This window comes from Streptomyces sp. NPDC027672, from assembly GCF_055566335.1.
On sequence record NZ_JBVHSO010000002.1, the window covers coordinates 455,090 to 511,709 of the forward strand.

The 56,620-nt window shown below is 73.3% G+C and carries 49 protein-coding genes and 1 pseudogene (2 of these 50 cut by a window edge); 23 read left to right on the forward strand and 27 right to left on the reverse strand.

The genetic code is table 11. The annotated features are described in order from the left end of the window. Positions 1–311 carry the 5' portion of an SCO0930 family lipoprotein gene (locus ACZ4SV_RS06410; RefSeq protein ID WP_468002491.1) on the reverse strand. 655 nt of this gene lie to the left of the window's left edge, so the window shows 311 of its 966 coding nt (coding positions 1–311); its start codon is at positions 309–311; the stop codon falls past the left edge of the window. A 794-nt stretch (positions 312–1,105) separates the two neighbouring features. Between ACZ4SV_RS06410 and ACZ4SV_RS06415 the strand changes: the two genes are divergently transcribed. Together ACZ4SV_RS06415 and ACZ4SV_RS06420 are read left to right on the forward strand one after the other, a co-directional pair. After that, a complete protein-coding gene (locus tag ACZ4SV_RS06415; RefSeq protein ID WP_365941764.1) occupies positions 1,106–1,234 on the forward strand; it encodes a hypothetical protein in 129 nt (42 codons plus the stop codon). Positions 1,235–1,265: 31 nt separating this feature from the next. Next, complete coding sequence (locus ACZ4SV_RS06420) at positions 1,266–2,030, forward strand: bestrophin-like domain (protein WP_468001882.1); 765 nt, start codon at positions 1,266–1,268, stop codon at positions 2,028–2,030. Between the two features lie 159 nt (positions 2,031–2,189). Here ACZ4SV_RS06420 and ACZ4SV_RS06425 read toward each other — a convergent pair whose 3' ends face one another. Further along, positions 2,190–3,167, reverse strand: a complete 978-nt coding sequence (locus tag ACZ4SV_RS06425; protein ID WP_468001884.1) for a hypothetical protein — start codon at positions 3,165–3,167, stop codon at positions 2,190–2,192. Between the two features lie 330 nt (positions 3,168–3,497). Here ACZ4SV_RS06425 and ACZ4SV_RS06430 point away from each other — a divergent pair, with 330 nt between their 5' ends. Beyond that, entirely contained in the window at positions 3,498–4,166 is a 669-nt protein-coding gene (locus tag ACZ4SV_RS06430) for a class F sortase (RefSeq protein ID WP_397935144.1), read from the forward strand. Positions 4,167–4,233: 67 nt separating this feature from the next. On the opposite strand, the gene ACZ4SV_RS06435 is transcribed toward ACZ4SV_RS06430, so the two are convergent. After that, a complete protein-coding gene (locus tag ACZ4SV_RS06435) occupies positions 4,234–5,079 on the reverse strand; it encodes a polysaccharide deacetylase family protein (RefSeq protein WP_468001886.1) in 846 nt (281 codons plus the stop codon). 157 nt (positions 5,080–5,236) lie between these two features. Here ACZ4SV_RS06435 and ACZ4SV_RS06440 point away from each other — a divergent pair, with 157 nt between their 5' ends. Further along, on the forward strand, positions 5,237–5,707 hold the full coding sequence (locus tag ACZ4SV_RS06440; RefSeq protein ID WP_365882878.1) for a universal stress protein: 471 nt from the start codon (positions 5,237–5,239) through the stop codon (positions 5,705–5,707). 117 nt (positions 5,708–5,824) lie between these two features. Then, on the forward strand, positions 5,825–7,249 hold the full coding sequence (locus ACZ4SV_RS06445) for an amino acid permease (RefSeq protein ID WP_468001888.1): 1,425 nt from the start codon (positions 5,825–5,827) through the stop codon (positions 7,247–7,249). On the opposite strand, the gene ACZ4SV_RS06450 is transcribed toward ACZ4SV_RS06445, so the two are convergent. Next, the gene (locus tag ACZ4SV_RS06450; RefSeq protein WP_468001890.1) at positions 7,250–8,419 is read right to left on the reverse strand and encodes a CapA family protein; all 1,170 of its coding nucleotides are present in this window, start codon (positions 8,417–8,419) and stop codon (positions 7,250–7,252) included. Between the two features lie 215 nt (positions 8,420–8,634). Here ACZ4SV_RS06450 and ACZ4SV_RS06455 point away from each other — a divergent pair, with 215 nt between their 5' ends. The 3 genes from ACZ4SV_RS06455 to ACZ4SV_RS06465 all read left to right on the forward strand — a co-directional run bounded on the left by ACZ4SV_RS06455 (position 8,635) and on the right by ACZ4SV_RS06465 (position 10,737). Continuing rightward, positions 8,635–9,183 carry a sigma-70 family RNA polymerase sigma factor gene (locus ACZ4SV_RS06455; RefSeq protein ID WP_365882872.1) on the forward strand — a complete coding sequence of 183 codons (549 nt, stop codon included), beginning with the start codon at positions 8,635–8,637 and terminating at the stop codon, positions 9,181–9,183. A gap of 155 nt (positions 9,184–9,338) precedes the next feature. Next, entirely contained in the window at positions 9,339–9,854 is a 516-nt protein-coding gene (locus ACZ4SV_RS06460) for a hypothetical protein (RefSeq protein WP_468001893.1), read from the forward strand. Between the two features lie 226 nt (positions 9,855–10,080). Continuing rightward, positions 10,081–10,737 (forward strand): zf-HC2 domain-containing protein, encoded by a 657-nt coding sequence (locus ACZ4SV_RS06465; protein WP_468001895.1) that lies wholly within the window; start codon positions 10,081–10,083, stop codon positions 10,735–10,737. A gap of 33 nt (positions 10,738–10,770) precedes the next feature. Here ACZ4SV_RS06465 and ACZ4SV_RS06470 read toward each other — a convergent pair whose 3' ends face one another. The 3 genes from ACZ4SV_RS06470 to ACZ4SV_RS06480 all read right to left on the reverse strand — a co-directional run bounded on the left by ACZ4SV_RS06470 (position 10,771) and on the right by ACZ4SV_RS06480 (position 15,111). Continuing rightward, positions 10,771–11,634 (reverse strand): Fpg/Nei family DNA glycosylase, encoded by an 864-nt coding sequence (locus ACZ4SV_RS06470; protein WP_468001897.1) that lies wholly within the window; start codon positions 11,632–11,634, stop codon positions 10,771–10,773. 67 nt (positions 11,635–11,701) lie between these two features. After that, the gene (locus ACZ4SV_RS06475) at positions 11,702–13,807 is read right to left on the reverse strand and encodes a SpoIIE family protein phosphatase (protein WP_468001899.1); all 2,106 of its coding nucleotides are present in this window, start codon (positions 13,805–13,807) and stop codon (positions 11,702–11,704) included. Positions 13,808–13,902: 95 nt separating this feature from the next. After that, the gene (locus ACZ4SV_RS06480) at positions 13,903–15,111 is read right to left on the reverse strand and encodes a DUF6777 domain-containing protein (protein WP_468001901.1); all 1,209 of its coding nucleotides are present in this window, start codon (positions 15,109–15,111) and stop codon (positions 13,903–13,905) included. Between the two features lie 127 nt (positions 15,112–15,238). Here ACZ4SV_RS06480 and ACZ4SV_RS06485 point away from each other — a divergent pair, with 127 nt between their 5' ends. Continuing rightward, positions 15,239–16,660 (forward strand): lipase maturation factor family protein, encoded by a 1,422-nt coding sequence (locus tag ACZ4SV_RS06485; protein WP_468001903.1) that lies wholly within the window; start codon positions 15,239–15,241, stop codon positions 16,658–16,660. On the opposite strand, the gene ACZ4SV_RS06490 is transcribed toward ACZ4SV_RS06485, so the two are convergent. The 4 genes from ACZ4SV_RS06490 to ACZ4SV_RS06505 are packed head-to-tail and all read right to left on the reverse strand — an operon-like array spanning position 16,648 to position 20,547. Continuing rightward, complete coding sequence (locus ACZ4SV_RS06490) at positions 16,648–17,487, reverse strand: amidohydrolase family protein (protein WP_468001905.1); 840 nt, start codon at positions 17,485–17,487, stop codon at positions 16,648–16,650. The two genes, ACZ4SV_RS06485 and ACZ4SV_RS06490, sit on opposite strands and share 13 nt — an antisense overlap. Next, positions 17,484–18,458 (reverse strand): aldo/keto reductase, encoded by a 975-nt coding sequence (locus tag ACZ4SV_RS06495; protein WP_468001906.1) that lies wholly within the window; start codon positions 18,456–18,458, stop codon positions 17,484–17,486. The genes ACZ4SV_RS06490 and ACZ4SV_RS06495 overlap by 4 nt, the downstream gene beginning before the upstream one ends. Continuing rightward, a complete protein-coding gene (locus ACZ4SV_RS06500; protein ID WP_468001907.1) occupies positions 18,455–19,213 on the reverse strand; it encodes an SDR family NAD(P)-dependent oxidoreductase in 759 nt (252 codons plus the stop codon). The genes ACZ4SV_RS06495 and ACZ4SV_RS06500 overlap by 4 nt, the downstream gene beginning before the upstream one ends. Beyond that, positions 19,210–20,547, reverse strand: a complete 1,338-nt coding sequence (locus tag ACZ4SV_RS06505; RefSeq protein WP_468001909.1) for an L-fuconate dehydratase — start codon at positions 20,545–20,547, stop codon at positions 19,210–19,212. Before ACZ4SV_RS06505 ends, ACZ4SV_RS06500 begins: the two co-directional genes overlap by 4 nt. Positions 20,548–20,736: 189 nt before the next feature. Between ACZ4SV_RS06505 and ACZ4SV_RS06510 the strand changes: the two genes are divergently transcribed. The 3 genes from ACZ4SV_RS06510 (at position 20,737) to ACZ4SV_RS06520 (ending at position 23,438) form a co-directional block, all read left to right on the forward strand. Further along, the gene (locus ACZ4SV_RS06510; protein ID WP_468001911.1) at positions 20,737–21,435 is read left to right on the forward strand and encodes a FadR/GntR family transcriptional regulator; all 699 of its coding nucleotides are present in this window, start codon (positions 20,737–20,739) and stop codon (positions 21,433–21,435) included. 103 nt (positions 21,436–21,538) lie between these two features. After that, complete coding sequence (locus tag ACZ4SV_RS06515; protein WP_397935160.1) at positions 21,539–21,844, forward strand: hypothetical protein; 306 nt, start codon at positions 21,539–21,541, stop codon at positions 21,842–21,844. Positions 21,845–22,088: 244 nt separating this feature from the next. After that, positions 22,089–23,438, forward strand: a complete 1,350-nt coding sequence (locus ACZ4SV_RS06520) for an amidase (RefSeq protein ID WP_468001913.1) — start codon at positions 22,089–22,091, stop codon at positions 23,436–23,438. Positions 23,439–23,483: 45 nt separating this feature from the next. Here ACZ4SV_RS06520 and ACZ4SV_RS06525 read toward each other — a convergent pair whose 3' ends face one another. The 7 genes from ACZ4SV_RS06525 to ACZ4SV_RS06555 all read right to left on the reverse strand — a co-directional run bounded on the left by ACZ4SV_RS06525 (position 23,484) and on the right by ACZ4SV_RS06555 (position 32,796). Beyond that, on the reverse strand, positions 23,484–23,654 hold the full coding sequence (locus ACZ4SV_RS06525) for a hypothetical protein (protein ID WP_365875836.1): 171 nt from the start codon (positions 23,652–23,654) through the stop codon (positions 23,484–23,486). Positions 23,655–24,071: 417 nt separating this feature from the next. Continuing rightward, the gene (locus ACZ4SV_RS06530; protein ID WP_468001915.1) at positions 24,072–25,574 is read right to left on the reverse strand and encodes an SDR family NAD(P)-dependent oxidoreductase; all 1,503 of its coding nucleotides are present in this window, start codon (positions 25,572–25,574) and stop codon (positions 24,072–24,074) included. A 160-nt stretch (positions 25,575–25,734) separates the two neighbouring features. Then, positions 25,735–27,066 carry a wax ester/triacylglycerol synthase family O-acyltransferase gene (locus ACZ4SV_RS06535; protein ID WP_468001917.1) on the reverse strand — a complete coding sequence of 444 codons (1,332 nt, stop codon included), beginning with the start codon at positions 27,064–27,066 and terminating at the stop codon, positions 25,735–25,737. A gap of 54 nt (positions 27,067–27,120) precedes the next feature. Next, positions 27,121–29,442: a GH92 family glycosyl hydrolase gene (locus tag ACZ4SV_RS06540; protein ID WP_468001919.1), complete on the reverse strand. Its 2,322-nt coding sequence runs from the start codon at positions 29,440–29,442 to the stop codon at positions 27,121–27,123. Between the two features lie 130 nt (positions 29,443–29,572). Beyond that, the gene (gene glgC / locus ACZ4SV_RS06545; RefSeq protein ID WP_365875844.1) at positions 29,573–30,793 is read right to left on the reverse strand and encodes a glucose-1-phosphate adenylyltransferase; all 1,221 of its coding nucleotides are present in this window, start codon (positions 30,791–30,793) and stop codon (positions 29,573–29,575) included. A 51-nt stretch (positions 30,794–30,844) separates the two neighbouring features. Then, positions 30,845–31,996, reverse strand: a complete 1,152-nt coding sequence (glgA, locus tag ACZ4SV_RS06550; protein ID WP_468001921.1) for a glycogen synthase — start codon at positions 31,994–31,996, stop codon at positions 30,845–30,847. A 41-nt stretch (positions 31,997–32,037) separates the two neighbouring features. Beyond that, positions 32,038–32,796 (reverse strand): (2Fe-2S)-binding protein, encoded by a 759-nt coding sequence (locus ACZ4SV_RS06555; RefSeq protein ID WP_468001923.1) that lies wholly within the window; start codon positions 32,794–32,796, stop codon positions 32,038–32,040. Between the two features lie 240 nt (positions 32,797–33,036). Here ACZ4SV_RS06555 and ACZ4SV_RS06560 point away from each other — a divergent pair, with 240 nt between their 5' ends. Continuing rightward, positions 33,037–34,467 (forward strand): DMT family transporter, encoded by a 1,431-nt coding sequence (locus tag ACZ4SV_RS06560; protein WP_468001925.1) that lies wholly within the window; start codon positions 33,037–33,039, stop codon positions 34,465–34,467. Here ACZ4SV_RS06560 and ACZ4SV_RS06565 read toward each other — a convergent pair. Further along, a complete protein-coding gene (locus tag ACZ4SV_RS06565; protein ID WP_365875852.1) occupies positions 34,437–35,591 on the reverse strand; it encodes a transglycosylase family protein in 1,155 nt (384 codons plus the stop codon). The genes ACZ4SV_RS06560 and ACZ4SV_RS06565 overlap by 31 nt on opposite strands. Positions 35,592–35,861: 270 nt before the next feature. Between ACZ4SV_RS06565 and gndA the strand changes: the two genes are divergently transcribed. Next, positions 35,862–37,301 carry an NADP-dependent phosphogluconate dehydrogenase gene (gene gndA, locus ACZ4SV_RS06570; RefSeq protein WP_468001927.1) on the forward strand — a complete coding sequence of 480 codons (1,440 nt, stop codon included), beginning with the start codon at positions 35,862–35,864 and terminating at the stop codon, positions 37,299–37,301. A gap of 736 nt (positions 37,302–38,037) precedes the next feature. Here gndA and ACZ4SV_RS06575 read toward each other — a convergent pair. Continuing rightward, a complete protein-coding gene (locus ACZ4SV_RS06575; protein ID WP_468001929.1) occupies positions 38,038–38,385 on the reverse strand; it encodes a GNAT family N-acetyltransferase in 348 nt (115 codons plus the stop codon). Between the two features lie 30 nt (positions 38,386–38,415). Next, positions 38,416–38,835: an aspartate 1-decarboxylase gene (gene panD / locus ACZ4SV_RS06580; protein ID WP_468001931.1), complete on the reverse strand. Its 420-nt coding sequence runs from the start codon at positions 38,833–38,835 to the stop codon at positions 38,416–38,418. A 466-nt stretch (positions 38,836–39,301) separates the two neighbouring features. On the opposite strand from panD, the pseudogene ACZ4SV_RS06585 reads away from it, so the two are divergent. After that, a pseudogene (locus ACZ4SV_RS06585) lies at positions 39,302–39,421 on the forward strand (IS5/IS1182 family transposase); the annotation flags it as partial. 253 nt (positions 39,422–39,674) lie between these two features. On the opposite strand, the gene ACZ4SV_RS06590 reads toward ACZ4SV_RS06585, so the two are convergent. From ACZ4SV_RS06590 to ACZ4SV_RS06605, 4 genes are all read right to left on the reverse strand, one after another. Beyond that, positions 39,675–40,343, reverse strand: coding sequence for a response regulator (locus ACZ4SV_RS06590; protein WP_468001933.1), 669 nt, complete (start codon positions 40,341–40,343; stop codon positions 39,675–39,677). Beyond that, positions 40,340–41,602, reverse strand: a complete 1,263-nt coding sequence (locus ACZ4SV_RS06595) for a sensor histidine kinase (RefSeq protein WP_468002493.1) — start codon at positions 41,600–41,602, stop codon at positions 40,340–40,342. The genes ACZ4SV_RS06590 and ACZ4SV_RS06595 overlap by 4 nt, the downstream gene beginning before the upstream one ends. 79 nt (positions 41,603–41,681) lie before the next feature. Beyond that, a complete protein-coding gene (locus ACZ4SV_RS06600) occupies positions 41,682–42,521 on the reverse strand; it encodes an ABC transporter permease (RefSeq protein WP_468001935.1) in 840 nt (279 codons plus the stop codon). Continuing rightward, complete coding sequence (locus ACZ4SV_RS06605; RefSeq protein ID WP_468001937.1) at positions 42,518–43,465, reverse strand: ABC transporter ATP-binding protein; 948 nt, start codon at positions 43,463–43,465, stop codon at positions 42,518–42,520. The genes ACZ4SV_RS06600 and ACZ4SV_RS06605 overlap by 4 nt, the downstream gene beginning before the upstream one ends. A 335-nt stretch (positions 43,466–43,800) precedes the next feature. Between ACZ4SV_RS06605 and ACZ4SV_RS06610 the strand changes: the two genes are divergently transcribed. Then, the gene (locus ACZ4SV_RS06610; protein ID WP_397935177.1) at positions 43,801–44,592 is read left to right on the forward strand and encodes a COG4705 family protein; all 792 of its coding nucleotides are present in this window, start codon (positions 43,801–43,803) and stop codon (positions 44,590–44,592) included. Between the two features lie 401 nt (positions 44,593–44,993). After that, a complete protein-coding gene (locus tag ACZ4SV_RS06615; protein WP_468001940.1) occupies positions 44,994–45,701 on the forward strand; it encodes a ZIP family metal transporter in 708 nt (235 codons plus the stop codon). 145 nt (positions 45,702–45,846) lie between these two features. On the opposite strand, the gene ACZ4SV_RS06620 is transcribed toward ACZ4SV_RS06615, so the two are convergent. Both ACZ4SV_RS06620 and ACZ4SV_RS06625 read right to left on the reverse strand, forming a co-directional pair. After that, complete coding sequence (locus tag ACZ4SV_RS06620) at positions 45,847–47,376, reverse strand: sensor histidine kinase (protein ID WP_468001942.1); 1,530 nt, start codon at positions 47,374–47,376, stop codon at positions 45,847–45,849. Then, positions 47,373–48,140 carry a response regulator transcription factor gene (locus ACZ4SV_RS06625; protein ID WP_468001944.1) on the reverse strand — a complete coding sequence of 256 codons (768 nt, stop codon included), beginning with the start codon at positions 48,138–48,140 and terminating at the stop codon, positions 47,373–47,375. The genes ACZ4SV_RS06620 and ACZ4SV_RS06625 overlap by 4 nt, the downstream gene beginning before the upstream one ends. A 602-nt stretch (positions 48,141–48,742) precedes the next feature. Between ACZ4SV_RS06625 and ACZ4SV_RS06630 the strand changes: the two genes are divergently transcribed. The 6 genes from ACZ4SV_RS06630 to ACZ4SV_RS06655 all read left to right on the forward strand — a co-directional run. Further along, complete coding sequence (locus ACZ4SV_RS06630; protein WP_468001946.1) at positions 48,743–50,422, forward strand: IucA/IucC family protein; 1,680 nt, start codon at positions 48,743–48,745, stop codon at positions 50,420–50,422. A 24-nt stretch (positions 50,423–50,446) separates the two neighbouring features. Beyond that, positions 50,447–52,162 carry an IucA/IucC family protein gene (locus ACZ4SV_RS06635; protein ID WP_468001947.1) on the forward strand — a complete coding sequence of 572 codons (1,716 nt, stop codon included), beginning with the start codon at positions 50,447–50,449 and terminating at the stop codon, positions 52,160–52,162. Further along, the gene (locus ACZ4SV_RS06640; RefSeq protein ID WP_468001949.1) at positions 52,159–53,370 is read left to right on the forward strand and encodes a type III PLP-dependent enzyme; all 1,212 of its coding nucleotides are present in this window, start codon (positions 52,159–52,161) and stop codon (positions 53,368–53,370) included. The genes ACZ4SV_RS06635 and ACZ4SV_RS06640 overlap by 4 nt, the downstream gene beginning before the upstream one ends. Next, a complete protein-coding gene (locus tag ACZ4SV_RS06645) occupies positions 53,367–54,725 on the forward strand; it encodes an MFS transporter (RefSeq protein ID WP_468001951.1) in 1,359 nt (452 codons plus the stop codon). Before ACZ4SV_RS06640 ends, ACZ4SV_RS06645 begins: the two co-directional genes overlap by 4 nt. Positions 54,726–54,914: 189 nt before the next feature. After that, positions 54,915–55,568 (forward strand): response regulator transcription factor, encoded by a 654-nt coding sequence (locus ACZ4SV_RS06650; protein WP_468001953.1) that lies wholly within the window; start codon positions 54,915–54,917, stop codon positions 55,566–55,568. After that, on the forward strand, positions 55,559–56,620 hold the 5' portion of the coding sequence (locus tag ACZ4SV_RS06655) for a sensor histidine kinase (RefSeq protein WP_468001955.1). Its footprint extends 207 nt past the window's final position; 1,062 of the gene's 1,269 nt are visible here — the first part of the coding sequence; the start codon lies at positions 55,559–55,561; its stop codon lies beyond the right edge, outside the window. Before ACZ4SV_RS06650 ends, ACZ4SV_RS06655 begins: the two co-directional genes overlap by 10 nt.

Sequence of the window (56,620 nt, forward strand, 5' to 3'; positions counted from 1 at the left end):
TAGAGGGTGAGGCCGGAGCCGTCGGTCAGCACCGGGCCGAGGTCGGGATTGTCCGCCACGGTCAGCTCGCCCGCGGGCGCGGCCTGGGCCGCCGGGGCGGTGGTCTGGCTGCCGTCGGCGCCGTAGCCGTTGCCGGTGCCGGTCGCGGTCTGGCCGCCCGGGCCGCCGTAGTCGCCGGCCGGCGCCGTGGCCCCGATGTCCCGGGCCGCCGACGCGGGAGTGGTGGTGTCGTCCTGACCGCACGCCGCCGTCAGCGCCAGCACCGCGGCGGCCGTGGCCACCAGCGAGGCGGTCCGCCAGGAGGTATTCATCGTCAACTCCCCATCGTCACCTGGATGTACGGCGCCTGCCACGCCACCGCACGGCCATGGGTACGCGGCCGGGGGGCCGCGGTGTTCAACGGCGGGCGGAGTTTCTTCCCGGGCGCGGTGCGCCGGCGCCGGGACGCCGTACGCGCGTCTCGGTGGGCATAAGGGGACAGAGCGCGCTGATGGGTGTTTTCCGTCCGCGAAACCTCCGATCACGTTATCTCGCTCTTTCGGGCCAATCTGCGGCCGGCCCGGCGCACGGCGGCCGTCCGCGCCTCATGATCTGCGTCGTGCATGGACCCGAAGTGACCCGACGCGCGCCCGCCGCACGGGTGCTGGCCCTGCTGGCGCTGGCCTGGGCCCTGGCGGGCTGGCCGGCCTCCAGCGCCTCGGCCGACGCCTGCGCGTACGCCTCGACGGGCCCCGGCGGCACGGTGGTCGAGGCCCACGCCGGCGGACACCGCTGGCCCGACCCGCCCTGCCCGCCGCCCCCGCCTCCGTGCCCGCCCACGCCCACGCCGACACCCACGCCCAGCCCGACCCCGACCCCCACGCCCACACCCACGCCCACCCCGTCGCCGAGACCGACGCCCTCGCCGAAGCCGACACCGCCGCCCCCGCCGCCACCACCGGCGCCCACGCCCCCGCCGGTACCCGCGCCGAGGCCGCCCGCCCGGCCCGCCCCGGCTCCCCCGCCGCCCCGGCCGGCCGCCCCGCCGGCACCGGCTCCGGCGCCCCGGCCCACACCCGTGCCCAAGCCGTCGCCCAGGCCCGCCCCGCGGCCCTCCGCGACGCCGGTGAGCTACCCCGCGTACCACGCCCACGTCGTGCGCCGTCGAGCGCCCCGCCACACCACCCCCGTCATCTACGTCCTGCTCATCACCGTCCCCGCGATCGTCGCCGTCGCGGCGCTCCGTCCGCGCTGACGCGCGGGCCCGTCATCTCCGGAGGCACCACTTGTCGGATTGGCTTGTTCTCGTCCTTGCGATGCTGGGGGCCTGTGCCGTGGTGGTCGTCATCACGCTGGTACGGCACCGCACGGCCGCCGAGGACGAGGACCCCAGCGAGACCCCCGACGTCATCGAGTACATGACGATGTGGATCGGCGTCATCTACGCCATCGTCCTGGGCCTGGCCATCGCGGGCGTCTGGGAGGCCCGCAGCGCCGCCGAGGATCATGTCCAGGCGGAGGCGCAGGCGCTGCACGAGATCTCGGAGCGGGTGCGGGTCTACCCGCCGCAGGTGCGTGACCGCATCCGCGAGGACGTGGACACCTACGTCGGCTACGTCGTCCACATCGAGTGGCGGCGGATGGCGGAGGACGAGCAGGTCACCGGGCGCGGCACCGAGCTGCTGCGGCGGCTGCGCGCGGACGTCACCGACTACCGGCCGGCGAACGACTTCGAGGCCCAGGCGTACCAGCCGCTGCTGGACCAGCTGGCCGCCGCCGACCAGGAGCGCAACGCGCGCGCCGACGCCACCGGGCCCACCATGCCGCCGGTCGTGTGGTGGGGGCTGATCACCGGCGGACTGATCACCATCGGCATGGTGTTCGCCCTGCAGATCCGGCGCACCCCGAGGGAGCTGGTCCTGGCCGGGCTGTTCTCGGCGACCATCGCCTTCATGCTGTTCCTCATCTGGGACCTCGACGCGCCGTACGGCCGGGGCATCGCGGTGACCGCGGAGCCGTTCCTCAGCCTGTTCCCGGGTGCCGGCCGGTAGCTCCCGGGCGGCCGGCGCCGCCCGGCCGGGCAGGACGGGCACGGCCGGCGCGACAGGCCCTCGCTCCCGGTTCCGCAGGGGAACGGGAGCGAGGGCCTGTCGCGGTACGGCTGCCCGGCGCCGGAACGGTCGCGGTGGCCTCGGCGGCACACCGGGGGTTCAGATCCGGTTCTCGTGCCGCCGGCGCAGCCAGAAGGCCCCGCCGCCGATCAGGGCGGTGGCCACCAGGCCGCTGCCGATGGCCATGTCGGTGGGGGTCGCGCCGCTGGTCCTGCTGCCGCCGAGGCCGCCGTTGACACCGCCGAGCACGGTGAACGCCCCGCGGCGGGTGAGGGTGCGGCCGTCGCAGCGGACCGTGACGTCGTACCGGCCGCGGCGGGCGTCGCGGTCGACGACGGCGACGCCGCGCGCGCTGTCGTCGCGGAACGACTCCAGCCGGACGGTGCCGAAGGCGTCGGAGCCGGCGGTGCCGCCGCGGCAGCCGTTCACGATGATGGTGAGGCGGCCGCCGGCGGGCAGGACGTCGGGCGTGACGAAGATGTCGCGCGCGTTGCCGGCCTCCTCGCCGTGGCCGCCCTCGCCCTCCTCGCCGAATCCGCCTCCGTGGCGGAAGTCGTCCCCACGGCCGCCCTCGCCGCCACGGCCGTTGCCCTCACCGCCACGGCCCTCGCCCCCGCGGCCGTTCCCGAAGCCCTCGCCTCCGTGACCGTTGCCGAAGCCTTCGCCTCCGTGGCCGTTCCCGTTGCCCTCGCCTCCGTGGCCGTTCCCGTTGCCATTTCCGTTGAAGTGGCCGTTTCCGTTGCCGTTCCCGTTGCCGTTGAAGTGACCGTTTCCGTTCCCGTTCCCGTTCCCGTTCCCGTTCCCGTTGCCGCCGCCGCCGTTGAAGTGACCGTTTCCGTTCCCATTGCCATTGCCATTGCCATTGCCATTGCCGTTGCCGTTGCCGTTGCCGGGGAAGACGCCGTTCCCGCTGAACGTGCCGATGTTGCCGGTGCCGGTGCCGGGGACGACGACGGTCGTGTCGGTGCCGCTCGGGCCGCCCCCGTTGCCCATGCCGTCCGCGACGGCCACGGGGACGGCGAGCCCGAGGACGGCGACCGTGGTGCACGCCGCCGCCAGGGCACGTTGGTTGCGCATGTGATCCTCCGCGGAAGGTGACCGGGTCCCGTCCCCGGTGGATCGGCGAGAAACACCTCCCGGACAGACCCTCGGACGCGCGGAACACGCCCGCATGTCGAGAATGGTCCGTCCTGGTGATCAGACACGCCGACGGATAACCACACAATCGGATATTGCCGCAGGTCACGGACCGTCAGAAAATACCTGGGGACGGCAACTCGGATGGCGCACCGGGCGGGTGCCCGGCCACCCGTTCGCCCACTGACCCGTCGCCCGCCGCCCGCACGGGACTTAGCGTTTTCCCAGGTGCGAGGGACGTGGCGGGACCGCGTCGAGAGGGGATGGCGAATGTCTGCGTCCGTGCTGTCCGAGCTTGCCGAGGAGGAGCGGCGCAAGAGGCGCGCCCCGTGGGGCGTGATAGCGCTCGTCCTGCTGACCGGCCTGGCTCTCCTCCGCAACGGTTCGGGGGAATTCGACACGGGGCCGCCGCAGCCCGCCTCGGCGGCGGCCCCGGACGGCCGCGCCACCCTCGGCACGCTCGCGCCCGCGCCCACCGCGCTGCCGTTCTCGCCGGTGCAGCGGGTCCGGATCCCGGCGATCCGGGTGGACGCGCCCGTCGTGCAGGTCGGGCTGGACCCGGACGGCTGGGTCGCCGCGCCGCCGCCGGAGAACCCGGGCCTGGCCGGCTGGTTCACCGGCGCCGTGTCCCCCGGCGAGAAGGGCACCGCGGTCATCGTCGGCCATGTCGACAACAAGCAGGGCCCCGCGGTCTTCTACGGCCTCGGGGCGCTGAAGAAGGGCAACCAGGTCGAGGTCGCGCGCCAGGACGGGAAGACCGCGGTGTTCGAGATCTACGGCGTCGAGGTCTTCGCGAAGGACGCCTTCCCCGGCGACCGGGTCTACGGCTCGAAAGGGGCGCCGGAACTGCGGGTCATCACCTGTGGAGGCGGTTTCTCCCAGCGCAACGGCTACGAGGGCAACGTCGTCGTCTTCGCCCGCCTGGCCGCGGTCGTCTGAACCGCCGCGGCCCGGCGGGCGGCGCGCGCCCCGCGCGAACGGGCGGAGGGCGCGGACGGGACCGCCGTCACACGCGGCGGGGCGGCACGGTGAGGCGGTATCCGGAGTCGATCAGGTAGGGCAGCCATTCGCGGATCGCGCGGACGGTCTGCGAGCGGTCGCCCCCGGCGTCGTGGGAGAGCACCACGACGCCGGGGCCCGCGCCGCTCTCCACCTGGTCGATGATCGTGTCCGTGCCGGGCTCCATCCAGTCGGTGGTGTCGACGGTCCAGGCCAGCGGTTCCATGCCCATCTCGGCGCCGAGCTCGAAGGTCGCCCGGTTCCAGGCGCCGTAGGGCGCGCGGAACCACTGGGGGCGCTCGCCGTAGCTGTCCTCGATGATGTCGCTGGTGCGCTCCATCTCGGAGCGGATCTCCGCGCGGCCGAGGGTCGTCAGCAGCGGATGTGTCCAGGTGTGGTTGCCGACGACATGGCCCTCGTCGGCCATCCGGGCCAGCAGTTCCCGGTGGTCGGCGACGCACTCCCCGCAGACGAAGAACATCGCCCGCACCTGGTGTTCGGCGAGGGTGTCCAGGATGTGCGGGGTGTAGTCCGGGTGGGGACCGTCGTCGAAGGTCAGCACCATGTGCCGGCCGGGGCCGGAGAGCCGCAGGAGGGGCTCCTCGCGCACGGCGAGCCTGCGGGGCGCGGCGCGCGGCGGGCCCTCGCCGGTGAGCGGCTGGAGCCGGAAGGAGGAGGGTTTCAGGGCCTGGCGGGCCTGGCGGGCCGGCGGACCGGCGGCCGGGGCCGCGGCGGGCCGGACGGTCTCCTCGCCGTCGCCCGCGAGGACGAGGCCCGCAGTGGCCGCCGAGCCGAGCGCGGCGGCACCGGCGAGGAGCATCCGGCGCCGCGTGAACAACTGATCCTTCTGCATGACTCATCACTCGCCCCGCCGGACACCGGCGCACCGCAACGCCACGGGGACGGCGGCGGGAATGCACCCGGACAGCGCAGCGCGGCCGGAACGGACGGCCCGGGCCCGCGGGACCCGGGACATGGGCGGGAACGAAGGGTTCCGATAACCTCGGGCCGTGACGGAACAGCAGCAACAGCCCTCGCACACGTTCGAACGGGGCACGGACGGGCCGAAGGTGATCGTCGTCGGCGTGGACGGCTCCGACTCCTCGCTGCGCGCCGCCGCGTACGCGGGCGGACTGGCCCGGCGGCAGCACGCGCTGCTGGCCGTGGTGTACGTGCAGCCGGTGCTCGCGGCGGGCGCGGCGTTCGGGGCGCCGGTGGCCGAGACGACCGACGAGATCGCCGAGGACCTGATCACGCAGATCCGGGAGGCGGCCGAGCGGGTCAAGGGGATATTCGAGGTGCGCTGGGAGTTCCACACCTTCCGCGGCGACCCGTACACCGGGCTGGTGAAGGCGGCGGACGAGCTGAAGGCGGACGCGGTGGTGGTGGGCGCCTCCGAGCAGGCCGGCCACCGGATCATCGGCTCGGTGGCGGTCCGGCTGGTGAAGGCGGGGCGCTGGCCGGTGACGGTCGTGCCGTAGGGCGCCCGGCGGGGCCGCGGACGCCGGTGCGGCCGTGCGTGGCGTCTTCCCTGGGCGGCACGGCTGGGACATCATGATCCGCCGTCAGCCGTTGCCGTCGGCGAAGAGGTGAGACGCATGGGCAGGCTCCGTCCGGGTGAGGGGATCCTCCGTCGCAAACCCATCGAGCACATCGAGGAGACCGAGGCCGGCGAGGGCACCCGGCTCGACAAGTCGCTCGGGCTGTGGCAGCTCACCGCGATCGGTGTGGGCGGCATCATCGGCGCGGGCATCTTCACACTGGCCGGCACGGTGGCCAACGGCACGGCCGGGCCCGCCGTCCTGGTGTCCTTCCTCATCGCCGGTGTGGCGAGCGCCTGCGCGGCGCTGTCGTACGCCGAGTTCGCCGGGCTGATCCCGAAGGCCGGCTCCGCCTACACGTACGGGTACGCGGTGCTCGGCGAGTTCGCGGGCTGGTTCATCGGCTGGGACCTGCTGCTGGAGTACACGGCGATCGTGGCCGTGGTGGCGATCGGCATCTCCGGCTACTTCGGTTTCCTGGTCCAGGCGATGGGCGCCGGTCTGCCCCGGTGGATGCTGGGCGCGCCCGGCACCGGGCCGGGACACCGGGTCGACCTGTTCGCGGCCGTGCTCTGTCTGCTGATCGCCTGGCTGCTGAACCTGGGCATCCGCGCCGCGGCCCGGTTCGAGACGTTCGTGGTCGTCCTGAAGGTGCTGGTGGTGCTGCTGGTGATCGGGGTGGGGCTGTTCCACATCGACACCGGGAACTACCACCCGTTCTTCCCGTTCGGGCTCGGCGGGGCGTTCACGGGTGCCGCGACGGTGTTCTTCGCGGTGTTCGGCTACGACGCGATGTCGACGGCGGCCGAGGAGTCGAAGGACGCCCAGCGGCACATGCCGAAGGCGATCATCTACTCGCTGGTCGTCTCGATGGTGCTGTACGTGGCGGCCTGCCTGGTCCTGACGGGCATGCAGAACTACAAGGACATCGACAAGGAGTCCGGTTTCTCCACGGCGTTCGAGTCGGTGGGGCTGGGCGCGCTGGCGGACGTGATCGCGGTCGGGGCGATCATCGGCATCCTGACGGTGATGTTCACCTTCATGCTGGGCGTGACCCGGGTGTGGTTCTCGATGTCGCGGGACGGGCTGCTGCCCCGGTGGTTCGCCAAGACCCACCCGACGCGGCACGTGCCGACCCGGGTGACCTGGATCGTCGGCGCGGCCTCCGCGGTCATCGCCGGGTTCGTCCCGATCGCCGAGGCGGCCGAGCTGACCAACATCGGCATCCTGCTGGCGTTCGTGGTGGTGTGCGCGGCGGTGATCGTGCTGCGCTACCGGCAGCCGGAGCTGCCGCGCACCTTCCGCACGCCGATGATGCCGGTGGTGCCGGCGCTGGGGATCGTCTTCTCCGTCTGGCTGATCACCTTCCTCCAGTGGCAGACCTGGGTGCGGTTCGCGATCTGGTTCGCGATCGGCTGCGCGATCTACTTCGGCTACTCCTACCGGCGTTCGGCGCTCGCCGCCGGGCGGTCCGCCGGCTGATCACTCCGCCATGACCAGGCCGTCCTGGGCGGCTCCGCGGCTGAGGACCACGTCCCTGATCCGGTCGCGCACGCCGTCCAGTTCGGCGCCCTGGGCGATGGCCCGGCCGAGGTCGACGACCCGGCCGGCGTCGGGGTCGTAGAGCTGCGGGACGAACTCGGCCCCGGTGACCCGCCAGGGGCCGCCCGGGCCGGCCGGCGGGGCGAAGGTGAAGCGGCCGAGGGTGGACTCGCGGCCCCGCTCGTCCTGGACGCCCTGTCCGCCGTCCGGCGCGCCGCCGATCTGGTCGCCGAGTCCGTAGACCACCCAGGTGCCGTTCACCTTCTCGTACGCCTGCGGGAGCCCGGCGGCGGTGCCGAGGATCAGGTCGATGTCCGGGCGGCCGTCCGTGGCGGAGGCGGTGAGCCGTCCGGCCAGGGTGAGCTGGAGCGGGTCGGGCTCCTGCTGCCCCTGGCTGCCCCAGTCCAGCGAGACCACGACCACGTCGGCGCCGCCCCGGCGCGCGGCGCGGGCGTCGGCGACGATCCGGTCGGCGTCGATCAGGTTGACCGCCCAGGGCTGTCCGGGCGGTACCGGGCGGTCGGTGGCGGCGGTGTACGCCAGGTGCGCCACCTGGGCGCCGCCCGCCCGCAGGAACCGCACCGAGCGGGCCTCGGCCTCGCCGCGGGCGGTCCCGGTGTGCCGCAGGCCCGCCTGGTCCAGGGCGTCCAGAGTGCGCTGGACGCCGGCCGGGCCGTCGTCCAAGGCGTGGCCGGAGGCGGTGGCGCAGCCGTCGTAGCCGGTCGCCGCGAGGTCCGCGGCGATCCGCGGCGGGAAGGCGGCGGCGGGCCGCGCGGAGCCGTCGCCGGGTCCGGAGACGGCGGTCAGGTGACACAGTGCCAGGTCGGCGCCGGCGACGACCGGGCGGATGCCGGCGAGCAGGGGACGGAAGTCGGCTCCGGTGCCGCCCGCGTCGTAGGCGGCCCGGTCGAGGACGGCGGCGGACGGCAGGATGCCGCCGGCGGCGACGAGGGTGAAACCGCCGGTCCCGCGGGTCCCGGCGGGCGCCGGGCGCGGCGGGGGCACGGCGTGGTCCGGTGCGCCGGGTTCCCGGTGCTGGTTCTGGCAGGCCGCCCCGGCCGCGAGGACGGCGGTCAGGACCAGCGCCACCAGCTGTCTGCGTCCGATCATCAACACACCCCAGGTTGTCGTATATACAGACGAAGCCGTGACGGGCATATGGGTATGAAGCTGGTGTGCCGGATAAACGGTCCGGGCGGCGTCATTAACCCGTCCGGTGTCCTGGCGTCCCGCTCGTCCGACCGTTCGCCGACGCGATCGACCGTCCGCCGCACGACCGGTGCCGCCCCCTGTCCGCCGGCCGCCGGCTGCGCTGCCATACGGCCATGACGGCCGCAACCTCACTCACCCGCGGGACGACGACCGCCGAGCACGAGCTGGCCGCGCTCCAGCGCGAGCACGGCGGCCCCCTGTTCGCCCTGCTGCTCAGGCTGTGCGACGGAGACCGCCAGCGCGCCGAGGACCTGGTCCAGGAGACGCTGGTGCGCGCCTGGCGGCACCCGGAGGCGCTGCACGCCGACGGCTTCGACTCGGTACGGCCCTGGCTGCTCACGGTGGCCCGGCGGCTCGCCATCGACGCCCGGCGGGCCCGGCAGGCCCGGCCGCCGGAGACCGGCGCGGAGCTGCCCGAGAACGCCCGGGTGACCGCCGACCACGCCGAGCGGGCCGCGGCGGTGCTCGATGTCCGGGAGGCTGTGAAGACACTCACTCCCGACCACCGTGACGTGCTGGTACTCGTGTACTTCCAGGGGGCCAGTGTGGCCGAGGCGGCCCGGGCCCTGGGGATTCCACCGGGTACGGTGAAGTCCCGCGCGTACTACGCGCTGCGCGCGCTGCGCCGGGTCCTCCCGGGTTACACGGCCGACCTGCGGTGAAACCGTGAGCCTGGTCAAGCCTCGGTAAAGCGCCTTGCTGTGACCCCCGTCCGGGCCATGGGCTGTCCTCATCCGCGTTTCCGGGCGGGGACCCGGGGCCGCGACCCCGGCGGGGTCCGGGTGACGCGTACGCACCGGAGGAAGGGCAGGAAGGGATGGAGCACAGAGGTCACGAGAGCACGGACGGCACGGACGGTGAGGGCCTGGCCGTTCCCCTGGCCTGGTTCTACGCCGAGTACATCGCCGACGAGCTGCTGCGCACCGGCGATCTGATGCCGCCGACGTCCTTCGAGTTCCGGGCCGGCCGGGACGCGCTGGCGCTGACCGTGTTCCTGTCCGACACCGACGGGGAGCTGTCCGGCATCCGGGTGATCTCCCAACTGGAGAACTGGCTGTCGCTGACCGCCCGCGAGCAGTCGTGGCAGGACTGGGTGCGGACGCGCATGGCCGAACTGACCGGGCGGGCGGACGGCCGCGGCGCTCCGGGGCCGGACCTGGCGCTGGCGGCGGACGCCTGGCGGTGGCTGGAGGAGACCGAGCTGCTCGCGCCGGACCTGGACGCGGTGCCGGGCGGCGGCGCGGTGGCCGGGGAGGACGACGGGCCGAAGGTGTGGACGCCGGCCTGGCGGCTGGGACTGCCCCTCGGGCACCTCGCGATCCAGCTCTTCTGACGGCCGCGGACCGGCGGGGATCCGCACCGGTACGAGGAGATCCGCGCCGGTACGAGGGGATTCGCACCGGTCCGCGGGCCGGACCGGGGAGCCTTTCGCGGGTCCGGGCCGCGCCGTGCCGCCCGGGTCACGATTCGGTGCGCGCCTTGAGTGATTCGCCGGCCGGCTGCGTACGGGTGGGGGCACGGAGCAACCCCGCCCGCACCCATCGGCACGAGGATTCGGCATGAGGTCCCTGGAACGGCATCGCGACGCCGGCGCGTACGCGCTCGGCGTGCTGGACGAGGCGGACGCCTTCCGCTTCGAGGACCACCTCGTGGAGTGTCCCCGGTGCACGGCGCACCTGACCGGGTTCGGTCCCGCGGCCCGGCAGCTCATGCTGTACCGGAGGGCCACGCCCCGCTTCGTGCACCCCGTGGCGCAGCCCGGCCCCCGGCTGCTGGACCGGCTGCTCGGCGAGCTGGCGCACCGGCACCGGGCGCGGCGGCGCCGGCTGCTGTACGGCCTGGCCGCGACCGTGGTGCTGGCCGTGGCCGGTCCGGGTCTGGTGGCCTTCGCCGGTCACCCGGACCCGCCGGCGGCCCGGGCCGGCGCGGCGACCGATCCGCGCACCGGGGTGTGGGCGCGGGTCACCTCCGCGGACCGGGCGTGGGGCAGCGAACTGCGGATCGAGGTCGCGGACGGCACCGGGGCGCACACCTGCCGGCTGGTGGCCGTCGGCCGGGACGGCACCCGGCGGACCGTCGCCGCCTGGACCAGCCGGGGCGACGGCGCCCGGCCCACCACCGCGCTGGGGGCGACGGCGCTGCACCCGGACCAGATCGCGCGCTACGAGGTCCGGACGGCGGACGGGAGACGGCTGGTCACGGTCCCGGTGCCGTAGCGCGCCGCCCTCGCCGGCGGGCTGCGGCCGCCCTCACTTCAGCAGCCGGGACAGCCGGCGGTCGGCCAGCGGCCGGCCGCCCGTCTGGCAGGTCGGGCAGTACTGGAGCGAGGAGTCGCTGAAGGAGACCTCGCGGATGGTGTCGCCGCACACGGGGCACGGCAGGCCGGTGCGGCCGTGGACGCGCAGCCCGCTCTTCTTCTCCGCCTTCAGCCGGCCCGCCGCCACGCCCCGGGCCCGCTCCACGGCCTCGGTGAGCGTGGCGCGCAGCGCCTCGTACAGCCGGTGGGTCTCCTCCGGCGTGAGGGACGCCGCCAGCTTGAACGGGGACATCTTCGCGGCGTGCAGGATCTCGTCGCTGTAGGCGTTGCCGACGCCCGCGATCAGCGACTGGTCGCGCAGCGCGCCCTTGAGCCGGCGCCGTTCGTCCCGGAGCAGGGCCGCGAAGCGGTCCTCGGTGAAGCCGGCGGCGAGCGGGTCCGGGCCGAGGCGGGCGATGCCGGGCACGTCCCGGGCGTCGCGGACGACGTACACGGCGAGGCGTTTCTGGGTGCCGGCCTCGGTCAGGTCGAAGCCCGCGCCGGTGTCCAGCGCCACGCGCAGCGCCAGCGGGCCCTTGCCGGGCTTGGGCGGGCCGTCCGGCAGCGGGTCCCGCCAGTGCAGCCAGCCCGCGCGCGCCAGGTGGGTGATCAGGTGCGGCCCGCCGTCCGTCACGACGTCCAGGAACTTGCCGTGCCGGCGCACGGCCGTCACCTCGGCGCCCTCGATCGCGGTGAGCGGAGGGTGGTAGGTCTTCAGGACGCTGACGGCGACCGGCAGCACCCGCATCAGCCGCCGTCCGACCAGGTGCTCGGTGAGGAAGTCCGTCAGCGCTTCTACCTCGGGCAGTTCCGGCATACGTCCAGAGTGCCATCCGGCACCGACAGCGCCACGCCGTTCGCCGGAACCTCCTGCCGGGCCGGTGTCAGCCGCCCGGTTCCGGGCCGGTCCGGGGCGGGCGGCCCGGCGGCAGCCGGAACTCGCACCACACCGCCTTGCCGCCGCCGCGCGCCTCCACGCCCCAGCCGTCGGCGAGCCGGTCCACGAGGAGCAGACCGCGGCCCGAGGCACCGCTCTCCCCCGCGTCGCGCCGCCGCGGCAGCGCGCTGGAGCAGTCCTCGACCTCGACGCGCAGCCTGCGCTCGGCGCCCTCCAGGGCCCGCAGCGTGACGATCGCGGAACCCTCGGTGTACAGCAGGGAGTTGGTGGTCAGCTCGTCCGCCACCAGCTCGATCTCGTCGGCCCGCTCCCCGGCGCCCCAGGCGCGGACCGCGGCCCGGATCATGTGCCGGGCCCGGGCCAGGGACTCCGGGTCGCCGGGCCGTACCCGCCGGCGCAGCCGGCCGCCGGGCCGGCCGGCCTCCCGGGCGCGGCGGCGCAGCAGGAGCAGCGCCACGTCGTCGTCGCCGCCGCGTTCCTCGGCCGCCCGGATCAGCCGGTCGGCGAGGCCGCGCACGTCGTCGGGGCCCTCGCCGACGAGCGCCGTGAGCGCGCGCAGCCCGTCGTCCAGATCGGTGCCGGGCTGCTCGACCAGCCCGTCGGTGCACAGCAGCAGGGTCTGCCCGGGATCGAGTTCGAGGGTGGTGACGGGATACTCCAGCCGGCCGAACTCGGCGGACAGGCCGAGCGGCAGCCCGCCCTCGACGGGGACCCGGGCGCAGCCGCCGTCGCCGCAGCGGAGCAGCGGGTCGATGTGCCCGGCGCGGACCACCTGGACGACGCCGGTGGACAGGTCGGCCTCGGCGTACAGGCAGGTCGCGAACCGGTCGGTGTCCAGTTCGTGCAGGAAGACGGAGGCGCGGGCCATCACGGTGGCCGGGGGGTGGCCCTCGGCGGCGTAGGCGCGCAGCACGATCCGGAGCTGGCCCATGACGGCCGCCGCGTGCGTGTCGTGGCCCTGGACGTCCCCGATGACCGCGCCGGTCCGGCCTCCGGGCAGCGGGATCAGGTCGTACCAGTCGCCGCCGATGTCCCGGCCCAGTGCGGCCGAGCGGTAGCGCACCGCGACGTCGGCGCCCCGGACGCCGGGGATGGTGCGCGGCAGCATGGCCTGCTGGAGGTTCTGGGCGAGGTCCTTCTCCTGCTCGTAGAGCATGGCCCGCATCAGGCTCTGCGCGATGCTGCCGCCGAGCGCGACCAGGACGGCGCGTTCCTCGGCGGAGAAGCCGCGCCGGTCGTCGTAGAGCAGGCCCATCGCGCCGATCGGGCGGGCCTCGGCGATCAGCGGCAGGTAGGCCGCCGAGGTGATGCGCAGGCCGGCGAGGTGGGGCCAGAGGATCGGATAGCCGGCGGCGAACTCCTCCGGGGACTCGATGAACCGGGGCGCGAGGGTGCGGACGACCTCGCTCATCGGGTACGGCTCGTCGGTCCGGGTGACGCGGGTGCCGGGCACGAAGCTGCCCGCGGGGCCCTCGGCGACCAGCCGGATGCGGCCCGCCTCCACCAGACCCATCACCAGGCTGGCCGCGCCCAGGTGACGGATGCCGTGGGTGTCCTTGAGCACGTCGATGACGTCCTGGACGGTGCGGGCGTGCGCGAGGGCGGCGGAGATGGCCTGGACGACGCCGGTCTGCTGCCGGAACGCCTCGTCCTTGGCCGCGCGCAGGCTGCGTGCCGCGCTGTCGGCGAGTTCCTCGGTGGCGTCGCGGACGATGCCGACGACCCGGCGCGGCCGGCCGGCGTCGTCGCGCCGTATGCAGCCCTGGGTGTGCGTCCAGCGCGGGGTGCCGTCGCGGCAGCGGATGCGGAAGTACGCGCCGTAGTTCTCGCTGCCGTCCTCGACCGCGCGGGCGACCGCCGTGTCGAGCCGGGCGGCCTCCGGCGGCGGCACCCGGACGGCCAGGGACTCGGCGCGGCCGTCGAACTCCCCGGGCAGCAGGTCGAACACCTGGAGGGCCTGGGCGTCCAGGTGGAGCAGACCGGAGTCCAGGTCCCAGTCGAAGCTGCCCATGCGGTTGAGCGCGAGGACCGGGTCCGGGTGCGCGGGCCAGTCCTCCGGGAGGGACAGGGCGCTCGCTCCCCGATCGGCCATGGGCCCACCTTGCCAGCATCCGGACGATTCCTCGACTCGCCGGCCGGCCCCGGCGCGCATCCGTCCGACGGCCCACACCCCGCGGGGCCCACCGCTCAACTGCCCGGGACTGCGGTGCCCGCGCCTGGGCGGCCGGTGCCGCCGTTCAGGGGCCCGGTGTCAGCAAGGGGTCCGACGCCCCCGCCCGGAGCTGCGGTGTCCCCGCCCGGGGCTCTGGTGCCGCCCAGAAGTCCAGCGCCCCCGCCTGGGCGGCCGGTGCCGCCATCCCGGAGTCCGGTGCCGCCACGGGGTCCGGCGCCTCCGCCCGGGGCTGCGGTGCCCCCGTCCAGTGGCCCGGTGTCGTCCCCGGGTCCGGTGCCTTCGTTCCGGAGGCCGAGGTCGCGGCCGGGTGCCTGGGCGGTGCCGGGCGGGGACGGTGCCGTGGGGGCGGGCGGGGGCGGGTCGGCGGTGGCGTGGCTTCCGGTGGTGGTGGGGTGTCCGGTGGCCGTGGTGTCCGCGCTCGCCCGGGCGGTCTCGGACGGGCTGGCGCTGGCCGGCGGCGCTGGTACGACGCGGTCCCGGCGGACGTCGGGGCCGACCCGGCGCTCGGTCCAGGTGCGGGTCACGGCGTCGACGAGCGTGAGGCTGGCGACGGCCCGGGGCGCCGGGCTCACCACGACCACCTTGTTGGGCCGGTACCCGGCCCACGCGGTGCCGTGGGCGGCGGCGCCGCCGTGGGTCGGCTCGGGCGGGCCGAGCGGGTTGCCGCAGGCGCAGCGCACCCGGGGCACGCCCCGGTCGTCGACGAGGACGGCGGTGCCGGCCTGGAGGACGGCCTGGTAGTCGTCGGCCCGGTGGTCCCGGTAGGAGTGGTTGGTGACGCGGGTGTCGGCGGCGAGGACGACGGGCGTCAGGCCGCGCAGATAGGCGGGGAGCGCCTCCCTGCCGACGCCGGCCACCCGGGCGAAGGCGCCGGCCCGGGACGCGTCCGCCGTCAGGTGGCGCACCTGCCGCTCGGTGTCGCAGCCGGCGACGTGCGGGGCGCCGGCGTACAGGCCGGGGGTCGCCCCGGACAGGGTGCGGGCCGCGCGCAGGGGCGCCGCCAGCTCGCCGGCGGTGGCTCCGGCGCGGACCCGGGGCACGACCGTGCCGGCGGCGGTGGCCGCGGAGGCGGTGAAGGGGGCGGGCCCCCGGTCCGTGGCGGCCTGGAGGAAGACCACCTCGCCCACCCGGGCCTGCTTGACGCCGGTCCCCGCGCAGCCCGCGGCGCACAGCGCGGCCGAGACCGCGCAGACCGTGACCATCGTTCGGGTGGGTATCCGCACCGCACACTCCCCATCACTATGGGTGATTACGCCCTATTGTTGGCATCGCACAGGTTTGGCTGGCAACTCGGGGAACGCCGTGCCGGGAGCGGTGACGGCGAAGCCGCAGGGAAGGGCGCGCACAGCCATGGACTGGTTCACCGCACCCGGCTACGAGCTGAGCCGGCTGGTCTTCCAGCGGGCGCTGGCCGCCGTGTACCTGGTCGCGTTCCTGACGGCGGCCCTCCAGTTCCGGGCCCTGCTCGGCGAGCGCGGGATGCTGCCGGTCCCCCGCTTCACGGCCCGGGTGCGGTTCCGGCGCGCTCCGAGCCTGTTCCAGCTTCACTACTCCGACCGCTTCTTCGCGGGCTGTGCCTGGACGGGCTGCGCGCTGTCGGCGGCGCTGCTGGCCGGGGTCGACTCGGCGCTGCCGCTGTGGGCCGGGATCGTGCTGTGGCTGGTGCCGTGGGCGCTGTACCTGTCGATCGTGAACGTGGGCCAGACGTGGTACTCGTTCGGCTGGGAGTCGCTGCTGCTGGAGACGGGGTTCCTGGCCGCGTTCCTCGGCAACGACGAGGTGGCGCCGCCGGTGGTGGTGCTGTTCCTGCTGCGCTGGATCCTGTTCCGGGTGGAGTTCGGCGCCGGGCTGATCAAGCTGCGCGGCGACGCCTGCTGGCGGACGCTGACCTGTCTGGACTACCACCACGAGACCCAGCCGATGCCGGGCCCGCTGAGCTGGTTCTTCCACCATCTGCCGAAGCCGCTGCACCGGGCGGAGGTGGCCGCCAACCACCTCACCCAGCTCGTGGTGCCCTTCCTGCTGTTCGCCCCGCAGCCGGTCGCCTCGGCCGCCGCCGCCCTGATGATCGTCACCCAGCTCTGGCTGGTGCTCTCCGGCAACTTCGCCTGGCTGAACTGGATCACCATCGTGCTGGCGGTGTCCGCGCTGCGGCTGCCGGCGACGGTGCCACCCGGGCCGCGGGCGCCGCTGTGGTACGAGGTGCTGGTGCTCGCGGTCGCCGCGCTGCTGGTCTTCCTGAGCTACCGCCCGGTGCTGAACATGGTCTCCCGCCGCCAGGTGATGAACCGCTCCTTCGACCCGCTGCACCTGGTGAACACCTACGGCGCGTTCGGCAGCGTCAGCCGGGTGCGCTACGAGGTGGTCGTCGAGGGCACCTTGGACGGCACCCCGCGCGAGGACTCCGACTGGCGGGAGTACGCGTTCAAGGGCAAGCCCGGCGATCCCCGGCGCTGGCCGCGCCAGTTCGCCCCCTACCACCTGCGGCTGGACTGGCTGATGTGGTTCGCGGCGCTGTCGCCCGCCTACGCCGGCGAGTGGTTCGGCGCCCTGGTGGAACGCCTGCTGGAGAACGACCGGGACACGCTGCGGCTGCTGCGCCGCTCGCCGTTCCCGCCGGACACCCCGCCGCGCTACGTCCGGGCCCGGCTGTTCCGCTACCGGTACACGAGCCGGCGGGAGCTGCGGGAGACGGGGGCGTGCTGGGACCGGACGTTCGTGCGGGAGTATCTGCCGCCGACGCGGCTGGCGGGTGCGGCTCAGAGGCCGTAGACGCGGGTCGCGGTGGACTCGAACAGCGCGGTGCGTTCCGCGTGGCCGAGTCCGGCGCACAGCTCCTGGGCGAGGTGCCGTACCTCCGCGTAGGAGGCGGCCGGTGTGCACACCGGCCAGTCGGAGCCGAACATCAGCCGGCCGGGGCCGAAGGCGTCCAGGGCGGTGTCGGCGTACGGGCGCAGGTCGTCGGTCGTCCAGGTGGCGCGGGCGGCCTCGGTGACCAGGCCGGACAGCTTGGCGACCGTGTTGGGCAGGGCGGCCAGCGAGCGCAGGCGGGCCGCCCAGGGCTCGCGCGCGCCCGAGGCGACCGGCGGTTTGCCCAGGTGGTCCAGGACGAAGGTGAGCCGGGGCAGCAGGGCGGCGGCCCGCGCGCACGCCGGGAGCTGGTGGGGCAGGACGACGAGGTCGTAGACCAGGCCGGCGTCGGCCACGGCGGCGAGTCCGCGCAGCACGTCGGGGCGCAGCAGCCACTCGGGGTCGGGTTCGGCCTGGACCTGGTGCCGGACGCCCTTGAGGAGATGTCCGCCGGGAAGGGCGCGCAGCCGGGCCAGGGCGTCGGCGACGCCGGGGTGGGTGAGGTCCGTCCAGCCGACGACCGCGGCGACCAGGCCGTGTCCGGCGGCCAGGGCGAGCAGTTCGGGTGTCTCCTCAGGGACGGCGACCGTCTGGACGAGGACGGTGCGCTCCACTCCGGCTGCGCGGGCCTGGGGTTCCAGCTCGGCGAGGGTGAAGTCCCTCCGCAGGGGCGCGAGGTGCGGGCCGCGGATCCAGTCCTGGTCGCGGACGGCCAGGTCCCAGACGTGGTGGTGGGCGTCCACGGTCACGGCAACTCCCGTCCGGGCGGCGGCAGCAGGCCGGTGGCGCGCAGTTCCTGCCAGTAGGCGGCCGGGACGGGGGACGCGAACTGCTCGGCGCAGTCGTGGACTTCGGCCGCCGAGCGGACGCCGGCCAGGACGCTCGCCACGGCCGGGTGCGCGGCGCAGAAGGCGAGGGCGGCGGCGCGCAGCGTGGTGCCGTGCCGCTCGGCCGCCGCCGCCAGCAGCAGCGCGCGCTCCAGCAGCTCCGCCGGCGCGGGCCGGTAGTCGTACGTCGCCTCGGGCCGCGGAGCGGCGAGCAGCCCGGAGTTGAAGGGGCCGCCGACCACCACCGACACGCCCCGCCGCAGCGCCTCGGGCAGCAGCTCCCCGGCCGCGTCCTGGTCGAGCAGGGTGTACCGGCCGGCGCAGAGCACCACGTCGACATCGGTGTCGCGGAGGAACCGGGCCAGCATCCCGGTCTGGTTCATGCCGGCGCCGATCGCGCCGACCACGCCCTCCGCGCGCAGCCGCTCCAGGGCCGGATAGCCCTCGCGGAAGGCCTGTTCGGCGTGGTCGTCGGGGTCGTGGAGGAAGACGGCGTCGACCCGGTCCAGGCCGAGGCGGCCGAGGCTGGCCTCCAGGGTGCGGCGGACGCCGTCGGCGCTGAAGTCCCAGACGCGGTGGTGGGTGGCGGGGACGGCGAAGCCGTGGGCGAGGTCGTCGCCGGTGCCGTCGGCCGGGTCCAGGCGGCGGCCCACCTTGGTGGAGACCGTGTACGCGGCGCGGGGGTACTCCCGCAGGGCCGCGCCGAGGCGGCGTTCGGACAGGCCGAGGCCGTAGTGGGGCGCGGTGTCGAAGTAGCGGATGCCGCGCTCCCAGGCGGCCCGGACCGCCGCGTGCGCCTGTTCCTCGCTCACCGGCGTGTACAGGTTGCCGAGGGCGGCGGCGCCGAAGCCCAGCGGGCTGACCCGGACGCCGGTGCGGCCCAGCGACTTCACCGCCCGGCTCCGGGCCGGAGCCTGAGGCCCTGCATGCCGCCGTCGACGGCGAGCGCGGTGCCGGTGGTGGCGCCGGCGTGCGGGCCGGCCAGGTAGACGATGGCGTGGGCGACTTCGGCGGCGGTGACGAGCCGTCCGGTGGGCTGGCGGGCTTCCAGGGCGGCGCGTTCGGCGGCGGGGTCGGCGGTCGCGTCCAGCAGCCGGCCGATCCACGGGGTGTCCGCCGTACCGGGGTTGACGCAGTTGACGCGGATGCCCTCGCGGACGTGGTCGGCGGCCATGGCGAGGGTCAGGGCGTGCACGGCGCCCTTCGTCGCGCTGTACAGGGCGCGCCGGGGCAGGCCCGCGGTGGCCGCGACGGAGCAGGTGTTGACGATGGCCGCGTGGGCGGAGCGGCGCAGCGGGGGCAGGCAGGCGCGGGCGGTGCGGACCATGCCGAGGACGTTGACGTCCAGGACGTGCCGCCACTCGGCGTCGTCGTTGTCCTCGACGGTGCCCTGGGCGCCGATGCCCGCGTTGTTCACCAGGATGTCCAGCCCGCCCAGGGCGTCGGCGGCCCGCTGTACGGCCGACCGCACGGAGGCGTCGTCGGTGACGTCGGCGCGCAGGGCGAGCAGCGGCTCCGGCACCGGGGACGGGTCCAGGTCGAGGACGGCGACCCGGGCGCCGCGCTCGGCGAGGAGGGCGGCGGTGGCCCGGCCGATGCCGGACGCACCGCCGGTGACCAGGGCCCTGAGGCCCGTGAACTCGCTCATGTGGCCTGTCCTTTCCGGGAGCCGGCGGCGCTCCAGCAGGCGCCGCCGGGGAAGGTGTGGTGCGCGACGGACTCCGGGCGCAGGGCGGCGGAGAAGCCGGGCGCGGTGGGTGCCGCGTAGTGGCCCGCGCGGATCACGACCGGGTCGAGGAAGTGCTCGTGGAGGTGGTCGACGTACTCGATGACCCGGTCCTCGGTGCTGCCGGAGACGGCCACGTAGTCGAACATCGCCAGGTGCTGGACGAGTTCGCACAGGCCGACGCCGCCGGCGTGCGGGCAGACGGGGACGCCGAACTTGGCGGCGAGCAGCAGGACGGCCAGGTTCTCGTTGACGCCGGCGACGCGGGCCGCGTCGAGCTGGAGGATGTCGAGGGCGCCGGCCTGGAGCAGTTGCTTGAAGACGACCCTGTTCTGCGTGTGCTCCCCGGTCGCGACCTTCACGGGTGCGACCGCCCGGCGGATCGCGGCGTGGCCGAGGATGTCGTCGGGGCTGGTCGGCTCCTCGATCCAGTACGGGTCGCACTCGGCGAGCGCCGTGGTCCAGCGAATGGCCTCGGCCACGTCCCAGCGCTGGTTGGCGTCGAGCGCCAGGCGCACGTCCGGTCCGACGGCCGCGCGGGCCACCCGGCAGCGGCGGAGGTCGTCCGCGAGGTCCGCGCCGACCTTGAGCTTGATCTGCCGGAAGCCGTCGGCGACGGCCCGTTCGGCGAGCCGGGCCAGTTTGCCGTCGTCGTAGCCGAGCCAGCCGGCGGAGGTGGTGTAGGCGGGGTAGCCGCGCTCCAGCAGCCGGGCCGTGCGCGCGGCGGCGCCGTCCCTGCCCCGGCGCAGCAGGGTCAGCGCCTCGTCCGGGGTCAGCGCGTCCGACAGGTAGCGGAAGTCGGTCTGGGCGACCAGCCACTCCGGTTCGGACTCGGCGAGCAGCCGCCACAGGGGCTTGCCGGCGCGCCGGGCGGCGAGGTCCCAGACCGCGTTGACGACCGCGCCGATCGCCATGTGCATCACGCCCTTCTCGGGCCCGAGCCAGCGCAGTTGGCTGTCGCCGACGAGGTCCCGGTACAGCGCCCCCGGGTCGGCGCACAGCTCGGCGACGGAGCGTCCGACCACATGGTGGCGCAGTGCGTGCACGGCGGCGACCTGGACCTCGTTGCCGCGCCCGATGGTGAAGGTGAAGCCGTGCCCCTCGGGTCCGTCCCCGGCGTCGGTGCGCAGCACGACGTAGGCGGCCGAGTAGTCGGGGTCCGGGTTCATCGCGTCGGAGCCGTCCAGGTCCCGCGAGGTCGGGAAGCGGACGTCGTAGGTGTCGACCGCGGTGATGCGCACGGGCGTCGGGGACACGGGGGGCCTTTCGTCCGGGCGGTCAGGAGGCCCGGTCCGCGCGGAACGCGGCACGGGACGCCGCATACTTATCAGACCACTGAGCCGCTACGACACCCTCGTGCGGCGATTTTCCCGGCCGTCCCGTCCATAGTGGTCGGACCACTCGGCTGACTAGACTGCGACGCACCCGGTGACTGGAGGAATGGCGTGGACGACGCGGTCCCGCGCAGGGGCACGGTGACCCAGCGAGCCGTCGAGGAGATCAAGGCGATGATCTCCGGTGGCCGGCTGGAGCCGGGCGGGCGGCTGCCCACCGAAAGGGAGCTGGCCGTACGGCTGGGCATCTCCCGCGGCTCGACGCGGGAGGCGATCCGCACGCTGACGGCGATGGGCGTCCTGGAGGCGCGGCACGGCTCGGGGATCTACGTCACCGCGCTCCGGGCCGGCGACCTGCTGGAGACCTTCGGGGTGGTCGCGGACCTGTCCCGGGGGCCCCGGCTGGCCGAACTGTTGGAGGTGCGGCGGATCCTGGAGTCCACGGCGGCCGCGCTGGCCGCCGCGCGCATCACCGAGGACCAGCTCGCCGTCGCGGCGGAGCACCTGGCGGCGATGGACGCCACGGACGACCCCGAGGAGGCGCTCACCCACGATCTCGCCTTCCACCGCGCCATCGCGTCCGCCGCCGGCAACGAGACCCTGGCCGCGCTGCTGGACGGCCTGTCCACGCGCACGTTCCGCGCCCGCGTCCGGCGCGGCTACGAGGAGGACGGCGCCCTCGCCCGCTCCCGCCGTGAACACACCGCCATCCACCGCGCCCTGGCCGCCCGCGACCCGGAGGCGGCCCGCGCGGCGGCCGCGGCCCATGTGAGCGGCGTGGAGGAGTGGTTGCGGATCCAGGGCGGCTAGGGACCGCCAGGCCGCAGTGGTCTGCCCTCCGCCCCCGACGCTCCGCGAAGTGTGAAGCAGATGTGCTCGAACGCGTCGGGAAGGGTGGGGATAATCTTGGTCCGTGGTCTGTGATGCCGTGGACAAGCTGCTCATCGAGGTGTGCGGGACGTTGACCGGTGCCGGTTTCGACGTGGCATCGGCCGGGGAGGAGGACAGTTCGGGACTGCGGGTGCGGCGGGAGACGGACTCGGTGACGGTGGGATGGGTGCCCGACAGCGCCCTGGACCCCGCGAGCCGGGAGGACGCCGGGTTCGAGGGCATTCGCGCCGCTTTACGGTCGGCGCTGCTGGCGGTCCTCGCGCAAGCCGGTCATGCCGTCCAGGTGGACCACGACAGCGGTGAGGTCCGGGTCAGCCCGGTCCCGTGACCCCGGACGCACCGGGCACTCAGGCCGGCCCGGCCCGGCTTCCTCCCGGCGCGCTCCTCGTTGCCCGTGCCCGGCGGTCCCGGTCCGGCCGTCGCCGCCGCGCGTTCGGCGTTCATCTCCCGGACGCGCGGGCGGGTACTCGACGTACCGGCCGCGGCCGGGCACAGTTCTCCTCACGCGCTCGTCGGTACCGGCCGGCAGCCGGTGGGCGGGCGCGGCGCCGACGACCAGCCGAGGAGTTCCGTTGAGCAGTTGGGCCGGCCGCAGTGCCGCCGAGATCGCCGCCGCCGTCCGCGGCCGGCGGGTGACGCCCCGGGAGGTGGTGGCCGCGCACCTCGCGCGGATCGAGCGGCTCGACGGCCGCATCGGCGCGTTCCGCACGGTCCGGGCCGAGGCCGCGCTCGCCGAGGCCGACGCGGTGGCCGCCCGTGCGGATCTGGCCGGACTGCCGCTCGCGGGCGTGCCGGTGGCGGTCAAGGACAATCTGCCGGTACGCGGCGAGTCGTGCCGCAACGGCTCGGCCGCCACCCCGGACGCGCCGGCCGCCGAGGACCATGTGACGGTGGCCCGGCTGCGCGCGGCCGGCGCGGTGGTCGTCGGTCTGACGAACGTGCCCGAACTGTGCGTCTTCGCCACCACGGAGGGCCCGTACGGCATCGCCCGCAATCCGTGGGACCCGTCCCGCACGGCGGGCGGTTCCTCCGGTGGCGGCGCGGCGGCGGTGGCCGCGGGGCTGGTGCCGCTGGCGCTCGGCAACGACGGCATGGGCTCGCTGCGCATCCCGGCGGCCAACTGCGGGCTGGTCACGCTGAAGCCGGGGCACGGGGTGGTGCCGGCCGGGATCGGCGGCGGCGACTGGTTCGGCATGTCGGAGAACGGTCCGCTGGCCACGACGGTGGAGGACCTGCGGCTGATGCTGGGCGTGCTCGCCGGCGCGGAGTTCGCGGAGCGTACCGAGCGCGGTCCGTGGCGGATCGCCGTCGGGCTGCGCAGCCCGCTGGCCGGCGTGGGCGTGAGCCGGCCGTATACGACCGCGGTCCGGCAGGCGGCCGGGACGCTGGCCCGGTCCGGGCACCGGGTGCGGCGGGCCGAGCCGCCGTATCCGCTCTCGCTCGGGGTGACCGCGCTGCGGCACTGGACGGCCGGGACGGCGGTGGACGCGGCGGCCTACGACCGGACCCGGCTGTCCCGCCGGACCCGGGTGCACGCGGCGGTGGGCCGCCGCTTCGAGCCGGCCGTGCGCACCGGCGCCGCCCGCGACCGGCTGCGCGCCCGGCTGACGCCGTTCCTGACCGAGTACGACGTGCTGCTCACCCCGGCCCTGGCCCGGCGCTCCCCGCAGGCCGGGCCGTGGCACGAGCGCGGCTGGCTGCGCAACGTTCTCGCCAACTCGGCCTACGCGCCGTTCACTCCGCCGTGGAACCTGACGGGCTGGCCGGCGATGTCCGTGCCGGTGGGCACCCTGCCCTCCGGGGCGCCCTGCGCCGTACAGCTCGTGGGCCGGCCCGGCACGGAGTCCGTTCTGCTGGGCGTGGCCGCGCAGTTGGAGGAGCTGAGCCCCTGGCGGCGGACGGCGCCCGTGGCGGAGCGGTAGCGGGAGCCGGTGCCGCAGGGGCGGGCGGTGACCGTGTCGGGCGGGTCAGTCCACGCTCGGCAGGATGTGGGGCTCGGCGAGGTCTTCCTCGTACCCGGCGAGGCGGATCGGGGCGGAACGCGCCCACACGTCGAGGCTGCCGAGTTCTCCGGGCCGGCGGACTCGGTCCGCGCGTTCCTCGGGGCGCTGTTCGCGATTGGTCTTCTCCGGTGTCACCGCGCACTCCTTATGTGTCGGGTCACCCTCGGGGCATACCGGACAGTCCGCGCATCGGCGCCGGACGCCCGCTCGGGTCAGGATGGAAAGCCGGTACGGACGCGGGTGGCGCCGGTGACTCTGCCGGAGCAGACCGTGGTGCGCCGGCGAGCCCCAGGACGGACGGTGGGTGTGGGTGGAACCCCGTACTGGTGTCCGTCCCCTCCAGACTAACCAAATGAGCGGCCGTCCGCTCGATAGGGATGGCAAACAAGCAGTAACCACTGCGCTTCAGGCAGCCCCTCAACACCCCGCAATGTGGGGCTTTTTGCAACAAGCCGGTCACGTGCCCGTTACCGGGAACCACCCGTTCGGCCTACAGGAGCGAACACTTCTTCGAGCTTGGTGCGCGGCGGTCGGCCAAGACCGCCCCGCCGCCTACCACTTGCCGGGCGCGTAGTCCTTCAGGAAGACGCCGTACAGGTCCTCGCCCGCCTCGCCGCGCACGACCGGGTCGTAGACGCGGGCGGCGCCGTCGACGAGGTCCAGCGGGGCGTGGAAACCGGCCTCGGCGAGGCGGAGCTTGTCGTAGTGAGGGCGCTCGTCGGTGATCCAGCCGGTGTCGACCGAGGTCATCAGGATGCCGTCGGCCTCGAACATCTCCTGGGCGCTGGTCCGCGTCACCATGTTCATCGCGGCCTTGGCGGCGTTGGTGTTCGGGTGGCCGGCGCCCTTGTAGCCGCGGCTGAAGACGCCTTCCATCGCCGAGACGTTCACGACGTACGCCCGGCCGCTGCGCGCCTGCCGGGCGGCCTCGGCCATGGCCGGGCGGAGCTTGCTGATCAGGATGAACGGCGAGGTGTAGTTGCACAGCTGGGTCTCCAGCAGCTCCACCGGCGAGATCTGCTCGATGGTCTGCACCCAGGTGTTGCTGTCCACGACGTCCGGGAGCAGGCCGCCCGCGTCGATGGCGGTGCCGTCGAGGTGCCGGGCGACGCTGGCGTTGCCCGCGACCAGGGCGAGGTCGGCGACCTGCTGCGCGTCCAGGCCGCTGGTGCCGGCGGGCAGCGCGGAGCGCCCGCCCAGCTCGCCGACGGCACCGGAGTTGAACGCGCCGATGACCTGGTGGGCGGGCAGCTCCCCGGCGGGCAGCGGCGCGCTCTCGCCCTCGACCAGGGCGGCGTAGGCGGAGGGCAGGCGGCGCACGGTCTGCGTGGCGTTGTTGATCAGGATGTCCAGCGGGCCCGCGGCGGCGACCTGCTCGGCCAGCGCGACGGTCTGGCCCGGGTCGCGCAGGTCGAGGCCGACGACCTCCAGCCGGTGCAGCCAGTCCGCCGAGTCGTCCATCGCCTTGAAGCGGCGGATGGCGTCCTTCGGGAACCGGGTCGTGATCGTGGTGTGCGCGCCGTCACGCAGCAGCCGCAGCGCGATGTACATGCCAATCTTGGCCCGGCCGCCGGTGAGCAGGGCGCGCTTGCCGGTGAGGTCCGCGCGGGCCTCCCGCTTGGCGCGGTTCTCGGCGGCGCACTTCTGGCACAGCTGGTGGTAGAAGTAGTCGACCTCGATGTAGCGCTGCTTGCAGACGTAGCAGGAGCGCGGGCGCTGGAGTATGCCCGCGATCCGGCCGGAGTCGACCTTGGAGGAGGGCAGGATGCCCTCGGTCTCGTCGTCGATGCGCTCGGCGGAGCCGGTCGCGGTGGCCTCCGTCACGTTCCGGTCGTGGGCGGTCTTGGCGGCCCGGCGTTCCTGGCGGCGGCGCTGCTTGACCATGCGGTAGATGTGCGCGGTGGCCCGGCGCACCCGGACCGCGTCGGGGTGGTCGATCTCCAGCTCGTCCAGTTCCTCCAGCACGCTGAGGCAGACGGCCAGCCGCTCGGGGTCGATACCGGGCCCGTAGACCATCTCGTCCATGGACGCCGAGCCGTCCTGTGTCACCGTCATCGCGCTGCCGCTTCCCTGTCACCCGCGCAGCGCTCCGACTCGCGCCCGCTTTCGAACAGCGGATTTTACGGAGCGCCGGGCCACGGGACCAAACCGCTGCGGTCCGGGCCCCGGCCCGCTCCCGTGCCGGGGACGTCCGGATCCGTCCCGAAGCGGCCCGTCAGTGCGCGCAGAGGGCGCGCAGCGCGGCCAGCTCCGCCGGCACCGCGCGGGCGAGCCGGTCCAGGTCCGGCACGGCCCGCGCGTCGGCGACCAGCCCGTAGTGCACGCGTCCCCGGTAGGTGGAGATCGCGACCGCCAGGGCCTGGCCGGGGGCGAGCGGGGCCAGCGGATAGACCTCGGTCAGCTCGTGGCCGCCGAGCCGGAGCCCGAAGCCGGGCAGCGGCACGCTGGTGACCAGGATGTCGAACCAGAGCCGGGCCGCCTGGCCGACCAGCGGCCCGCCGAGCCGGTGGCCGAGGGCCGGGACGTGGTCGGCGAGCAGTGCCACCGCGCCGGCGCCCCGGTCGGGCCCGGCGTCCTTGTTGCGGATCATCGCGGTGCGCACGGTGCGCAGCCGGCCGAGCGGATCGCCGTCGTGCACCGGGAGCCGTATCAGATAGCCGGAGAGCCGGTTGCCCTGCGGCTGGGCGGTGCCCGGGCGGCGCCGGGAGACCGGGATCAAGGCGCGGGGCGCCGCGCCGGCGCTGCCGTCGCCGCGCTCGTCCAGCCAACGGCGCAGCGCCCCCGCGACGACGGCGATGAGGACGTCGTTCACCGTGCCGCCGGCGCTCTTGCGCACCCGGTGCACCTCGTCGATGTCGAGCACGGCCCCGGCGGTGCGGCGGGTGCCGCTGGGTGCGCAGACCAGCGCGGCGCACGGGCGCATGCCGAGGGTGGAGCGGGCCAGCGAGGCGCCGATGTCCAGGGCCCGGCCCGCGTCGGACAGCGCGTCCCGGACCAGTGCGGGCACCAGCGCGGGCAGCGGGTGCCGGCCGGGCAGCGGGCCGCGCGGCGGCTCGACGGCGCGCGGCGCCCGCTCGGGCGGGCCGACGGGGTCCAGGACGCCGGCGGCCAGCTTCAGCGCGCGCAGCCCGTCGGCGAGGGCGTGGTGGAACTTGAAGAGCACCGCGAAGGAGACTCCGTCCGCGCCGGGCAGCACATGCGCCTCCCAGGGCGGCCGGCCGCGCTCCAGCGGGCTCCGCATGAGCGGTCCGGCGGCCGCGTGGAAGTCGGCGGCCGGGGCGTGCAGCCGGACGTGGTGCAGCGGGTCGAAGTCCGGGTCGGGCTCGCGGGCGGCACCGCCGAAGGCGCCCGGCTGCCAGCGGTCGCGGATGCGCAGCCGCAGGCCGGGTACGGCGGCGGCGCGGGCGGCGAGCAGGTCGGCGGCGTGCGCCCCGGCGGTGGGCGAGCGCGCGGCGAAGATCCCGAGCGCGGCGAGGTGCATCGGGTGCCGGGCGGACTCCATGTTCCAGAAGGCCAGGTCGAGCGGGGCGAGCGGGTCGGAAGTCAAGGGCGTGCCTCACGCGTCGGCGACGGGCGGATCAGCGGTCACTGCGCCCCGGGGTCACTTCAGGGCGGGCGGCGCCGCCTCGGGTGACGTTCCCCACGAGGACGGGCGGGGGCCGACCGTGAAGGCGAGGGAGCGCAGGGAGCGCAGCGCGCCGGTGGTCAGATAGGTCCGCTCGTGCGGTGTCCCGTCCGTGCGCACGGCCTGTACGTAGCGATGGGCGGCCGAGGTGCCGGGCGCGGTCACCGTCAGCCGGCCGCTCGGCCAGTAGCGGCGGTCCAGGGCCAGCTCGACCCGGTCGAACACGGGCGTGGTCAGGCCCCAGGTGCCGTAGCCCGGCTGGACGGGGAAGAGCCCGATGGACGACAGCACGTGCCAGGCGGACATGGTGCCGAGGTCGTCGTTGCCGGTCATGCCCGCGGGGCTGTCGGTGAACAGGGTGAGCGCGGCGTGCACCACGTCGGTGGTCTTCCAGGGCCGGCCGGTGGAGAGGTAGGTGTAGGGCGCGATGAGGTCCGGTTCGTTCATCGGGTTGTAGACGGCGGCGTTGTAGTAGGCGTACGGGTCGCCGTGCACCCACACCCGGCGGGCGGTGCCCTCCGGGTCGGCGAGCAGCCGGTCGTAGGCGAAGAAGGCGTCGAGGCGGGCGTCGGCCGCGCTCCTGCCGCCGAGCAGGCCGACCAGGCCCGGCACGTCCTGCGGGACGAGCCACTGGTACTGCCAGGCCGTGCCCTCGTGGAAACCGGTGCCGCGGGCCGGGTCGGCTGGGCCGGTGAAGGCGCCGGCGGCGTCCCGGGCGCGGAAGAAGCCGGTGCCGGGGTCGAAGACGTTGCGGTAGTTGCGGGCCCGGGCGGCGTAGCGGGCCGCGTCCGCGTGGTGTCCGAGTCCGCGCGCCACCTGTGCCAGCATCGCGTCGGCGAGCGCGTACTCCAGGGTGACGGAGGCGCCGTAGTGGTAGTCGGAGTCGCCGGCCTTGGCGTACGGCCGGTCCTTGACGTAGGGCGCGAAACCGTGCGCGAGGTACTCGGCGTTGGCCTCCCGGCCGACGCCCGGGTAGTCGGCCGGCGGCACGCCGTCGGCGTTCCGGCGCAGCGCCCGGTAGGCCCGCTCCTCGAAACCGCGCAGCAGTCCGGAGTGGTAGCCGGTGGTCAGGAAGGGGGTGACCGGGTCGCCGGTCATGATGTTCGTCTCCACCGGGCCGTAGCCCCACTTGGGCAGCCAGCCGCCGTCCTCGGCGACGGCGACCACCGACCGCGCCATGTCCCGCGCCTCGCGCGGCGCGAGCAGGGCGAGGAGCTGGGCCTGGGTGCGGTAGGTGTCCCACAGGGACCAGTTCTGGTAGTAGGTGAAGCCCCGGGCGCGGTGGGTGCGGCGGTCCCAGCCGGTGTAGCGGCCGTCGGCGTCGCCGCCGACGTTGGGCGCGAGGTACGACCGGTACAGCGAGGAGTAGAAGGTCCGGCGCGTCCCGGCCGCGCCGCCCCGCACCCGGACCGTGCCGAGCCGGCGCTCCCACTGCTCGCGGGCCCGGCCGCGTACGGCGTCGAACGACCGGCCGCCCTCGGCGCGCAGGTTGCCCGCGGCGCCGCGCGCGTCCACGTACGACAGGGCGGTGGTCGCCTCGACCGTGCGGTCGCCGGTGGTGTCGAAGCGGACGTAGGCGCCGCCGGGTCCGCTGCGGGAGCCGGGGCTGACGACGGCGCCGTCCCAGGTGCCGTAGGCGGTGAAGGGCCGGCTGAAGCGGGTGATCGTGTAGACCGTGTAGGGGCCGGTGTCCCGGCAGAAGCCGTGCCCGGTGATCTCGGTGCGCACGGTGTGGTCGTCCAGGATCTCCACTGTGCTGCTCACCGGTTTGTGCAGCGCCTGCGCCGCGTTGAGCAGCACGTTGGCCTTCTTGGTGGCCGGGAAGGTGTAGCGCTGGACGCCGGTGCGGGCGGTCGCGGTCAGTTCGGCGCGGATGCCGGTGGCGAGGCCGACCCGGTAGTAGCCGGGGCTCGCCTCCTCGTCGTCGTGGGAGAAGTCCGCCGCGTACCGGCCGTAGTCCGTCCGGGTCACGTCACCGGTGGTGGGCAGCACGGGCAGGTCGCCGCCGATGCGGCAGCCGACGCCCGAGAGGTGGACCAGCGAGAAGCCGCGGATCCGGTGCTGCGTGTAGTCGTAGCCGGTGCTGTGCCCGGTGTCCGGGGAGAGCTGCACCATGCCGAAGGGCACGGCGGCGCCGGGGAAGGTGTTGCCCTCGTTCTGGCTCCCGATGAACGGGTCGACCAGGTCGGTGAGGCGGCCGTCGGGCCGCTCGGCGGCGCCGGAGGCGGGGGTGGCGAGCAGCGCGGACGCCGCCATCACCCCGGCCAGGCACAGCCGTGTGCGCCGGGTCCCTCTCATGTCGGATGACCTCCGCGGGTTGGACATCGTTGCCTGCATCCTGGAGGGCGCAGGGCCCAAACCCGGGCATCCCGGAGGTTTCACATGAACGCGTCGCGCGCACCGGAGGGTGACGGGCGGTCAGCCGGGGCTATGGCACCCGCTGTCCCTTGCCCAGTGCGATGACGCCGCCCTGGGAGACCGTGTACAGCTCGGCGTCGCGCTCGGGGTTGACGCCGATCGTCGCGCCGGGCGGCACCTCCACGTTCTTGTCCAGCACCGCGCCGCGCACCACCGCGCCCCGGCCGATGTGCACGTTGTCGTGCAGCACCGAGCCCTGGACGACCGCGCCGGGATCGACGCGGACGCCCGGGGAGAGCACCGACCGGGTGACCTGGCCGCGGATCAGGCAGCCCGCGCTGACGATGGACTCGCTCGCGATGCCGCCCGCGTTGAACCGCGCCGGGGACAGCTGGTAGGAGTGCGTGTAGATGGGCCACTGGCGGTTGTACAGGTTGAACGCGGGGCGCTCGGCGATCAGGTCCATGTGCGCCTCGTAGTAGGCGTCCAGGGTGCCCACGTCCCGCCAGTAGCCCTGGTCGCGGCTGGTCTCGCCGGGCACGTGGTTGTCGCCGAAGTCGTAGAGCTGGGCCTCGCCGCGCGCGGTCAGCTGGGGCAGGATCGAGCCGCCCATGTCGTGCACGGACTGGCTGTCCTCGGCGTCCCGCTGGAGCGCCTCGATCAGGACCTTGGTGGTGAAGACGTAGTTGCCCATGGAGGCGAACACGCAGTCCGGGGCGTCGGGCAGGCCCGGCGGGTCGGCGGGCTTCTCCAGGAACCGGTCGACGGTACGGCCGTCCGGGCCCGTGGTGATCACCCCGAACGACGGCGACTGCGCGCGCGGCACCCGGATGCCGGCCACCGTCACGCCGGCGCCGCCCTCGATGTGCTGCGCGAGCATCTGCCGGGGGTCCATGCGGTAGACGTGGTCGGCGCCGAACACGGCGACGTACTCGGGCTGTTCGTCGTGGACCAGGTTCAGGGACTGCAGGATCGCGTCGGCGCTGCCCAGGTACCAGCGCGGGCCGAGGCGCTGCTGGGCGGGGACCGGCGTGACGTAGTTGCCGAGCAGGCTGGACATCCGCCAGGTGGTGGTGATGTGGCGGTCCAGCGAGTGCGACTTGTACTGGGTCAGCACGCAGATCCGCAGCACGTCGGCGTTGACCAGGTTGGACAGGACGAAGTCGACGAGGCGGTACGTGCCGCCGAAGGTGACGGCCGGCTTGGCGCGGTCCGCGGTGAGCGGCATCAGCCGCTTGCCCTCGCCGCCCGCCAGCACGATCCCGAGTACGGAAGGACCTCCGCGACGCATGACCGCTCCCCTCACCGTGGTTGAAACCGAGGATGCCCCGCGGAGAGCGGGCTAAGCCTGCTTCAGGATCCGCTCGTACAGTCCCGCCGTGCGGCGGGCCACCGCGTCCCAGCCGAACTCGCCCACCGCGCGCGCCCGTCCGGCCTCGCCCATCCGCCGGGCCGCGTCCGGGTCGCCAAGGACGGTGTCCAGCGCCCGGGCGAGCCCGGCCTCGAAACCGTCGTCCACGTCGACCAGCAGACCGGTACGGCCGTCCGCCACCACCTCCGGGATGCCGCCCACCCGGGACGCCACCACGGGCGTGCCGCAGGCCATCGCCTCCAGGTTGACGATGCCCAGCGGCTCGTACACCGACGGGCAGACGAACACCGCCGCGTGGGTGAGGAGTTGGATCACTTCCGGGCGCGGCAGCATCCGCGGGATCCAGAACACGCCCGCCCGCGCCCGGCGCAGCTCCTCGAACAGCTCCTCGAACTCGCGCTCGATCTCGGGGGTGTCGGGCGCGCCGGCGCACAGCACCACCTGGGTGCCGGGATCGATGTCCCGTACCGCCCGCAGGAGTTGCGGCACGCCCTTCTGCCGGGTGATGCGGCCGACGAACAGCACGTAGGGCCGGTCCGGGTCGATGCCGTGCCGGGTGAGGGCGTCGGTGCCGTGGTCGGGCCGGTACAGCGCGGTGTCGATGCCGTTGTGGACGACGTGCACGCGGTCCGGGTCCAGGGCCGGATAGCAGGCCAGGATGTCCGCGCGCATGGCGCCCGAGACGGCGATCACCGCGTCGGCGGCCTCGATCGCGGTGCGCTCGGCCCAGCCCGACAGCGCGTATCCGCCGCCGAGCTGCTCGGCCTTCCAGGGCCGCAGCGGTTCCAGCGAGTGGGCGGTGAGCACGTGCGGCACGCCGTACAGCAGCTTGGCGACATGGCCGGCGAGGGCCGCGTACCAGGTGTGGGAGTGGACGAGGTCGCGGCCTTCGAGGGCGGCGGCCATGGCGAGGTCCACGGAGAAGGTGCGCAGCGCGTCGTTGGCGCCGTCCAGCACGGGCCAGGGACGGTGGCGTACGACGCCGTCCCCGCGGCCCTCGCCCCAGCAGTGCACTTCCAGGTCCACCAGCGAGGCCAGCTCGCGGGCCAGGAACTCGACATGGACACCCGCGCCGCCGTACACATCCGGCGGGTACTCCCGGGTCAGCAGTCCCACTCGCACCCGACAACTCCCTGGTCTCGGTGGCACGTTCCCTTTCATGGTCACCCAGATGCGGCTTCCGGGGAAGAGCGCGGGGCGGAGCCGGGCGGCCGGATCAGGCAGCAGTCTCCGCAGAGCCCGCCGCCGGGCACCCGGTAGTACAGGCAGCAACTGCGGCGCCGGAAGGCCGTACCGGTGCGCGTGCCGGTGCCGGCCAGCAGCGGATGGGCGAACAGTTCACCGGTCAGGGCCCGGGTGCGGGCCGCCGCGTCGGTACGGCCGTGGGCGCGGGCCCAGCGGCCCAGTTCCCGGACGGTCGCGGCCAGCGCGGAGCCCGCGTTGCCCCACAGCAGGCCGGCCGCGACACCGTGACGGGCCCGCAACACCTCGGCCAGGGGCTCCAGATGGCCGTGCAGCACGGTCGCGGTGAGCGTGGCCGCGTCCCCGGGGAGCGGGCGCACCTCGGTGAGGAGGAGGTCGTCAGGGGCGGTGGCACGGACGTCCCAGCGCAGCAGGCGCGGGTCCAGGTCGGGCAGCCGGCCGTACAGGACCGCGCAGCCCAGCGCCGCCGACCACAGCCGGGCGGCCAGCCCCTGGTGCGCGAGGGAGGCGGCGACCCGTGGCTCGGCGGTGCGCAGCCGCTCCCCGACGGTGGTCACGCGCGCGGTCACCGGATCGCTGCGGCCGTCCGCCGCCGCGCCCGCGTAACCGTCCGCGAGCGTCGGCAGCCCGCGCGCGGCGGAGTCGCCGGAGACGAGGGTGCGCAGGACGAAGAAACCGCCGAGCGGGCGCAGCGCGGACAGGCCGGGATCGAGTCGCACGACAGCCAGTCGTACCAGGCGCGCACCGGCGGCCGTCCGGCGGGTGTCCGTACGCCGTCGCCCGTCCAGGGGATGATCACCCCGCCGGTGTACTCCATCGGCAGTAGGACGCAATGTGTGCTCAGGGACGACGACGCGGAGGATACGGGCGGGCAGAGTGGTGACCATGGAAGCCGACCGCACGCCGCGCCGCGCCCAGGACGCCCGCCGCACCCGGCGCGGACACCACCGGAGACGCCGATGAGCGCCCTGGCGTTGTCCGTGCTCCTGTCGGTCGTCTCCGCCCTCGCCTACGCGGGCGGGGCGATCGCGCAGGAGCAGGTCGCGGGGTCCTCCACCGGCGGCGTCCCGGTGCGTCGGCCCGGCTGGTGGGGCGCGCTGGGGCTCAACGGACTCGGCGGCCTGCTGCACGTCGTGGCGCTCGCCTGCGGGCCGCTCAGCCTGGTCCAGCCGCTCGGCGCGCTGACCATCGTCTTCGCGCTGCCCATGGCGGCGCTGTGCGTCGGCCGCCGGGCCGGGGCGACCGCCTGGCGCGGCGCCCTCCTCGCCACGGCCGGCCTCGCCGGACTGCTCGCCCTGGTCGGCACCGCCGCCGGGCACTCCCTGGCGCCGGGACAGCGGCCGGCCGTCGCCCTGGTCACCGGCGCGGCGGTGACGGCGCTGACGTGCACCGGACTGGCCGCGCACCGGCACCCCGTGGTGCGCAGCGTGCTGCTCGCCACCGCCTCCGGCATCGCTTTCGGCATGTCGTCGGTGTTCACCAAGACCGTGGCCGTGGACTGGAGCCACGGCATCAGCCTGGGCGACCTGTCCTCGCTCGCTGCGATCGGTGCGTTCACGGTCGCCGGCGTGGTGCTCTCCCAGATCTCCTACCGGGGCGGCGGGCTCGCCGCCCCGCTGGCCACGCAGACGGTGGTCAATCCAGTGCTGGCCGCCGTGGTCGGCATCGTCCTGTTCGGCGAGACGTTCCGCCACGGCACCGCGGGCACCGCCCTCGCCCTGGGCTGCGCGGCCGTGACGGCGGGCGGCCTGATCCTGCTGACGACGGAACGACTGGAGGGCGGGGAGGGGACGCCGCCGGTAACTGCGGTGAAGGCCGCCGCTGCTCTGGGCGGGGCGGGCGGCTCCGAGGGCGCGGCACCGGCGGACGCCGACGCCGCCGTACCGGGCGCCGGCACGCTGGTCCCCGGCACGCCGGGCGCTGCCGCGCCGGGGCCGGGGTTCGTTGTGGCGGGGCCGGGCCTTGCCGTGCCGGGGTTGGGCCTTGCTCTGTCGGATCCGGGGCCGGGTTTTGCCGTCGAGGCGGTCCGGGACGCCGTGGGGGCGTGCCCCAGGGTGCCGCGGCAGCGCGCGGCCGGACTCACTACGGCGGACCGGGCCGGGACCGCCGGGACCGGAGACGGGACGTACCGGGTCCGGTTCGCCGAGACCGGGGGCGGAACGGACGGGACCGGGGCCGCGGGGGCCCCGGCCACCACCTTTACCGCTGCGCTTCCGGCCGCCACCGCACCCGCTACCGAGGCGCTCCCGGCCGCCGCGTGCGTTCCGGTTCCGCCGGCCGCGCGCCCGTACCTGCCGGTGCCGGCGCTGCTGCCCGTGCTGCTGCCGATGCCGGTCGTGCTGCCGGCACCGTGCCCGCGTCAGATGCTGACGCCGCCGGCCCGCAGGTAGGCGAGCGGGTCGACGTCCGAGCCGAAACCGGGCCCCGTCCGCACCTCGAAGTGCAGGTGGGGGCCCGTGACGTTGCCCGTGGATCCGGACCGGCCGACGCGCAGGCCCGCGGTGACGCTCTGGCCGGCCCGCACGGCGATGGCGGACAGGTGGGCGTACTGCGTGTAGCGGCCGTCGGCGTGCCGGATCACCACCTGGTAGCCGTACGACCCGCCCCAGCCCGCGGCCACCACCCGGCCGGCCGCCGCCGCCCGCACCGGGGTGCCGGTCGGCACCAGGAAGTCGACACCGGTGTGGTAGCCCTTCGACCAGTGGGAGCCGGCCACGTGGTAGCCGGTGCCGATGGACGCGGACACCGGGGCGACCAGGGCGTGCCGGGCCGGCGGCGCGGTGTGATGCGTACCGTGATGCTCCGAAGGCGTGGTGTGCCTGGGCGACTTGGGCGGTGCGGTCCGGGTGGCCGTGCCGTTCAGGCTGAGCCGCTGGCCCGGCACGATCAGGTCGGGATCGGCGCCGATCGTGGCGCGGTTGCCCGCGTACAGCGTGTGCCAGCCGCCCGGCACCCGGTGGTCGCCGGCGATGCCGGACAGGGTGTCCCCGTGCACCACCGTGTACATCCGGGTCAGGCCCGCGCGGGCCTGCGGGGCGGTCTGCGGCCGTACGTCCTGCGGGGCAGCGGACCGCGGGGCGGCGGCCGCGACGGGACGCGCGGACACGGTAGCGGGACGGGCGTCCGGGCCGCCGGCGTCCCGGGTGAGCCCGGCCTGGTCCGAGCAGGCCGGCCAGGCGTCCGGTCCCTGCCCGTGCAGGACCTTCTCGGCGACGGCGATCTGCTCGGTCCGGCCGGCCAGGTCGGCGCGCGGGGCGTACCGGGTGCCGCCGTACGCCTCCCACGTCGACTGGGTGAACTGCAGCCCGCCGTAATAGCCGTTGCCGGTGTTGACGCTCCAGTCGCCGCTGGACTCGCAGGCGGCGACCTTGCTCCAGGTGGCCGTGTCGGCGGCCTGCGCGGCGCCGGCGGCGACCAGCGGGATCGCGAGGCCGGCGCCGCTCGCCGTGACGGTGAGTGAGGCGCGGTTGATCCTGCTCGGCTGGTACCGGCGGTGCCGGCCGCGTACGGCCATGTCCGAAATCCCCTCGCCATGCGTCAGGAGGGGCCAACGTAAGCGCCGCGAACAGGCCATGACAAGACGGGAAACCGGCCGCCCTTACCCCTCAAGTGGCCGGTTACACCTCCCACTTGGGCGCGGCGGCCGGAGGCTGAGACGATCGGCGGTGCCGTCGCGTACCCGTGGCCGGCGGGCCGGATGTGCGCCCGCGGTGGCGGCACGCCAGGATGGGCAGGGCACGTACTGACGAAGCCGTAGTCACGAGACGACGAGAGAGCAGGCGGTATGAGCACTTCAGCGCAGATCGGTGTCACGGGCCTCGCGGTCATGGGCCGCAACCTCGCCCGGAACTTCGCCCGCAACGGCTATACGGTCGCGGTGCACAACCGTACGGTGGCGCGGACCAAGGCGCTCGTCGAGGAGTTCGGGCAGGAAGGGAACTTCGTCGCGGCCGAGACCGCCGAGGAGTTCGTGGCGGCGCTGGAACGGCCGCGCCGCCTGGTCGTCATGGTCAAGGCCGGTGAGCCGACGGACGCGGTGATCCAGGAGTTCGCCCCGCTGCTGGAGCCCGGCGACATGATCATCGACGGTGGCAACGCGCACTTCGCGGACACCCGGCGCCGGGAGCGGGAGCTGCGCGAGCGGGGCATCCACTTCGTCGGCACGGGCATCTCCGGTGGCGAGGAGGGCGCGCTGCACGGCCCGAGCATCATGCCGGGCGGTTCGGCGCAGTCGTACGAGTCGCTCGGTCCGATGCTGGAGAAGATCTCCGCGAAGGCCGCGGACGGGGCGCCGTGCGTGACGCACGTGGGTCCCGACGGCGCCGGGCACTTCGTGAAGATGGTGCACAACGGCATCGAGTACGCCGACATGCAGCTGATCGGCGAGGCGTACCAGTTGCTGCGCGATGTCGCCGGCTACTCCCCCGCCGAGATCGCGGACGTCTTCCGCACCTGGAACACTGGCCGGCTGGACTCCTATCTGATCGAGATCACCGCCGAGGTGCTGTCCCACGAGGACGCGGCCACCGGCAAGCCGTTCGTGGACGTGGTGGTGGACCAGGCCGAGCAGAAGGGCACCGGCCGCTGGACCGTGCAGATCGCGCTGGACCTGGGCGTGCCGGTGTCCGGGATCGCCGAGGCGGTCTTCGCCCGGTCGCTGTCCGGGCACGCGGAGCTGCGGGCCGCGTCGCGGGAGCTGGCCGGTCCGCGGCCCACCGCGCTGAGCGGGGCGGAGGCGGCGGCCTTCGCCGACCGGGTGGAGCAGGCGCTGTACGCGTCCAAGATCGTGTCGTACACGCAGGGCTTCCACGAGATCGCGGCGGGCGGCGAGGAGTACGGCTGGGACATCGACCTCGGCCGGATCGCGTCCATCTGGCGCGGCGGGTGCATCATCCGCGCGGCCTTCCTCGACCGCATCCGCTCCGCGTACGACGCCCGGCCCGATCTGCCGAGCCTGCTGTCGGACGAGACGTTCGCGCGGGAGATCGCCGACGCGCAGGACGACTGGCGGGAGGTGCTGGTCACGGCGACCCGGCAGGGCGTGCCGACGCCGGGCTTCGCGGCGGCGCTGGCGTACTACGACGGGCTGCGGGCGGAGCGGCTGCCGGCGGCGCTCACGCAGGGGCAGCGGGACTTCTTCGGGGCGCACACCTACCGGCGGACGGACCGCGACGGCGCGTTCCACACGCTGTGGGGCGGGGACCGGTCGGAGGTGACCGCCTGACGGAACGCGGGAACCGCGCGGCCGGCCGGGAAGCGCGGACACGTCCGCGTCCCGGCCGGCCGCGCGGTCGCCGTCTCCCGGATCCCCGGCACGCTCAGGCGATCGGCCGGCCCGGCTCCGGGTCCGGCACGGGCTCGGGTTCCGGCACGGGCTCGGGACCCGGCGGAACCGGCGAGGGCTCCGGCGTCGGACCCGGGTGGGGCGGCGCCGGCGGAGTCGGCGTGGGGCCCGGGGCCGGCGGCGTGGGGCCCGGGGCCGGCGGCGTCGGGGCGGGGCCCGGTGCGGGCGGAGTGGGCTGGGGGCTCGGCTCCGGTGTCGGGACCGGGCTGGGGTAGGGGTCCGGCGGGGCCGGGTTCGGGGTGGGAGCCGGGCCCGGCGCGGGCGGGACCGGGTCGTACGGGTTCGTCATGGTCTCCTCCGGGCTGTCACAGGACATCGCCAGTGATCTCCACCCCCGCCTACCCGGGCGCGACGCGGCCACTCACCCGGGGACGGGGCGGGGTGGGACCCGGAGCCGGGGCCGGGGAGCCGGGCGGTGGCCGGGACCGGGGTCGGCCCGGACGGTGGCCGGGGTTCCCCGGGACCGGGGAGGCCCGGACCGTGCCGGGGGCGCGTTCCGCGGCCGGTGCCGGGCGGACGGCCGGCCGGCCGGACCCGGTACGGCGGTTCACTCAGACCCGACAGGGCGGTTCAGACCCGATACGGCGGTCCGCTCCGACCCGGAACGGCGGTTCGCTCAGAACCGTCCCGGATGCGCCCGCAGCCAGTCCTTGGCGGCCGACAGCAGCGCCGGGTCGGCGGGCGGCGCGGTCTCCGGGTGCCGCGCGGCCCACTTGACGACGTACGGGCACAGCGGGGCCACCGGGATGCCCTCGCGCTCGGCCAGGGCGTACAGCTCGCGGGCCAGCGACCCGGCGATGCCCTTGCCCTCGTGGGCGGGCTCGACGATCGTGTGGACGGGGACCAGGGCGCGCGCGGGCGACTCCAGGACGAAGTACTCGATGCGGCCGACGACCTCGCCGTCGTCGCCGACGGCCTCGAGACGGCCCGCCGCCCGGTCGTCGCGTATCTGGGTCTCGCTCATGGGCACACGCTCCTGGTCCTGGTCCGCCGGTCAGGCTCCTGCGGCCTGCGGGCTGCGCTGCTGGTCCGATCCGGGCACCGGCTCGGACGGGTCGACGCCGAGGGACACGATCCTGTTGCCGGCGTCGACGTGCACGACCCGGGGCCGCAGCTCGCGGGCCTCCGCGTCGGTGACCTGAGCGTAGCTGATGATGATCACCAGATCGCCGGGGTGGACGAGGTGGGCCGCCGCCCCGTTGATCCCGACGACCCCGGACCCGCGCTCCCCCTCGATGACGTACGTCTCCAGCCGGGCACCGTTGGTGATGTCGACGATGTGCACCAGTTCCCCGGGCAGCAGATCGGCGGCGTCGAGGAGATCGGCATCGATGGTCACCGACCCCACGTAGTGCAGGTCGGCCTGGGTGACGGTGGCACGGTGGATCTTGGACTTGAACATGGTGCGCAGCATTCTGTGCTCCTGTAGGTCGGCTCCCTGCCTGCGTTTTTGCAGGTCAAGGGCTGGTTCCACAGCCTACAACGAGTCGCGTGTCCGGGCAGCTTTCCCCAGGTTTTCCAGGACTCATGCTGACCACTTGCTGACTTTCCTGACACGCCGTCAGGCGACTGGACGAGGTTTCGCGCGCTCCCCCTCCCCCCACCGCGATGACGGCACAAGCCTACGCAGCACCCTCTCAGGGGCATCCGTGATGACAGCCCGAGCGCCTCCATACCGCCCCGCAGGTGCAGGCACCCAAGGCCCATTGCAGATTCCGGATGCCGAACGGGCGCGGCAACGTAGACAGGAACGGCGGGCGGACACTGCGCGACCCCGACGCGCTGTGGAGACGGGTGCGGCCACCCGTTGATCATCGGTGTGTGAAGACAAACGATCACGCGGTGGCCGCAGGTCACAGCGTTAGCCGGCTGGCGAGCCGGACGATCAGGCCATCGGCCGGTCCCGCGGCGGACTGACCACGAAGATCCACGTCGCGGCCGACGGCCGGTGCCGGCCGCTGGTGTTCGTCCTCACCGCCGGTCAGGCCGGAGACGCACCCGCCTTCACGGACGTCATGGCCCGCCTGCGCGTTCCCCGCCGCATTCGGACAAGCGATCCAATGCCGGTATGGACGCGACCGACTTCCCCGCGTGACCCGGCGCCTCGGCCGACCAGGAGTCAGCCGGGCCGAGCCCGCTCGTCATCAGCCCGTCGGACGCCCTCGACGACTGCGCCGGGCAGTGGGCCGGAAGCAGATGGGTGACCAGGCCAAGCGCGCGCTTCTGCCGGCACGTCGGAGCGTCGTTCCCGGCTCACTCGGCATGTGGGCGGGCCAGGCCGTGGTCGTAGGCGAAGATCACGGCCTGGACGCGGTCGCGGGCGCGGATCTTGGCCAGGACTCGGCCGACATGGGTTTTCACCGTGGACTCGGACAGGACGAAGTGAGTGGCGATCTCGCCGTTGTTCCAGCCTTTGCCCATGGCGACGAGGATTTCGCGTTCGCGGTCGGTGAGGGAGCTCAGTCGTGTGTCTTCGGCGGGTCCGCCGGGGCGCGGTGGTACGAGGTGGGCGAACCGGTGCAGGAGGCGGCGGGTGAGTGCGGGTGCGATGACGGCGTCGCCGATGGCGACGGCGCGGATACCGGCGAGGAGTTCTTCGGGGCGGGCGTCCTTGAGGAGGAAGCCGCTGGCGCCGGCGCGCAGGGCCGCGTGGACGTATTCGTCGAGGTCGAAGGTGGTCAGCACCAGGACGCGGGAGCGGTCGCCCGTGGCGGTGATGCGGCGGGTGGCCTCGATGCCGTCCATGCCGGGCATGCGGATGTCCATGAGGACGACGTCGGGGCGGAGTTCGGCTGCCTTCCGGACCGCTTCGCCGCCGTGGGCGGCCTCGCCGACGACCTCGGTGTCGGGAACCGAGTCGAGGAGCAGGCTGAAGCCGTAACGTTGCAGCGGCTGGTCGTCCACGATGAGCACGGTGGTCACTGGGCACCGCCTTGGGGGGTGAGGTCGAGGATGGCCTCGACCGTCCATCCACCACCAGCCGGGCCCGCGCTGAGACTCCCGCCGTAGAGAGCTGCACGTTCTCGCATGCCCACCAGGCCGTGTCCTTCCTCGTTCGCCGGATCATGCCGGCGGCAGACGCCGGCCGAGCGGATGTCCTGGACCGTGATGGTCAGCCGCATGTCCTTCACCATGACGGTCAGGTTGACCCGGGCGTCGGCTCCAGCGTGTTTCAGTGTGTTCGTCAGGGCTTCCTGAACGATGCGGTAGACCGTCAACTGGACCCCGCTGTCCAGGGCGTCGACATCACCGGCTGTCCGGTAGACGACTTCCAGGCCGGCGGCCCGAACCCCCTCGCACAGTTCGTCGATGTCCGTGAGGCCGGGCTGGGGGCTGAGTTCCGGGGCGTTCTCCGGGCCGTCCGACGCCTCCCGCAGGATACCCAGCACGCGTCTCAGTTCGCCGAGTGCCTGCCGGCCCGTGTCGCCGATGAGGTGGAGGGTTTCCCTGCCCCGTTCCGGAGCGACGACGGTGGCGTAGGCCCCGGCGTCGGCGAGGGTGATGATGACAGACAGGTTGTGGCCGACGATGTCGTGCATCTCGCGGGCCACCCGGACGCGCTCGGCCGCGGCGGCGAGCCGGCTGCGCTGGTCCCGTTCGATTTCCAGGCGGGCCGCCCGTTCCCGCAGTCCGGCGAGCTGAGCCCGGCGGATCCGGATCACAAGACCGAGGGCGAGGGCTGCGGTCGCCGTGCTCAGCAGGAAGAACAGCGCGTCCCCGGCGGACACCGCCGCCGACGCCCGCACGGCGACCAGCACCAACGCGGCCGCCATGACCCCGCAGGCCCACGGCAACTGCCGTAGCCGCCCGTGCAGGGCGAGACTGTACAGGGCGATGAACAGGGCGATGTCCGCGCGCAGCGCGGCACCCAGCGACCACTGCAGGACGAACACTGCTGCCACGGCGCCGAAAGCGACCGCGGGGCCGCGTCGGCGCCACAGCAGGGGCAGTACGAGCCCGGCCTGCAGCGCGAGCATTCCCGCCACCGGCAGCCGGGTGAAGGCGAGCCGGAACCGGCGGGGCCCGTCGCCGTCGCCGCCACCTGCGTGCAGCAGGTCCGGCAGGCAGAACATCAGGAAGACCAGCACCACCACCGCGGTGTCCAGCACCCACGGATGTGCCTGGTCGGCCTGCCGCAGCCGCTGACCGACCCGGGAGAGCCGGGCGACCAGCGGTCCCATCCCACCGATGTCTTCGGCGGACACGGCGGCCTCGGAGGCCAAGGTGATCACGGGGGTCACGTGTGCGTCGTGCAAGGCGTCACACGTCGCTGCGCAGCAGCCGGTATGCCGCACCGGCCAGGGCGAGTGCCGTCCAGCCGAGGAAGACCAGCAGCCCGGCCCCGGGCGACAGGCTGGTGGCGTCGTGGGTCAGGGCGAAGATCGACTCGCCCGCGTTGCTGGGCAGATAGGGGATGATGCCGTCACGCCAGGAGCTGGGCAGCAGGGAGACCAGGCCGGGAATCAGCATCAGCGTGGCGACGAGGACGGAGATGCCGCCTGCCACCGAGCGCAGCAGGGCGCCCAGGGCGGTGCCGATCACGCCGACCAGGCCGAGGTAGAGGCCGGCGCCCAGCAGGCTCCGGATGACGCCGGCATGTGAGAAGTCCATGGCGGCGGGTGTGCCGGAGACGATGCGGCTGCCGAAGAGGAAGGCGACGAAGACGCCGAGCGTTGCGACGACCAGCGCTACCAGGCCGAACACGGCTGCCTTGGACCACAGGACCGGGAGCCGGCGCGGCACCGCCGCCAGGGTGGAGCGGATCATGCCGGTCGAGTACTCGCCCGCGGTGACCAGCACGCCGAGGACGCCCAAGGCCAACTGGGCGAAGTTCGTTCCGAAGAGCGACAGGCTCACGGCGGTCGAACGGGCGAAGTCCCGGTCCATGTGGTCTGAGCCGATCCCGGACTTGTACCGGCTCGAGGCGATCAGTCCGAACGCGATCAGGAACAGCAAGCCCAGTCCCAGGGTGATCCAGGTCGACCGCAGGGACCAGAGCTTGGCCCATTCCGAGGCCAGCACGCGCCGCCCGGTCACCCGGTAGGCGGGGCGGGCGGGGGCACCGGGAGGCGCTTCCGTAAGGGCGGTGACGGTGGTCATGCAGTCCTCTCAAGGGGCTCGACGGTCTCGGTGCCGGTCGTGGAGCCGTGGTACTCCACGGCATCCCTGGTCAGGTCCATGAACGCCTGCTCCAGCGACACCTGGCGCGTGCTCAGTTCGAACAGCGCGATCCCGTGCTCGGCGGCCTTCAGACCGATCTCGCGTGCGGTCAGCCCGGTCACCTGCAGATCCTCAGAACCGATGTGCCCGGTGATGTCGACCCCCGGCCCTGCCAGGACGTCCCGCAGCCGGGCCGGGTCCTGGGTAGCCACCTGCACGGTGTCGCCCCCCGCCTCGCGCACCAGGTCCCGCACGGTCGTGTCGGCCAGCAGCCGGCCGCGCCCCACGATGATCAGGTGGTCCGCCACCAGTGCCACCTCGCTCATCAGGTGCGAGGACACGAACACCGTGCGTCCCTGCTCGGCGAGCGACGTCAGCAGGTTGCGTATCCAGAGCACGCCTTCGGGGTCCAGCCCGTTGACGGGTTCGTCCAGCATGACCGTCTGCGGGTCGCCCAGCAGCGCCGCGGCGATGCCGAGTCGCTGGCCCATACCGAGGGAGAAGGCACCGGCCCGCTTCTTCGCCACGCTGCCGAGCCCGGCGAGTTCGATGACCTCGTCGACCCGGCGGCGCGGGATGCCGTGCGTCAGCGCCAATGCCCTGAGGTGGTGGTAGGCCGAGCGGCCCGGGTGGATCGACTTCGCTTCCAGAAGGGCGCCGACCTCCTGCAGCGGTGCCCGGTGCCTTGCGTAGCGGTGACCGTTCACCGTGACGGAGCCGCTGGTGGGGGCGTCCAGCCCGACGACCATGCGCATCGTCGTGGACTTGCCCGCTCCGTTGGGCCCCAGGAAGCCGGTCACCGTGCCCGGCTTCACGACGAAGTCCAGGCCGTCGACGGCCGTCTTCTCCCCGTACCTCTTGGTCAGCTGCTGCGCGTCGATCATGGGCGCTCTTTCTCTCGGGCTCGGCGTCCGTCGGATCCGGCGCCTCACCCGCAACGCTAAGTCCCGATCGTTCCGACTCGGTGGTACTGGAGGCTGAAACGGCCCGCGCGCGTGGTACCGCGGTACTACGCGCTTCCGAGCGCGCGCCGCGGTGAGTGTGCCCGGCGGAAAATTTCACGGATATCACCAACGCAACCATCGTGACCAGGGAATTCGCCGAGCTGTTCAGGTTGCGTTCAGGTAGGCCGTGCGGTGGTGAAATTTATGCTCCGGAAGCCCCAAAGCAATGGCAAACGTGTCCAGTGTTCAAGAGTTCACCATGTCATCGTGCGATCATGACTACAGAGCACCTCCTCGACGACCGGCCCCTGGCCCCCATACGGCAGATGGCGAACAAGGTGCCGGAGGTGACCGTCTACTTCTGGATCATCAAGGTGCTCACCACCGGGATGGGCGAGACCGCGTCGGACCTGCTGGCGCGGGTGCTCGGCCCGGTGCCGGCGGTTGCGCTCGGTGGTCTGGCCCTGGTGGCTTCCCTGGCGGTGCAGTTCGCTCTCCGCCGGTACGTCGCCTGGGTGTACTGGACCGCCGTCGTCATGGTCAGCGTGTTCGGCACGATGGCGGCCGACGTCCTGCACGTCGGCCTCGGCATCTCCTACACGGTGTCCACACCGTTCTTCGTCACGGTCCTGGCCGCCGTGTTCGCCCTCTGGTACGCCGCGGAGCGGACGCTGTCCGTCCACGGCATCCGGACCCGCCGCCGCGAGACCTTCTACTGGGCGGCGGTCCTCGCCACCTTCGCCCTCGGCACCGCCGCCGGCGACCTGACCGCCACCGTCGGCTTCGGCTACCTCGGCTCGGTCGTCCTCTTCGCCGCCGCGATCTGCGTGCCCGCGCTCGCCCACCGCTTCGCCGCCCTGAACGCCGTGACCGCTTTCTGGACGGCCTACGTCATCACCCGGCCCCTCGGCGCCTCCCTCGCCGACTGGATGGCGCTCGGGCACACCCGGGGCGGGCTCGGGCTGGGACTGGGGCCGGTCACCCTCGCCTGGACGGTCGCCATCGTCTGCTTCGTCGGGTATTTGGCCACCTCGCGCCGTGACACGCCCAGCGGTGAGGCGAACTGACGGCCGGGACCGGACGTCAGGGGACGTTTCCGTCCCCGTTCTGGTCATCGTGGTCGCCGGTATCCAGGCCGCGGCGCTCGTCCTCGTGGACCACGCGGGCTGCGCGGCCAGGTGCGCGGGTGTCTCGCCGCGCCGCCGTCATCACGGCGATGCACCGTCACTGCGGCGGCGGCTGTGGAATCGGCCGGTCTCGGGCAGCGCCGTCCAGCACCGGCAACGCCGCGTTACGCAGTGAACCCGGATTCCGGTGTGCTCAGGCCCAGCCGCGAGAGCCGGCGAAGAGCGTACGGCGGCTGTCCGCAACGGAATCCTGCACCGTACTGCCCGTAATGGTCTGCCTCGGCCTTCCCGTCGGCCGCCTGCGCACGCCCACACCGCGCCTGAAGGCTGCCCTGAACGCCGTGGCCATCGGCATCCTGACCTTCCTCGTATGGGACGTTCTGACCCACGCCTGGGAACCGGTCGACGAGGCGCTGAGCAAGCACGCATGGGCGAGCGTCGCGTCCGGGGGCGTCACCCTGGCCGTAGGTCTCACGGCCGGCCTGGCCGGGCTCGTCCACTACGACGCCTGGGTCAGCCGCCGCCGGGCCGCCTCCGCCCGCCCGACCGGGCCCGGTGCCGCCACCGCCGAGCCGGCACCGAAGACCCGCAGTCAGGCGGGCTCGCTCGCGCTGATGATCGCCACCGGCATCGGCCCGCACAACTTCGCCGAGGGCCTGGCCATCGGCAACTCCACCGCCCAGGGCGAACTGTCCCTCGCCTTCCTGCTGATCGTCGGGTTCGGCCTGCACAACGCGACCGAGGGCTTCGGCATCGTCACCCCCCTGGGCGCCGAAGGCGAACGCCCGTCCTGGCCGAACCTGCTGCGGCTCGGCCTCATCGGCGGCGGCCCCACCTTCCTCGGCACGCTCCTCGGCCAGCACCTGGTCAACGACACCCTTTCGATCGCCTTCCTCGGTCTCGCCGCAGGATCGATCCTCTACGTCGTCATCGAACTGCTGGCGGTCGCCCGCAGGATCGGGCTGAAGACACTCACGACCTGGTGCGTCCTGCTAGGCCTCCTGCTCGGTCTCGCCACCGACGCCGTCGTCACGGCGGCCGGCGCCTGAACGGGCGGCGGCGCTCCGGCCCCGGTGACCGCTGTACCTCTGCCGCCCTGGCCGCCCGACCGGTGTCGCGAACCGCGTGCCGAGTCCGAATCGGCGTCATCAACCTGCCCGCCGGTACGGGGTACACCACGGCGAGGACAGTCGCCTACGGCCCGTCGGTCTGGGCCCGGTGGCCCGCGCCATCCCCCGGAAGGCGCGTCTGCCCGTGTTCCTGGCCGGCGGCCCCGGCACGGGCGAGGTGCGCTGACCCGGCGCGGCTGACGGGATGTCTTCCGATACGGGTGGCTCGTACGGGCCGGAGCCGAATGCGGGCGTCGATGCCGCCTTGGGGTGCGGCGTCGAGTGTGACGTCGCCTCCGCTGGCCCGGGTGAGCAGCCGGACCATGGACAGGCCGAGACCCGTGCCGTCGTGGTGTGTGTCGGTGGCACGCCAGAACCGTTCGAAAGCCCGTTGCCGTTCGGTTTCGGTCATGCCGGGGCCTTGATCGACCACGTGCAGCTCGGCCATGGGTGGTGTACGGCCGGAGTCGGTGGGTGCCGGTGCGGTTGCGAGGGTGATGGTGCTGCCGGGAGGAGACGCCCGCAGTGCGTTGGAGAGCAGGTTGTCGATGATCTGCTCGAGTGCTCCCGGGACTGCCCACACCGGTCCGGCCGGGGTTCCGGCCACGCTGATGTCGACGCGCTGTTCACCGGCGAACGCTGTCCAGATGGCCGCGCGGTCGGCCACGACGGCGTCGAGGTCGATGACCTCCGCTGTGATCGCCGAGTTCTCCAGGCGGGCCAGGGCGAGCAGCCCCTGCACCATGCGGCTGAGCCGTCCCACTTCGCCGATCGCTTCGTCGAGACTGTGCTGGGCGCAGGGGGCGAGATGAGGCTCGAAGTTCTCAAGGCGCAGGCGTAGTGAGGTCAGCGGGGTCTTCAGTTGGTGTGACGCCTCGGAGGCGAAGGCTTCCTGGGCGTGGAGCAGGTGCTGGAGCCGGTTTGCCGTGCGCGTGAAGGAGGTGGCCAGCTGGCGCAGTTCCGGCGGCCCGCGGTCGGTGGCCGGATGGTCGGTGAGGCGGCCGTCGGCGAGTTGCCTGGTGGCGCATTCCAGGGCTCGGAGGGGCCGGGTGATCCAGCGGGCCAGTGCAAAGCCGATGAGAGCGACCATGACCAGCACGCCCAGCCCGACCAGGGCGAGCGCCATCCAGGTGGCGTGGACCTTCTGGGCCAGTGGGCCAAGGGAGTACAGGGTCCGCACGACGCAGGGCACCGTGTCGCTGGAGGCCCCTGGCACGGTGGCGAACAGGACTTTGCCGCCCGGGACGAGGTCGTGGCTGATGCCGGTGGCGGGCCGGTCGCTCAGGGCGGCGGCGATGTCCGGTTCGGAGGAGAGGTTCCTTCCCACGGTGGTGGCGGTCGTGGTGTCGGTGAGGACGACGCCCCTCCGGTCGGCGACGAGCACGCTGCTGCCGGTCCGCCGGGCGTAGCTGCGGGCGAGCTGGGGCAGATCGGAGGCCAGTCCGTGCTCGATCTTCTCCTCGCACACCGAGGCGAGTGTCACCGCGCCCAGTTCCGCGGTGCGGGAGAAGCGGTTCAGCTCGCTGCGGGCGTAGACGAAACCGAACGGCACTTCGAGGGCCAGCAGGACGAGCGTCATGAGGCTGAGGTAGCTGAGCAGGAGGCGGCGGGTCATCGGGCACCTCTGTGGAACTGTCCGAGCGGTGCCTGGAAGGTGGCGTCGGCCCTTCCCGGCGGTGGTACGAGGCGGAATCCGATGCCGCGGATGTTCTCGATCCAGGAGGGATCACCGAGTTTGCGACGCAGGGCGGCGATGTGGACGTCAAGCGTCTTGGTCGGGCCGAAGTAGTGCAGCTCCCAGGCGGTGTCGAGGATCTGCTGGCGGGAGAAGACGGCTCCGGGGTCCTCGGCGAGGCAGACGAGGAGGTCGAACTCCTTGGGAGCCAGGGCGATGGGCGACTGGTGCAGATGCACTTGGCGGGTGCGTCGGTCGATGGTCAGGGGCCCGATCCGCTGGGCGCCCGGTACACCGTCCCGGTCCGGGCCGCTGGCGAACTCCCCCACGGGACCGCACGGGCCGGCGGATGGAGCGCGGGTCCGGCGCGTGACGGCGCGGATCCGGGCCACCAGCTCCCGGGTCCCGAACGGCTTGGACAGATAGTCGTCCGCGCCCAGTTCCAGGCCGAGCACTCGATCGACCTCGGAGTCCCGGGCAGTGATCATGATAATCGGGACAGCGGAACGGACCCGCAGTTCCCGGCAGACGTCGATGCCGTCCATGTCGGGCAGCCCCAGGTCCAGCAGGACCATCTCCGGTTCGCTGGCGGACAGGCCCTCGGCACCCGTCCGCGCGTGTTCCACGGTGAACCCGAAGCGGCACAGCCCCTCCATCAGAGGTTCGGCCACCCGGTCGTCGTCCTCGATCAGCAGCACGTGCATGCCATCAGGCTCACAAACGGCACGCCTGCCGTGCGGGTCAATCGCCGGTGCATACCCCGTGTCGGTGATCCGGGCCGAGCCGGTTCCGTGACGTCGGCACAGGTGAGGCCCCTGACGGGCTCGTGGGAATTCCCCCGGATGGCGCAGTCGGAGACCAGGAGTGTGCTCGGACATCCAGTGCGTCGACAGCGCGTGGTCAGGGAACGGTTAAGAGCCCGGATGCCGATCGCGTCGAATGAAGCACGGCCAAGAGTCGCGGACTGACCGGGTAACTCCTGCTTGCCGGGCTTGGTCTCGTGAAACACCTGTACCGCTCCGCTGGCGTCTCCTGACTGTGGCGCGATGGTTCCGTCAAGCCGAATGCGGGCCAGGAAAGCGTGGGGAGTTCAGGTATTCCTCCCGTCCCGTGGCGTTTCTCGCGGCGCTTGCTGTATGTGCGCTGGGCATTCGTTTACACAGCTCCCCGTAGTGTCGTGCTGCCGACGGGCCACAGGCACGCCGCACAAAGGACCCCCCACACAATTATTGGACATAGGCATGCCAAAAACAGGCTCGAACGTCTTCACGAATCGGCTGTCTTCATCTCTTCCGGGACGGTGCTGATGTCTCAGACCGCGGTCGAAGAGCTGCGCCTGGTGCGCCCGGATCTGGTGGAGCCGTTCATGCACGCGCTCCCGGCGGCACGTGCCACCGTGCTGGGCCGGCTGTGGGGCGCTTTCGCCCGCGAGCCGGTTCCCGGAGTGACCGGCCGGCGGCGAGAGGCGGAGACGCTGGTGTGCACTCTCGACAGCGGTGGCCGTCTCACCGCCCCCGACGCGTATGCCCAGCGGTTCGCCCGGATTCCCGAGGACTTCACCGTCATGGGACCCGAAGGGCCCCTCCGCGAGCCGGCAGAGCTGCTGGCGCAGCTGAAGTCACGCACAGCCGCGGCAAGCCGGCTCGCCGCGGAGCTGGACAACAGTGTCGTCAACCTGGCTCTGGCCCGCGCCGCGAACGCCGGAGGACCCCCTCCACTGCGCGACTCGGCCGACGCCGAGCAGGCAGTCGTCGACGGCCACCCGCAGCACCCGTGCTGCCGCACCCGCACCGGCATGTCCGTCGCCGATGTGCTCGCCTACGCGCCCGAACACCATCCGGTGATCCGGCTGGCCCTGCTCGCCGTCCCGGCCGACCGCTTGCAGAAGGCCGGCACATGGCCCGCGGAGCTGCGTGACGGCGACACGTTCCTGGTCCCGGTGCATCCTTGGCAGCGGGATCACGTGCTGGTACGCCACCGCGACCTCGCCGTGACGCGGCACACACTGCCGGCCCGGCCGCTGCTGTCACTGCGCACCCTGGCGCCGTCGGCCGGTCTCGCGGGCTGCCACATCAAGACCGCGCTCGACGTCCAGGTCACCAACTACCGCCGCACCATCTCACCGGTCGAGGTCGCCGACGGCCCGCCCCTGTCGGAGCTGGTCTCGGCGGTCGTCGAGAAGGCCGGGTTCGACGGAAGCCTGCACGTCCTGCGCGAGCTGGGCGGCGGCGCGGTACGGGTGGACGGCCGGGTGTCCGCGAGCCTGGCCGCGATGGTCAGGGAGTCCACCGAGCACCACCTCGGCGACGGCGAGATCGCCGTTCCGCTGACGGCCGTGTACGCCACCGACGCCGCCGTCGTGGCAGGCGATCCTGTGCGCTGGCTGGCAGACTTCGCCGAACTCGTCCTGCCTCCGGTGCTGGCGCTGCTGTCCATGGGAGTGGCCCTGGAGGCCCACGGCCAGAACACCCTGGTAGTACTGCGAAACGGACGGCCGGTGCGGGTGCTGTACCGGGATCTGGACGGGGTACGGGTCAGTCCCCGCCGACTGGCCGCCTGCGGGTTCACGCTGCCGCCGCTGGAAGGCACCCGCGCCGGCGACGACATGCACGCGCTGCGCGCCAAGCTGTTCGGCGGACTGCTCAGCGGGGTCTTCAGCGAACTGGTCGACGTCCTCGCCCGCACCCGGGCCGCAGATCCCGGGACGCTGTGGGAGACGGTGGCCGAGGCTGGCCGCCGCGTGTACAGCGAGCTGCCCGACAACGGGGACGCGGCAGCGTTCTTCGGCGACACACTGCCACTGAAGGCGACCGTCGCGATGCGTCTGGCCGAGGACACCGGCGCGGCGCAGTGGACTCCCGTCCCCAATCCTCTCGCCCTGCACCGCTGCCCCCCGCAGCCCCGGGTGCGGCCACGGAAGCACCGGTCCATCCGGTCCTGGCATGGCCAATGGCCGCACGACGGCCGGCCGACGACCGACACATGACTTCGGACGTACTGGAGCCACTGCATGACCACCTCCGCCACTGCCCCCAGCCACACAACCACGACCGTCACCGCCGCCACCGCATCCGACAGCTCCGCGCAGACGGCCGACGTCGTCACCGCTCACACACTGCTCAACTGCCTGATCCGCGAGGTCTCCGCTCCCGAGCACCAGGTGACCGTGGACCAGGACCACCTTCTGCTGCGCCTGCCCCGACGTGACCTGCTGTTGCGCGCCCGACTGCGCAGGGTCTCGCTGATCGGCGCCCACCGTTTCCAGGGGCCGGCCGAGCGGCTCGACAGCGACGGCTGGGTCACCATCGGCTGGCGGGAACTGGCCGGCTACGTCCAGGACGAACTGGAGCAGCGCACCGGCACAGCCAACGACGAGTTCCTGGACCAGATCCGCGACAGCCGCGAGACCATCCGCACCGCCCTGGAGCAGCGGGCCGACGCGACGCCGGATACGGATCTCTACCTCGCTTCGGAACAGTCCCTGGTGTTCGGCCACCGCTTCCACCCCACGCCCAAGGCCCGCACCGGGGACCCTGCGGACTGGCTGGTCTACGGGCCGGAAACAGGCGCCCGCTTCCGGCTTCGCCATCTGGCCGTGCGCCGCCACCTGGTGCAGGAGGAGGGCGACCTGCGCGAGCTCGACGCGCTGTGCCCGGCGCCGGATCCGGGCTTCGTGACCCTGCCGGTGCACCCCTGGCAGTTCCGGCTCCTGAGCGACCACCCCCGCCTGCGCGCGGCGGTGGACGCGGGCGAGGTCGTGGACACCGGCCTGAGCGGGCCGGAGCTGGTGCCCACCGCATCCGTGCGCACCCTGTACCAACCGGACGCGGACACGTTCCTGAAGTTCAGCCTGAACGTCCGCCTCACCAACTGCCTACGCAGACACGCCCGTTACGAACTCACCGGTGCCGTCGCCCTGAACCAGCTCGTCCAGCCCGTCATGGCCCGGATCGCCGACCGCTTTCCCGGCTGCGCACTGCTCGCCGAGCCGGGCTACCGCACGCTCGCCGTCGACGACGACACCGCCCTGCTGGAGGGCTTCGGCGTCATCGTCCGCTCCGGCCTGCGCCCTCATCTTCGTCCCGGTGTCACGCCTGTGCTGGCCGCCGCGATCGCGGACGAGTACCCCACCAGTGCGGCCCACGTCTCTCATCTGCTCGCCCGTGGCGACGGAGACGTCCTGGCCTGGTGGGAGGCATACCTGCGGCTGCTGCTGCCGCCGGTGCTGGCCGCCTACTTCGACCACGGCGTCGTCCTGGAACCCCACCTGCAGAACGTCGTCGTCGGCGTGAACGACGAGGGCTCACCCGCGCAGATGCTGTTCCGCGACCTGGAGGGAACCAAACTCCTGTCCCACCATCACCATCACGCCCTCGCCGCTCTGCCCGAAGACGTCAGCAGATCCCTCACCTACGACGCCGAACACGGCTGGAACCGCCTCGCCTACTGCTTGCTGGTCAACCACGTCGCCGAACTCCTCGGTGCCCTCGCCGACCTCGGTCCGGCACGCGAACCGGCCCTGTGGGGCCTGGTCCGCGACCACCTGGACGCCTACGCCCGCACCGCCGCCGACCCACCACGGCTGCGCGCCCTGCTGGCCGGTGTTCCGCTGCCCGCCAAAGCCAACCTCCTGCTGCGCTGGGCTCGGCGGGCGGACCGGCACGCCACCTACGTCCCCCTGCCCAGCCCGCTCGGCAGGCACTTCCCCCGCGAGGTGAACCGGTGAGACCCGCTCTGCTCCACCACGTCCACCAACTGTCCGACGACGACCTACCCGCCTACGTGTACGACCTGCCCGCCCTGCGCGAGCACGCGCGCGCGATCCGGGCCGCGCTGCCGAGACGCGTCGAGTTGCTGTACGCGGCGAAGGCCAACTCCGACCCGCGCCTGCTGCGTGCCCTCGCCGAGCATGTCGACGGGTTCGAGGTGGCCTCGGGCGGCGAGATCCGCCACATCCGCGGCCTCCTCCCCGACGCGCCGATCGCCTTCGGCGGCCCCGGCAAGACCCCGGCCGAACTGGCCCAGGCCCTGGACGCCGGGGCGGAACGCCTCCACATCGAAAGCGAACACGAGCTGCGCACCCTGACTACCCTGCTGGGCGACCGTACCGCCGACGTCCTCCTGCGCGTCAACGTACCGGTGGTGGTCCGCTCGGTCGCGCTGGCCATGGGCGGCGGGCCCAGCCCCTTCGGTCTGGACCCCTCCCAGCTGGACCGGTGCCTGCACATCATCGCCGCCGACGGCCGTATCCGGCTGCACGGGCTCCACGCCCACCTGGCCAGCGGCCTTGACGCGCGCGCCCACCTCGCGCTCGTCGATCAGGTCATGAGCTGGGCAGACCGCTGGGCGCACCCACGGGGGATGATCCTGACCGAGGTCAACATCGGAGGCGGAATGGGCGTCGACTACGCCGACCCCCGCCACGTCTTCGACTGGCCGGCCTTCGGCATCGGACTGCGCCGGACCCTGGAGCGCCACCCCGGCCTGACGCTGCGGATCGAACCGGGCCGCTCGGTCACCGCCTACTGCGCCTGGTACGTCACCCAGGTCCTGGACATCAAGTTCAGCCGCGGCGAGGCGTTCGCCGTCCTGCGCGGAGGCACACACCACCTGCGCACGCCCGCCGCGAAACAGCACGACCAGCCCTTCGAGGTCATCCCCGACGACTCCTGGCACCAGCTCTGGGGCCGTCCCGAGGCCCGTGACGAACCGGTGACCCTCGTCGGGCAACTGTGCACGCCCAAGGACGTCCTGGCCCGCCGAATCAGGGTCGACCGGCTGCGGGTGGGCGACCGGATCGCCTTCGCGATGGCGGGCGCCTACGCATGGAACATCTCCCACCAAGAGTTCCTCATGCACCCCCACCCGGCCTTCCACTACGTCGACGGCTCCGACGCTCCCGTCGCAGACGCCTACGCCTTCCAGACGGCATGAGCACGGATCACCAAGCCGACGCACGGAGGGGAGGCAAGGCTTCGAGCGCGGCGCTCGACACGCTCACCATCCGCCCCTTCCGCCGTTATCTGCTGGGCCAGCTGACCTCCAACATCGGCACCTGGATGCAGCGCGCCGCCCAGGATCTGCTGGTCCTGCACCTCACCGGAAACAGCGGCAGCGCGGTCGGTGTGGTGACCGCGCTGCAGTTCCTGCCCCAGACTCTGTTCGGCCTGACCGGGGGCGTCCTCGCCGACCGGTTGCCCAAGCGCCGGCTGCTGCTGATCACGCAGACCGCCATAGCGGTGCAGTCCCTGCTGCTGGGGCTGCTGACCGTCACCGGGGCGGTGACTCTGTGGTCCGTTCATGCGCTGGCCCTGGCCCTCGGCACCGCCACCGCCGTGGACAGCCCCGCCCGCAACGCCTTCATCTCCGAACTGGTCAGCCGGGAGAGGGTGCCCGCCGCGATCAGCCTGAACTCAGCCCAGTTCAACGTCGCCCGCATCCTCGGCCCCGCCGCGGCCGGTCTGACCGTCGCCGTCATGGGCACCGGCCCGGTGTTCCTCATCAATGCCGTCTCCTACCTGGCGGTCCTGTACGGGCTGATCAGCATTCCCCCCGGCGCCCCGCGCGAGCCCAGCGCGCCTCAGCGCCGCGGTCCAAGGCTGACCGAGGCGTTCCGTCACATCACCGCCACCCCGGAACTGCTGCTGCCGATCACTCTCATCGCCGTCGTCGGCACCTTCGGGTTCAACTTCCAGGTCACCCTCTCCCTCGTAGCCCTGAAGGTCTTTCACTCCGGCGCCGCCGCCTTCGGCTGCCTCTCGGCCGCCTACGCGGCAGGCAGCCTCATCGGCGCGGCGCTCGCTGCCCACGACGGTCGGCCTCCCACCGCACGGCGCCTGGTCACCGCAACCGCAGTCTTCGGAGTGCTGGAAGCGGCGCTGGGCCTGATGCCTGGCTACGGCACATTCACGGCGCTGCTGATCCCCACCGGCTACGCCGCAGTCACCGTCACCACCACCGCCAACGCCCTGACCCAACTGCGTGCCGAGCCGCACCTGCGCGGCCGCGTGCTGTCCGTGTACTTCCTCGTCCTCCTCGGCGGCACACCCATCGGCGCCCCCCTCGTCGGCCTGGTCTCCGACGCCTTCGGTACCCGCTCCTGCCTGATCCTCGGCGGCATCGTCTCGACGGCTTCCGCGCTCGCTCTCTCGTCGGTGATCGCCCGGCGCCGACGGCTGGACCGTCCAAGGCAGGCCGCCGGACCGGTCGGCGCACCACTCCCCGGCACACCTCAGGCCGGCATATCCGGCAGGACTCCCTCCACGGGTGAGGAGCGCTTCCCCCGGTGAGCATGCCCTTGAGCTGGCGGCGTGCCGTTCTGGACGATCAAGATCGTGGCGACCACGCGCCAGGGTGGGTGCCGGTGTGCGGCCTCGTCGAGGTGTCCGGCTACAAAGCCGTCGTTACGCACGTCGCGACTGGCAGGGCGCTGACCAGGGACAATGGAGAACTCTCGCTGAAGTATCTAGGGTCAGCGCGTGGCTTTTATCGTGGTGTGCGAGGATGACGCGGCGGTCCGCGACGTACTCAAGCGCGCACTCGAGCACGACGGCCACAGGGTGGCGGTCGCTTCTACGGCGGACAGCCTGCTGCGGAACCTTGATCCGGTCCCTCAGCTGGTCGTCCTCGATCTAGGGCTCCCGGACGCTGACGGCCGCGATGTCTGCTTGGCGCTGCGGGCACGTGGCGTTGATGCTCCGGTGCTGATGCTCACCGCTCTGGACGGCATGCATCACAAGGTGGGCGGCTTCGAGGCGGGAGCCGACGACTACATGACGAAACCGTTCGACGTCCCGGAGCTGCTGGTGAGGGTCCGCGCCCTGCTGCGCAGAACAACCGCGACGACCCCGCCGGGGGGCGTCGTTCTCGACCCGGCGAAACATGTCGTGATCCACGGTTCGGCAAGCGAGAGCCTGACGCCGACCGAGTTTCGGTTGTTGGGCAGGCTCATCGCCTCGCAGGGCGACGCTGTACGCCGCCACGCCCTCGTCGCTGCCGGCTGGCCGCATGGCGCGCAGGTCAGCGACAACACCCTCGACTCCTTCGTACGCCGGCTACGGACCAAACTCGGCGCGCTGGGCGTGGCCGATCGCCTGGCGACGGTCCGTGGGGTGGGCTATCGATGGGAGTGACGGGTTTCCGTGGGAGAGTCGTCGCGCTTGCGGTTCTGATCGCCACGGCGGTGGCCGCCGTGCTGGTGGTGGTCTCGCACGTCTTGCTGAGCGGGGTGACCGACGCCGACGCGAACGCTCTGGCGCATACACGTGCAGAGGCGGTGGCGGCGAACGCAGCCGTACGCGGTGGCCACGTCGTGCTGATCGAGAGCGGCAACGAAGCGCTGGACACGGTCTCGTGGGTGTATGCAGATGGGCACCTCATTGACGGGATCGTCCCGGACGGCCTTCGTGGCCGCGTCGAGGCGCTTGCCGGCTCCGGGCAGTCCCAGACCACCACGATCGGCAGATACCTGCTGTATGCCCAGCCGATCCGGCTCGAAGGCCACCGCGTCGTGGCAGTCGTGAGGGTGGATCTGACGCCGTACGACACGTCAGAGCAGCGCAGCCTGGCGATGTCGCTCATCTTGGGTGGTATCACGATCCTGCTCGCAGGCGTCGTCGCGTACCTCGTGGTGGGTCGTGCGTTGCGGGTGGTTCGCGAAATGGCCGCTCTTGCCGACGACTGGGGCGAGCACGAACCCGGGCGCCGATTCGGCCTCGGCGTTCCTCGCGATGAGTTCGGGGAGCTCGGGCGAACTCTCGACCGCCTGCTTGACCGCGTAGACAACGCGCTCGCGGACGAGCGCCGGCTCACCGATGAGATCGCCCACGAGTTGCGGACTCCCTTGACGGCGCTGCGGGGCGAGGCACAGTTGGCGCAACTCTCCGCTCACCGTGTGTCACCAGAGTATGTTCTGACCGAGGTCGATCGTCTGAACACGGCGATCACGACGATTCTGAGTGCCGCCCGCACGCGGATCGACGCCGGTACCCGCTGCGATCTCAGGGCGGCGGCGCGAGAGGCGATCGCCGGTCGCTCCATCGAACTCGCCATCCCGGCCAACGTCGATGTCGCCGTGGCAAGCGAACTCGTCGTGGCTGTGTTGTCACCGCTGCTGGAGAACGGCCTGCGGCATGCGAGCTCGCGGGTTTGGATCACGGCGCGCATCCAGCCCCAGGGCGTCGTG

Excerpts from the sequence above, each read along its gene's own strand:
- ACZ4SV_RS06425 (WP_468001884.1), bottom strand. The coding sequence starts at position 3,167 with ATGCGCAACCAACGTGCCCTGGCGGCGGCGTGCACCACGGTCGCCGTC.
- ACZ4SV_RS06430 (WP_397935144.1), top strand. The coding sequence starts at position 3,498 with ATGTCTGCGTCCGTGCTGTCCGAGCTTGCCGAGGAGGAGCGGCGCAAG.
- ACZ4SV_RS06435 (WP_468001886.1), bottom strand. The coding sequence starts at position 5,079 with ATGCAGAAGGATCAGTTGTTCACGCGGCGCCGGATGCTCCTCGCCGGT.
- ACZ4SV_RS06445 (WP_468001888.1), top strand. The coding sequence starts at position 5,825 with ATGGGCAGGCTCCGTCCGGGTGAGGGGATCCTCCGTCGCAAACCCATC.
- ACZ4SV_RS06450 (WP_468001890.1), bottom strand. The coding sequence starts at position 8,419 with ATGATCGGACGCAGACAGCTGGTGGCGCTGGTCCTGACCGCCGTCCTC.
- ACZ4SV_RS06455 (WP_365882872.1), top strand. The coding sequence starts at position 8,635 with ATGACGGCCGCAACCTCACTCACCCGCGGGACGACGACCGCCGAGCAC.
- ACZ4SV_RS06460 (WP_468001893.1), top strand. The coding sequence starts at position 9,339 with ATGGAGCACAGAGGTCACGAGAGCACGGACGGCACGGACGGTGAGGGC.
- ACZ4SV_RS06465 (WP_468001895.1), top strand. The coding sequence starts at position 10,081 with ATGAGGTCCCTGGAACGGCATCGCGACGCCGGCGCGTACGCGCTCGGC.
- ACZ4SV_RS06470 (WP_468001897.1), bottom strand. The coding sequence starts at position 11,634 with ATGCCGGAACTGCCCGAGGTAGAAGCGCTGACGGACTTCCTCACCGAG.
- ACZ4SV_RS06475 (WP_468001899.1), bottom strand. The coding sequence starts at position 13,807 with ATGGCCGATCGGGGAGCGAGCGCCCTGTCCCTCCCGGAGGACTGGCCC.
- ACZ4SV_RS06485 (WP_468001903.1), top strand. The coding sequence starts at position 15,239 with ATGGACTGGTTCACCGCACCCGGCTACGAGCTGAGCCGGCTGGTCTTC.
- ACZ4SV_RS06500 (WP_468001907.1), bottom strand. The coding sequence starts at position 19,213 with ATGAGCGAGTTCACGGGCCTCAGGGCCCTGGTCACCGGCGGTGCGTCC.
- ACZ4SV_RS06530 (WP_468001915.1), bottom strand. The coding sequence starts at position 25,574 with ATGACGGTGACACAGGACGGCTCGGCGTCCATGGACGAGATGGTCTAC.
- ACZ4SV_RS06540 (WP_468001919.1), bottom strand. The coding sequence starts at position 29,442 with ATGAGAGGGACCCGGCGCACACGGCTGTGCCTGGCCGGGGTGATGGCG.
- glgC (WP_365875844.1), bottom strand. The coding sequence starts at position 30,793 with ATGCGTCGCGGAGGTCCTTCCGTACTCGGGATCGTGCTGGCGGGCGGC.
- ACZ4SV_RS06560 (WP_468001925.1), top strand. The coding sequence starts at position 33,037 with ATGAGCGCCCTGGCGTTGTCCGTGCTCCTGTCGGTCGTCTCCGCCCTC.
- ACZ4SV_RS06565 (WP_365875852.1), bottom strand. The coding sequence starts at position 35,591 with ATGGCCGTACGCGGCCGGCACCGCCGGTACCAGCCGAGCAGGATCAAC.
- gndA (WP_468001927.1), top strand. The coding sequence starts at position 35,862 with ATGAGCACTTCAGCGCAGATCGGTGTCACGGGCCTCGCGGTCATGGGC.
- ACZ4SV_RS06575 (WP_468001929.1), bottom strand. The coding sequence starts at position 38,385 with ATGAGCGAGACCCAGATACGCGACGACCGGGCGGCGGGCCGTCTCGAG.
- panD (WP_468001931.1), bottom strand. The coding sequence starts at position 38,835 with ATGCTGCGCACCATGTTCAAGTCCAAGATCCACCGTGCCACCGTCACC.
- ACZ4SV_RS06595 (WP_468002493.1), bottom strand. The coding sequence starts at position 41,602 with ATGGGACCGCTGGTCGCCCGGCTCTCCCGGGTCGGTCAGCGGCTGCGG.
- ACZ4SV_RS06600 (WP_468001935.1), bottom strand. The coding sequence starts at position 42,521 with ATGACCACCGTCACCGCCCTTACGGAAGCGCCTCCCGGTGCCCCCGCC.
- ACZ4SV_RS06605 (WP_468001937.1), bottom strand. The coding sequence starts at position 43,465 with ATGATCGACGCGCAGCAGCTGACCAAGAGGTACGGGGAGAAGACGGCC.
- ACZ4SV_RS06610 (WP_397935177.1), top strand. The coding sequence starts at position 43,801 with ATGACTACAGAGCACCTCCTCGACGACCGGCCCCTGGCCCCCATACGG.
- ACZ4SV_RS06620 (WP_468001942.1), bottom strand. The coding sequence starts at position 47,376 with ATGACCCGCCGCCTCCTGCTCAGCTACCTCAGCCTCATGACGCTCGTC.
- ACZ4SV_RS06625 (WP_468001944.1), bottom strand. The coding sequence starts at position 48,140 with ATGCACGTGCTGCTGATCGAGGACGACGACCGGGTGGCCGAACCTCTG.
- ACZ4SV_RS06630 (WP_468001946.1), top strand. The coding sequence starts at position 48,743 with ATGTCTCAGACCGCGGTCGAAGAGCTGCGCCTGGTGCGCCCGGATCTG.
- ACZ4SV_RS06635 (WP_468001947.1), top strand. The coding sequence starts at position 50,447 with ATGACCACCTCCGCCACTGCCCCCAGCCACACAACCACGACCGTCACC.
- ACZ4SV_RS06645 (WP_468001951.1), top strand. The coding sequence starts at position 53,367 with ATGAGCACGGATCACCAAGCCGACGCACGGAGGGGAGGCAAGGCTTCG.